At 61.0% G+C, this 57671-nt stretch carries 50 protein-coding genes, 2 tRNA genes and 2 pseudogenes (2 of these 54 only partly in view); 27 read left to right on the top strand and 27 right to left on the bottom strand.

The features are described from left to right. The 4 genes from HF916_RS35860 to HF916_RS35845 form a co-directional block, all read right to left on the bottom strand. Positions 1-666 carry the 5' portion of a sugar phosphate nucleotidyltransferase gene (locus HF916_RS35860; protein WP_168793523.1) on the bottom strand. 540 nt of this gene lie to the left of the window's left edge, so 666 of the gene's 1206 nt are visible here — the first part of the coding sequence; its start codon is at positions 664-666; its stop codon lies beyond the left edge, outside the window. A 103-nt stretch (positions 667-769) separates the two neighbouring features. Continuing rightward, complete coding sequence (locus tag HF916_RS35855; RefSeq protein ID WP_168793522.1) at positions 770-1603, bottom strand: class I SAM-dependent methyltransferase; 834 nt, start codon at positions 1601-1603, stop codon at positions 770-772. Between the two features lie 318 nt (positions 1604-1921). Next, positions 1922-2071 carry a hypothetical protein gene (locus HF916_RS35850; protein WP_168793521.1) on the bottom strand — a complete coding sequence of 50 codons (150 nt, stop codon included), beginning with the start codon at positions 2069-2071 and terminating at the stop codon, positions 1922-1924. Next, positions 2068-2601, bottom strand: a complete 534-nt coding sequence (locus HF916_RS35845) for a GNAT family N-acetyltransferase (RefSeq protein WP_168793520.1) — start codon at positions 2599-2601, stop codon at positions 2068-2070. Before HF916_RS35845 ends, HF916_RS35850 begins: the two co-directional genes overlap by 4 nt. A 347-nt stretch (positions 2602-2948) precedes the next feature. Between HF916_RS35845 and HF916_RS35840 the strand changes: the two genes are divergently transcribed. The 7 genes from HF916_RS35840 (at position 2949) to HF916_RS35810 (ending at position 12072) form a co-directional block, all read left to right on the top strand. Next, positions 2949-3200, top strand: a complete 252-nt coding sequence (locus HF916_RS35840) for an acyl carrier protein (protein ID WP_168793519.1) — start codon at positions 2949-2951, stop codon at positions 3198-3200. Continuing rightward, the gene (locus tag HF916_RS35835; protein WP_168793518.1) at positions 3197-4483 is read left to right on the top strand and encodes an acyl-CoA dehydrogenase family protein; all 1287 of its coding nucleotides are present in this window, start codon (positions 3197-3199) and stop codon (positions 4481-4483) included. The genes HF916_RS35840 and HF916_RS35835 overlap by 4 nt, the downstream gene beginning before the upstream one ends. Before the next feature lies 1 nt (position 4484). Next, on the top strand, positions 4485-5549 hold the full coding sequence (locus tag HF916_RS35830; protein ID WP_168793517.1) for an amino acid--[acyl-carrier-protein] ligase: 1065 nt from the start codon (positions 4485-4487) through the stop codon (positions 5547-5549). Then, positions 5546-6610: a DUF1839 family protein gene (locus HF916_RS35825; protein ID WP_168793516.1), complete on the top strand. Its 1065-nt coding sequence runs from the start codon at positions 5546-5548 to the stop codon at positions 6608-6610. Before HF916_RS35830 ends, HF916_RS35825 begins: the two co-directional genes overlap by 4 nt. 40 nt (positions 6611-6650) lie before the next feature. Further along, positions 6651-9275 carry a glycoside hydrolase family 2 protein gene (locus tag HF916_RS35820; protein ID WP_168793515.1) on the top strand — a complete coding sequence of 875 codons (2625 nt, stop codon included), beginning with the start codon at positions 6651-6653 and terminating at the stop codon, positions 9273-9275. Positions 9276-9903: 628 nt separating this feature from the next. Then, a complete protein-coding gene (locus HF916_RS35815; RefSeq protein ID WP_006048767.1) occupies positions 9904-10638 on the top strand; it encodes a Crp/Fnr family transcriptional regulator in 735 nt (244 codons plus the stop codon). 36 nt (positions 10639-10674) lie between these two features. Beyond that, entirely contained in the window at positions 10675-12072 is a 1398-nt protein-coding gene (locus HF916_RS35810) for an undecaprenyl-phosphate glucose phosphotransferase (protein ID WP_168793514.1), read from the top strand. A gap of 221 nt (positions 12073-12293) precedes the next feature. On the opposite strand, the gene HF916_RS35805 is transcribed toward HF916_RS35810, so the two are convergent. The 3 genes and pseudogenes from HF916_RS35805 to HF916_RS35795 form a co-directional block, all read right to left on the bottom strand. Further along, the gene (locus HF916_RS35805) at positions 12294-12716 is read right to left on the bottom strand and encodes a helix-turn-helix domain-containing protein (RefSeq protein ID WP_168793513.1); all 423 of its coding nucleotides are present in this window, start codon (positions 12714-12716) and stop codon (positions 12294-12296) included. Between the two features lie 120 nt (positions 12717-12836). Then, positions 12837-13013: pseudogene (locus HF916_RS51140) on the bottom strand (type II toxin-antitoxin system HigB family toxin); the annotation flags it as partial. A 252-nt stretch (positions 13014-13265) separates the two neighbouring features. Then, positions 13266-14483, bottom strand: a complete 1218-nt coding sequence (locus HF916_RS35795) for a glycosyltransferase family 4 protein (protein WP_168793512.1) — start codon at positions 14481-14483, stop codon at positions 13266-13268. Positions 14484-14714: 231 nt separating this feature from the next. Between HF916_RS35795 and HF916_RS35790 the strand changes: the two genes are divergently transcribed. Continuing rightward, a complete protein-coding gene (locus HF916_RS35790; protein ID WP_240975815.1) occupies positions 14715-14861 on the top strand; it encodes a hypothetical protein in 147 nt (48 codons plus the stop codon). 81 nt (positions 14862-14942) lie between these two features. Here HF916_RS35790 and rpiA read toward each other — a convergent pair whose 3' ends face one another. The 3 genes from rpiA to rnr all read right to left on the bottom strand — a co-directional run bounded on the left by rpiA (position 14943) and on the right by rnr (position 19144). Next, positions 14943-15638 (bottom strand): ribose-5-phosphate isomerase RpiA, encoded by a 696-nt coding sequence (gene rpiA, locus HF916_RS35785; RefSeq protein ID WP_168793511.1) that lies wholly within the window; start codon positions 15636-15638, stop codon positions 14943-14945. Between the two features lie 65 nt (positions 15639-15703). Beyond that, positions 15704-16447: a 23S rRNA (guanosine(2251)-2'-O)-methyltransferase RlmB gene (rlmB, locus tag HF916_RS35780; protein WP_168793510.1), complete on the bottom strand. Its 744-nt coding sequence runs from the start codon at positions 16445-16447 to the stop codon at positions 15704-15706. Between the two features lie 195 nt (positions 16448-16642). Next, positions 16643-19144, bottom strand: a complete 2502-nt coding sequence (gene rnr / locus HF916_RS35775) for a ribonuclease R (RefSeq protein WP_168793509.1) — start codon at positions 19142-19144, stop codon at positions 16643-16645. Between the two features lie 338 nt (positions 19145-19482). Between rnr and HF916_RS35770 the strand changes: the two genes are divergently transcribed. From HF916_RS35770 to HF916_RS35760, 3 genes are all read left to right on the top strand, one after another. Beyond that, positions 19483-19569 (top strand) — tRNA-Leu (locus tag HF916_RS35770). A 240-nt stretch (positions 19570-19809) separates the two neighbouring features. Beyond that, positions 19810-19896, top strand: a tRNA-Leu gene (locus HF916_RS35765). A gap of 325 nt (positions 19897-20221) precedes the next feature. After that, positions 20222-20803, top strand: coding sequence for a tyrosine-type recombinase/integrase (locus HF916_RS35760; protein WP_240975814.1), 582 nt, complete (start codon positions 20222-20224; stop codon positions 20801-20803). Positions 20804-20999: 196 nt separating this feature from the next. On the opposite strand, the gene HF916_RS35755 is transcribed toward HF916_RS35760, so the two are convergent. Both HF916_RS35755 and HF916_RS35750 read right to left on the bottom strand, forming a co-directional pair. Continuing rightward, positions 21000-23204 (bottom strand): OsmC domain/YcaO domain-containing protein, encoded by a 2205-nt coding sequence (locus HF916_RS35755; RefSeq protein WP_168793508.1) that lies wholly within the window; start codon positions 23202-23204, stop codon positions 21000-21002. Beyond that, positions 23194-23427 carry a hypothetical protein gene (locus HF916_RS35750; protein ID WP_168793507.1) on the bottom strand — a complete coding sequence of 78 codons (234 nt, stop codon included), beginning with the start codon at positions 23425-23427 and terminating at the stop codon, positions 23194-23196. Before HF916_RS35750 ends, HF916_RS35755 begins: the two co-directional genes overlap by 11 nt. Here HF916_RS35750 and HF916_RS51775 point away from each other — a divergent pair. Continuing rightward, complete coding sequence (locus tag HF916_RS51775; protein ID WP_168795761.1) at positions 23353-23529, top strand: LysR family transcriptional regulator; 177 nt, start codon at positions 23353-23355, stop codon at positions 23527-23529. The two genes, HF916_RS35750 and HF916_RS51775, sit on opposite strands and share 75 nt — an antisense overlap. An 87-nt stretch (positions 23530-23616) precedes the next feature. Here the strand turns inward: HF916_RS51775 and HF916_RS35740 are convergent, their stop codons facing one another. The 5 genes from HF916_RS35740 to HF916_RS35720 all read right to left on the bottom strand — a co-directional run bounded on the left by HF916_RS35740 (position 23617) and on the right by HF916_RS35720 (position 26689). Next, entirely contained in the window at positions 23617-23985 is a 369-nt protein-coding gene (locus HF916_RS35740) for a hypothetical protein (protein ID WP_168793506.1), read from the bottom strand. Continuing rightward, the gene (locus HF916_RS35735) at positions 23982-24758 is read right to left on the bottom strand and encodes a molybdate ABC transporter substrate-binding protein (protein ID WP_168793505.1); all 777 of its coding nucleotides are present in this window, start codon (positions 24756-24758) and stop codon (positions 23982-23984) included. The genes HF916_RS35740 and HF916_RS35735 overlap by 4 nt, the downstream gene beginning before the upstream one ends. Before the next feature lie 83 nt (positions 24759-24841). Beyond that, positions 24842-25225, bottom strand: coding sequence for a nuclear transport factor 2 family protein (locus HF916_RS35730; RefSeq protein WP_168793504.1), 384 nt, complete (start codon positions 25223-25225; stop codon positions 24842-24844). A 30-nt stretch (positions 25226-25255) separates the two neighbouring features. Beyond that, positions 25256-26197: an aldo/keto reductase gene (locus HF916_RS35725; protein ID WP_168793503.1), complete on the bottom strand. Its 942-nt coding sequence runs from the start codon at positions 26195-26197 to the stop codon at positions 25256-25258. 291 nt (positions 26198-26488) lie between these two features. Beyond that, a complete protein-coding gene (locus tag HF916_RS35720) occupies positions 26489-26689 on the bottom strand; it encodes a hypothetical protein (protein ID WP_168793502.1) in 201 nt (66 codons plus the stop codon). A 349-nt stretch (positions 26690-27038) separates the two neighbouring features. Here HF916_RS35720 and HF916_RS35715 point away from each other — a divergent pair, with 349 nt between their 5' ends. After that, a complete protein-coding gene (locus HF916_RS35715) occupies positions 27039-27749 on the top strand; it encodes an SDR family NAD(P)-dependent oxidoreductase (RefSeq protein WP_168793501.1) in 711 nt (236 codons plus the stop codon). Between the two features lie 171 nt (positions 27750-27920). Then, complete coding sequence (locus HF916_RS35710) at positions 27921-28472, top strand: DUF4863 family protein (protein WP_168793500.1); 552 nt, start codon at positions 27921-27923, stop codon at positions 28470-28472. Positions 28473-28629: 157 nt separating this feature from the next. Here the strand turns inward: HF916_RS35710 and HF916_RS35705 are convergent, their stop codons facing one another. Then, a complete protein-coding gene (locus tag HF916_RS35705; RefSeq protein ID WP_168793499.1) occupies positions 28630-28830 on the bottom strand; it encodes a copper chaperone in 201 nt (66 codons plus the stop codon). 483 nt (positions 28831-29313) lie between these two features. On the opposite strand from HF916_RS35705, the gene HF916_RS35700 reads away from it, so the two are divergent. From HF916_RS35700 to HF916_RS35690, 3 genes are read left to right on the top strand one after another with little or no spacing between them, the layout of a single operon-like run. Next, entirely contained in the window at positions 29314-30939 is a 1626-nt protein-coding gene (locus HF916_RS35700) for an MFS transporter (protein ID WP_168793498.1), read from the top strand. Positions 30940-30951: 12 nt separating this feature from the next. Then, entirely contained in the window at positions 30952-32028 is a 1077-nt protein-coding gene (locus tag HF916_RS35695) for an HlyD family secretion protein (RefSeq protein ID WP_168793497.1), read from the top strand. Next, the gene (locus HF916_RS35690; RefSeq protein ID WP_168793496.1) at positions 32025-33563 is read left to right on the top strand and encodes an efflux transporter outer membrane subunit; all 1539 of its coding nucleotides are present in this window, start codon (positions 32025-32027) and stop codon (positions 33561-33563) included. Before HF916_RS35695 ends, HF916_RS35690 begins: the two co-directional genes overlap by 4 nt. Before the next feature lie 138 nt (positions 33564-33701). Here the strand turns inward: HF916_RS35690 and HF916_RS35685 are convergent, their stop codons facing one another. Beyond that, on the bottom strand, positions 33702-35027 hold the full coding sequence (locus tag HF916_RS35685; RefSeq protein ID WP_168793495.1) for an epoxide hydrolase family protein: 1326 nt from the start codon (positions 35025-35027) through the stop codon (positions 33702-33704). A 254-nt stretch (positions 35028-35281) separates the two neighbouring features. Here HF916_RS35685 and HF916_RS35680 point away from each other — a divergent pair, with 254 nt between their 5' ends. Then, the gene (locus tag HF916_RS35680) at positions 35282-36160 is read left to right on the top strand and encodes an enoyl-CoA hydratase/isomerase family protein (RefSeq protein WP_168793494.1); all 879 of its coding nucleotides are present in this window, start codon (positions 35282-35284) and stop codon (positions 36158-36160) included. Between the two features lie 41 nt (positions 36161-36201). Here the strand turns inward: HF916_RS35680 and HF916_RS35675 are convergent, their stop codons facing one another. After that, entirely contained in the window at positions 36202-36876 is a 675-nt protein-coding gene (locus HF916_RS35675; protein ID WP_168793493.1) for a VOC family protein, read from the bottom strand. Between the two features lie 484 nt (positions 36877-37360). On the opposite strand from HF916_RS35675, the gene HF916_RS35670 reads away from it, so the two are divergent. After that, on the top strand, positions 37361-38071 hold the full coding sequence (locus tag HF916_RS35670; RefSeq protein ID WP_168793492.1) for an SDR family NAD(P)-dependent oxidoreductase: 711 nt from the start codon (positions 37361-37363) through the stop codon (positions 38069-38071). A gap of 186 nt (positions 38072-38257) precedes the next feature. Here HF916_RS35670 and HF916_RS35665 read toward each other — a convergent pair whose 3' ends face one another. The 3 genes from HF916_RS35665 to HF916_RS35655 form a co-directional block, all read right to left on the bottom strand. After that, a complete protein-coding gene (locus tag HF916_RS35665; protein ID WP_240975850.1) occupies positions 38258-39265 on the bottom strand; it encodes a LysR family transcriptional regulator in 1008 nt (335 codons plus the stop codon). Positions 39266-39615: 350 nt separating this feature from the next. Next, entirely contained in the window at positions 39616-39909 is a 294-nt protein-coding gene (locus tag HF916_RS52150) for a DUF3331 domain-containing protein (RefSeq protein ID WP_168793490.1), read from the bottom strand. A gap of 497 nt (positions 39910-40406) precedes the next feature. After that, entirely contained in the window at positions 40407-41039 is a 633-nt protein-coding gene (locus HF916_RS35655; RefSeq protein WP_168793489.1) for a DsbA family protein, read from the bottom strand. Positions 41040-41459: 420 nt separating this feature from the next. Between HF916_RS35655 and HF916_RS35650 the strand changes: the two genes are divergently transcribed. From HF916_RS35650 to HF916_RS35640, 4 genes are all read left to right on the top strand, one after another. Continuing rightward, positions 41460-41891: a hypothetical protein gene (locus tag HF916_RS35650; protein ID WP_240975813.1), complete on the top strand. Its 432-nt coding sequence runs from the start codon at positions 41460-41462 to the stop codon at positions 41889-41891. Positions 41892-41945: 54 nt separating this feature from the next. Next, positions 41946-42074 carry a hypothetical protein gene (locus tag HF916_RS51570; RefSeq protein ID WP_277352302.1) on the top strand — a complete coding sequence of 43 codons (129 nt, stop codon included), beginning with the start codon at positions 41946-41948 and terminating at the stop codon, positions 42072-42074. A 231-nt stretch (positions 42075-42305) separates the two neighbouring features. After that, entirely contained in the window at positions 42306-42953 is a 648-nt protein-coding gene (locus HF916_RS35645) for a response regulator transcription factor (protein ID WP_168793487.1), read from the top strand. Positions 42954-43173: 220 nt separating this feature from the next. Further along, positions 43174-43515 (top strand): response regulator, encoded by a 342-nt coding sequence (locus HF916_RS35640; RefSeq protein WP_168793486.1) that lies wholly within the window; start codon positions 43174-43176, stop codon positions 43513-43515. Between the two features lie 51 nt (positions 43516-43566). Here HF916_RS35640 and HF916_RS35635 read toward each other — a convergent pair whose 3' ends face one another. From HF916_RS35635 to HF916_RS35625, 3 genes are all read right to left on the bottom strand, one after another. Next, entirely contained in the window at positions 43567-49086 is a 5520-nt protein-coding gene (locus HF916_RS35635) for a trifunctional serine/threonine-protein kinase/ATP-binding protein/sensor histidine kinase (protein WP_168793485.1), read from the bottom strand. Positions 49087-49431: 345 nt separating this feature from the next. Continuing rightward, positions 49432-51870, bottom strand: a complete 2439-nt coding sequence (locus HF916_RS35630) for a glucose/quinate/shikimate family membrane-bound PQQ-dependent dehydrogenase (protein WP_277352301.1) — start codon at positions 51868-51870, stop codon at positions 49432-49434. A 327-nt stretch (positions 51871-52197) separates the two neighbouring features. Next, a complete protein-coding gene (locus HF916_RS35625) occupies positions 52198-53529 on the bottom strand; it encodes a chloride channel protein (protein WP_168793484.1) in 1332 nt (443 codons plus the stop codon). A 58-nt stretch (positions 53530-53587) separates the two neighbouring features. Here HF916_RS35625 and HF916_RS35620 point away from each other — a divergent pair, with 58 nt between their 5' ends. Next, positions 53588-53797, top strand: coding sequence for a hypothetical protein (locus HF916_RS35620; RefSeq protein WP_168793483.1), 210 nt, complete (start codon positions 53588-53590; stop codon positions 53795-53797). Here the strand turns inward: HF916_RS35620 and HF916_RS35615 are convergent. Next, a complete protein-coding gene (locus HF916_RS35615; protein WP_168793482.1) occupies positions 53794-54168 on the bottom strand; it encodes an MAPEG family protein in 375 nt (124 codons plus the stop codon). The genes HF916_RS35620 and HF916_RS35615 overlap by 4 nt on opposite strands. A 409-nt stretch (positions 54169-54577) precedes the next feature. Here HF916_RS35615 and HF916_RS35610 point away from each other — a divergent pair, with 409 nt between their 5' ends. The 3 genes and pseudogenes from HF916_RS35610 to HF916_RS35600 form a co-directional block, all read left to right on the top strand. After that, complete coding sequence (locus HF916_RS35610) at positions 54578-55798, top strand: MFS transporter (RefSeq protein ID WP_168793481.1); 1221 nt, start codon at positions 54578-54580, stop codon at positions 55796-55798. 360 nt (positions 55799-56158) lie between these two features. After that, positions 56159-57025, top strand: coding sequence for a TetR/AcrR family transcriptional regulator (locus HF916_RS35605; RefSeq protein WP_168793480.1), 867 nt, complete (start codon positions 56159-56161; stop codon positions 57023-57025). Between the two features lie 463 nt (positions 57026-57488). Next, positions 57489-57671 (top strand): annotated as a pseudogene (locus HF916_RS35600) (acyl-CoA dehydrogenase); it runs 2315 nt beyond the window's last position.

Below are 57671 nucleotides of genomic sequence, written 5' to 3'. Positions count from 1 at the left end.
TTCCGGATCGGGCTTCTCGACGAACCGTTCGATGGCGCGCGCGCCCCGCTTGCCGAGCGCCGCCCCCGTGCGGATATAGCCGTAGCCGGTTTCCGCGCGCTTCGGCGGCACGCCGAGCGTGACGATCGCGCCGCGCGTCGCGTGCTCGAGCGCCTCGGCGAGCGCCGTGCCGAACGCAACGTGATCGGCAATCAGATGATCTACCGGCAACGCCACGATGAGCGGATCGTCGCCCTCCCCAGCCGCCGCGCGCGCGGCGAGCGCGGCGACGGTCAGCGCGGGCGCGGTATCGCGCGGCATCGGTTCGAGCACCATGCGCACTGGCCGGCCCGATCGTGCGAGCCGCTCCAGGGGTTCGCGCGTTTGCAGATGCGGGTCCTCGCAACACACCACCAGCGGCGCTGCAATGGATCGCGTGCCGGATGCCGACGTAGTGTGTCGCGCCGCGATGAGCGACGCGTCGAGCCGGTTCAGCGTGGTCTCGAGCAGCGACTCGTCGCCCATGAGATCGATCAACTGTTTCGGATTGCGTTCGCGCGACAACGGCCACGATCGTGTGCCCGAGCCGCCTGCGAGAATCACCGGCTGCACGGATAAACGCGTGGCCGTTTCGCTGACGTCCCCCGTCGACGCAAGCGGATTGCCTGGTTCTACGATGCGATTCATGTGCGGGTCCCCTATCCGGTCAAACTGGTCCGGTTCATTGTTCTATGTTGTCGTGGTACTACCGTGCTACGTATACCGCCGTGCCTTCGTCCGGTGGTCGTCGTCAGTCGAAGCGGCAAGCGGCGAGCGGCTTGCGCGCGATGAAGTGAAACCACCACGCGTCGCTCTCTTCCATGTCGTCGGGAATGCGATCGCCCGCGCAACTGCCGAACACCGCGTCGATTTGCAAGCCGACCTGCGCCAGTTGCCGGCGCTGCTCGCGCAGCGTCGTGTAGACGATCACAATGCCGAAGTTGTGGGCCGCCGCGGTCTTGACCGCGTAGCCGCCGTAGTCGTGATTCAGCTTCACGTTGCGCAGATAATTCAGCGTGCCGAGCTGGAAGCGCCGCGCGGAACGCAGCGTGCGCCAGCCGAGTCTGAGCGGATTGAACGAGAATTGCGGCAACAACTGCCAGATGTTCTCGCGGTAACCGGGACCGCCGCGGTTGTGCGACGAAAACAGCACATAGCCGCCGGGCCGCACCACGCGATACATCTCTTCGAGAATCCTCACGCGATCGTCGTAGTCGACGCAGTCGATGCCGTTCCAGCTAAATTCGGCGAGCCCGTAATGATCCGCAGGCAGCGCGGACATGTCACGCGCGTCCATATGCCGAAGGTCGCGTTCGGGATGGCGCATCTTCGCGAGATCGAGGAGTTTCTGTGTGTAGTCGACACCGGTGTAGTCGTCGGAGATGGCCGTCATCAACGGAATCGTGCGGCCGGCGCCGATACCGATATCGAGTAAGGGTTGACCCGCGCAACGCGGTGCGAGCCATTCGAAGGCAGCCTGCTCCCCGGGATCGGAGTAGGTCTTCCCGAACGTCATCACGCGTTCGGCGTCCGACGAATTCCATGCAACTCGGTTAATGCGATCCAACTCGGATTGACTGTTCACTACGCGCTCCCCTTTAGCGTATGTGCGCTGGACAATCCTTGCGCATGCATTACGCTTCCCCGAATAGACGAAACCTGCGCGAACGCTTTGCAAGCCATGGCGTCGCCGAGGGCCGCCGGCCGCCGTCCGGCCCGCTCGCCGGATGCCACCAGCCGAACCGGCAATCGAACGCTACTGGCCGCACGCTACGCTTCTCACAAGGTCCCCGCTTTCAATCCATTACAACAAACGTTGCATGATTGATATGTACGTCCCGCCACATTGTCTCGGAGTCCGATGCAAAGGCGAACGCATGTCGTACGCGTCATTGGAAACATGTCAGCGTAGTCGGTTGCCATGCGACGCGCGCAGCGCGAACGTCGAGCGCGCGGCCTGTGCGGCCGCGGGCACATCGCTCTCGCGCGGCATATCGGCTTCGGAAATGCAATCCGTGCGCTGGAAGCGCGTGACGAGCTTCCACCCGGTCACAGCATCTCGAACGTATTGACAAGCACCGCGCTGTCGCGCTCACGACGCCGTCCGCCGAAAAGCGGCTGACTGCCGCGCACCTGGCGTGTAAGGCCAATGAAGGGCACGCCGTGTTCGAGATAGGGCCCTTCCGTCTTGCGAAAACCGAATTGCTCATAGAAGCCGCGCAGACCGAGCGGCGCGCTGACACGCACGGCATGGCCCGGCCAACGGTCGACAATCGCCTGCAGCACGCGTTCGAGCAATAGTTCGGCGGTGCCGTCGCCGCGTCGCAGCGGGCTCGTCAGCACCTTGTCGATGGTGATCTCCGGATCTTCCGCGTCGCCGGGTTGCAAGCGCGCGTAGGCGAGAATCGGCATCGGCCGCGACATGTCCTCCACGGCGAACACATGCACCGCGTTTTCATCCCGGCCATCGGCGTCGAGACAAACATGCGATTGTTCGACCACGAACACCGCGCTGCGCGCCCGCAAGATTAAATACAGTTCGCGTGCCGAAAGCTGATCGAATTCCAGCGTTTTCCAGTTCATCACGTTCCCCAGCAGTCAATAAGTTCAACGACGTCGACACCGCGCGCCGGCTTTGACGGCCTGGCTGCATAGGCTGGCCCGTTCTGATGACTACAAGGTACGTCCGTGAAACGCGTGTTTCCGTGCGCCATCGCACTGACGCTGGGCTTTGACAATTCTTAAATACGGACGTCGGGGCATGGCATCACAGGACGCCGCCTGAAACCGCACGCGGTCACTGTGAACGCGCCACGCCCGGCACATGGACCACGCCGGCATGCGTCGTGGCAATGGACATAAAAACGATCACGTGCGTTCGATCGATGTCCGCACCATCCGAGAACGTTGAACCACTAGGGGACCACACCATGAAAAACGCCTTGCGCCGCATCCTTTCCGAATCGGCCCGCCTGGACGTCCCGCCGGAGACTCTGGCCGACGACGCCGACCTCTACGCCGCGGGCCTCTCCTCACTCGCGACCGTGCATCTGATGCTGGCAATCGAAGATGAATTCGGCATTGAGATTCCGGACCGTCTGTTGACGCGGCGCCTGTTCTCCAGCATCGATTCGATGGCCGCCGCAGTCAGTGAACTGCAACAGGCGAAGGCGGCAGCATGAACGCCCCGCTGCTGGATGCGGCGGCAGAGCCCGCCTCTAAGCACACGCACGATGCGGCTGAAGGCGCCGACGCGTCGCTCGTGTTGACTGCCGTCGAAACCGAACCCGGCTGGCGCGCGGCCGCGCAACGCTGTGCGGCGGTGGCCGCGCAGTTCGCGGATTCGGTGGATCGCGAGGCGCGCTTTCCGAGCGAAGCGTTCGAGGCGCTCAAGCGCGAGCGCCTGCTCTCGGTGATGGTGCCGGCCGAGTTCGGCGGCGCGGGCCTCTCGCTCGCAGACGTCGGCGCGATCTGCGAAACGCTCGCGCAAGGCTGCGCGTCCACCGCGATGGTGTATGCGATGCACCAGATCCAGGTGGCGTGCATCGAGGCGCATGGCAGCGACGCCGCATGGCATCGACAGTTGCTCGTGCAACTGGTCAAGCAGCAGTGGCTGCTGGCGTCGGCCACTTCCGAGGAAACCATCGGCGGCAACATGCGCACCAGCGCCTGCTCGGTCGAGCTCGACGCTGCGCGCTTTCGCATCGAAAAGCTCGCACCGACGATTTCGTATGGCGCGCACGCCGATGGCATTCTCGTCACCGCTCGCCGCACCGCTGAATCGGCAGCCGCCGACCAGGTGCTGATCGTCGCGTTGCGCGCCGATACGCAATTGGAAAAGCGCGGCGGCTGGGATTCGATGGGCATGCGCGGCACCTGCAGCGAGGGCTTCCGGCTCGTCGCCACGGGTCTGGCCGAACAGATCCTGCCGACGCCCTTCGCCGAGATCGCCGATCAGACCATGCTGCCGGTTTCGCACACGCTGTGGGCCTCGGTCTGGACCGGCGTGGCCACCGACGCGGTGAATCGCGCGAAAGCGTTCTTCCGCGCACAAGCGCGTTCGAAGCCTGGGGCGATTCCGCCGGCCGGTTTGCGCCTCGCTGAAGCGGTCGGTCTGCTGCAGATGATGCAGGCGCGCCTCGCGGTCGCGCTGGAGGCGGCACGCACCGCTCACCACGCGCGTCACGGCGGCTCGCAAGCCGATGCGCCGCTCGCGGCCATGCTCGGCTTCGCCTCCGACATGAACACGCTGAAGACAAGCATCTCCAACACCGCGCTGCAGGTCGTGCAGGAAGTGCTGATGATCTGCGGCATGGCGGGCTACAAGAACGGCACGCCGTACAGCGTCGGGCGCCATTTGCGCGACCTGCATTCCGCGCCGCTGATGATCAATAACGACCGCATCGCGCAGAACACCGCGAGCCTGCTGCTCGCGCAACGACCTGCCGCCCCGGGGAGAGCCTGATATGAACACGATGACCGATACCGCCGCCCTTGCCGCCGCTGCTCAGGCAGCCGAAGCGCCGAGCTTTCGCGATGAACTGCTGGCCGCGGGCCTGTTGATCGACACCGGCGAAAACGGCCTGTATGGCCGCAGCCAGATTTTCGAAGACGTGGTGGACCGCCTGAACGTGGCGATCACGCATCTGGGCGCGGACCAGCAGCCGGAACTGCTGCGCTTTCCGCCCGCCATGCGCCGCACCGACTTCGAAGACAGCGAGTATCTGAAGAGCTTCCCGAATCTGGCCGGCACGATTCACTCGTTCTGCGGCAACGACATGGGCCACCAACGCCTGTTGCGCGCGCTCGACGACGCCATGACCGAACGCGACGACGATCGCAGCGACGACTGGATGGCGCAGCAGAAGCCGACTCGTGTCGTGCTCACGCCGGCCGCCTGCTATCCGATCTATCCGGTGATGGCGCGGCGCGGTCCGTTGCCCGCCGGCGGCCGCACGATCGATGTGCTGTCGTATTGCTTCCGTCACGAACCGTCGCTCGATCCCGGCCGCATGCAGATGTTCCGCCAGCGCGAATACGTGCGCCTCGGCAACGCCGAACAGGTGATGGCGTTCCGGCAGATGTGGATCGAACGTGGCTCGCTGCTGGTGACACTGCTGCAATTGCCGGTCGAAGTGGATCTCGCCAACGACCCGTTCTTCGGCCGCGGCGGCAAGATCGTCGCCGATAGCCAGCGTGCCCAGGCGCTCAAGTTCGAACTACTGATTCCGGTGGCCGATCCGCGCGGCAAGACGGCCTGCCTGTCGTTCAACTATCACATGGAACACTTCGGCGCGATCTGGAAGATCGAGTGCGAAGACGGCGCGATCGCGCATACGGGTTGTGTCGGTTTCGGCATGGAACGGATCACACTCGCGCTGTTCCGTCATCATGGGCTCGACGTGAACGCGTGGCCGGACGACGTGCGCGCGCTGCTGTGGGGCGATACCGAAGCGCGCGTGGCGCATGGCATCGAAACCATGCAAACGGCGTCCACCGAAACGGCGCAAGGTTCCGGAGAGCGCGTATGAATCCGTCTCTGACACCCGTGCCGAATGGCGCGATTGGCGCTTTTCCGCTGAACCGCCACGTCGATCTTCCCGCTGCGGGCGGCGCCGTTGCCGCACCCGCAGTGCGGTTGCGCGAGCATGCACCGCATGCGCTGCATCAGGGCGAGCGCGTATGGCAGGAGACCAACTGCTACGTCGATCTGTGGATCGAACTGCTGCACGGCTTCGGGCTCGAGCCGCGCGCGGCGCTCGGCTTTACCGTCACTCAGGATTTCGAAGGCGACCAGTTCACGTTCTTCAAGTTTCCACTCGAAGACCTCGAACGGCTCTACGGCACCCAGGTGCAGGAACTGGCCATCTACGATTCGCTCGAAGCACGCGTGCTCGCGCAGACCTTGCGCGGCCATACCGTGCTGGTGGAAGTGGACGGCTATTACCTGCCGAATACGCGCGCCACGTCGTACCGGCGCGAGCATCCGAAGACCACGGTGGGCATCGACTTCATCGATCCGGACGCGCGCCGTCTCGGCTACTTCCACAACACCGGCTATCACCTGCTCGACGGTGAAGACTACGACGGCGTGTTCCGCAAGCTGCCGCAGTTCCAGCAGCAGGCCGATCTGCTGTTTCCGTATGTGGAGTTCGCCAAGCAGGCGCGGCCCGCGCTCGAAGGCACCGCGCTTGCCGAAGCGTCAGCGGAACTGCTGTGCGCGCACTTGGGCCGCCGGCCGCTCAGCAATCCGATTTCTCAGTGGCGTGCTGCATTTCCCGCGCATCTCGAGACGTTGCTCGAACGTGGCGAAAAGTTCTTCCACCCGTACTCGTTCAACCTGATGCGGCAACTCGGCGCGAACTTCGAGTTTCTCTCGAAGTATCTGACGTGGCTCTCCGCGCAAGGCTTCGAGGTGCCTGCATCGATTCCGGCAGCGGCGCAAAACATCGCGTCGGAGTCGATGGTGATGCAGTTCCGGCTCGTGCGGGCGATTACCCGGGGGCGCCGCGATCTGTGCGAAGACTGCTTCGACGTGCTCGAAAGCGCTTACGAAAAGACGCTGCCGCCGCTCGCCGCGCTGGTGCTTTGACGCGCCGCGCGCGGCCTCGCGGACTTCTCTGGAACTTGCCGTGGATGCACTGACGATAGACCTGGTGCCTGATGGAGGTGGCGCGAGCGGCGTGCTCGCGACCACTTCCGACGAGGCCGCGCAAACCGATGTCGATGTCACATCGGCACAAGCATCGCAAACGCTCTGGCCGCGGCGCCTCGACACCGGCTGGCAGTGTGTCAGCACGCCCGCGGGCGCGTGCACGTCGCCCGCCGATTTACCCACGCACGGCTGGCTCGCCGCGCAAGTGCCCGGCACCGTCGCGAGCGCGCGCCGTGCCGCAGGTCTGCTGGACATCGCGCATCCACCGCCGCTCGCCTTCGACGACCACTGGTATTGCCTCGCACTCGAAGGCACCGGCCAACGCCGTTTGCGTCTGCATGGCCTCGCCACCGTCGCCGAAGTCTGGCTCGACGGCGTCAAGCGCCTCGATTCCGATTCGATGTTCGTCGCGCACGATCTGGACATCGAACTGACCGGCAGCGCGACGCTCGCGCTGTGCTTCCGCTCTCTCACCCCGGCGTTGACGGCGAAACGTTCACGCGCGCGCTGGCGGCCACGGCTCGTATCGCCGCCCACTTTGCGCAACGTACGCACCACCCTGCTCGGCCATATGCCCGGCTGGTGTCCTTCGGTGCAGGCGGTCGGCCCATGGCGTCCGGTCGAGCTACTGAGCGACGCGCCGCACGCTTTCGATACCGTCGACGTGTCGAGCCGGCTCGATCACGACGACGGCCTTGTTTCGCTCACGCTACGTTTCGTTCATCCGCACGATGACGCGGCCTGCCGCGCTTCGCTTAAATGCGGGGATGCTGTTTCGTCTTTGCAATGGAGCGATGCATATACACTGACCGGCAGCGTACGCGTGCCGGGTGCCGAGCGCTGGTGGCCGCACACGCACGGCAAGCCCACTTTATATCCATTGACGTTGCAGCTTGATGACGGGCACGCGACATCTCACGCATTGGGTTCAGTCGGTTTCCGCAGTATTGAAGTGGACCATGGCGCGGACGGCATGGGCTTCGCGTTGCGCCTGAATGGCTTGCCGGTGTTCTGCCGAGGCGCATGCTGGACCAGCGCGGACCTCGTCACGCTCGCCGGCAGCGAGGCGCAACTGCGCCACGCGTTCACGCTGGCTCGCGATGCGGGCATGAACATGCTGCGCGTGGGCGGCACGATGGTCTACGAGTCCGACGCGTTTTATGCGCTCGCCGACGAATACGGCATGCTCGTCTGGCAAGACTTCGCGTTGGCGAATTTCGACTATCCGACCGATGCCGCATTCAGCGCATCGATCGAGCGCGAGGCCACGCAATTTTTAACGCGCACCCGACGCTTCGCTTCACTCGCGGTGCTGTGCGGCGGCAGCGAGGTCGACCAGCAGGCGGCCATGTTCGGCCTGCCGCCTTCGATGCGCGCGCAATCACTCTTTACTGAACAACTGCCCGCCCTCGTCGCGCGCGAACGGTCCGACGTGCCGTATGTCGGCAACTCGCCCTCGGGGGGCGTGTGGCCGTTTTCAACTAATGAGGGCATCACTCACTACTACGGTGTAGGCGCGTATCAGCGTCCGCTCGACGACGTGCGCCGCTCGCAGGTGCGCTTCGCCGCCGAATGCCTCGCCTTCGCCAACGTGCCCGACGACGCCACGCTGCACGACGCGCTCGGCACGATTCATCTGCACGATCCGCGCTGGAAAGCCGCGGTGCCGCGCGACCCCGGCGCCGGCTGGGATTTCGACGATGTGCGCGACCACTATCTGCAGACGTTATACGGTGTCGAGCCGGCACGCTTGCGCTACGAAGACCCCGAGCGTTATCTGGACCTGTCGCGCGCGGTGGTTGCCGAATTGATGGGCGACGTGTTCGCCGAATGGCGCCGCGCCGGTTCCACCTGCGGTGGCGCGCTGGTCTGGCAGCTTCAGGATTTGCGCCCCGGCGCAGGCTGGGGCTTGATCGACGCCACAGGACGGCCTAAAAGCGCCCTGCACGGCCTCGCGCAAGCACTGCAACCCATTCAGGCCGTCATCACCGACGAGGGCCTCAACGGCCTCGATATTCATCTGCTAAACGAACGTGCGCAGCCGTTGCGCGCGCAACTGGAACTGGTCTGCCTGCGTGACGGCAGCGTCAAGCTTGCCTCCGTTAGCCGCGAAGTCGAACTGGCGCCGCACAGCGTGCAGCGTCTCAATGCGGCCGCATGCCTTGGCCAGTTCTTCGATTTCACCCACGCGTACCGCTTCGGCCCGCGCGCCCACGACGTGACGATCGCCACGCTGCGCGACCTAGCGAGCGGCCAGATCGTTGCAGAAGCGTTTCATCTGCCGGAGCGGCGCGTGAGCGAGCGCCACGATCTGGGCTTGACGGTCACCGTCGAGCGCAACGGCGACGGCTGGCAACTCGTGATCGAAGCGAAGCGTTTTGTGCGCTTCGTTCATATCGTTGACACACACTACAGGGCCGCGCGCGACTGGTTTCATCTGCCGCCGAACCGGCCATGCATCGTGCCGCTCATCGCGCTCGTGTCGCAGGAAAGACTCACTGCACAGGCATCGAATGGCGTGTTTAAAGCTGATGCAACATACGCGGCACCCGCGGGCGAAGTTCGCGCGGTCAATGCGATATCCGCCATCTTCTACGGCTGACGGTCTCCCTGATCTAGTCACCCCTTCGCAACGCGCGTAAAACCTCGCGCTGCGCGTCTCGACCTGTCTGGTCTGCGGAATCACTGTTGGTTTTTCTCAGACTTTTGAGCTCGCCGAAATCATCATCCGTGCGGCACCGAACCAAGCGTGTTGAACACATCTGAATCAATTCCGGCACATCCCGGACGCCGCGTGAGAACGTGCATCGAGGGGCTGATTCAACGGTGAGACACGTGCCGTCGAGCCCCTCCCAGCACCCGCCAACCCAATTCCATCAAGGACTTGAGCGGAACAGGAAGAGCCTGCTGGGCGCTCGCCGGTCGCGAGGACGTTGTGCAGATTTGAAACAAAAAGTCACGTTTGGCTTCGCGCGGCGCTAAGCCTTGGTGCGTTACCCCGCACCAGTCCTCGTTTTCGCTCCCGCTGGCACGCTCCTCGCTAATAGAAGAGTGCAACACCGCGTCACCGCAGAGAGACCCACAACAACGGCGGCGGCGCAACAAAGGCCAATACGGGGCCGGTCCTGTTCCTTCGCTGCTCGCCAGGCAGCAGGTCGTTTAAAGGGATGCAGGCATCGGATTAAAAACAGAAAGTCACGCAGAGCGCGACTTTCACGCGAGGACCGATCATGTTGACACTTCAATCCGATCTGCACGGTAACCATTTGCTCGGCGCATTGCCGTCCCATGAATGGCAGGCGCTGGCTCCCCATCTCGAACTGGTTCATCTGCGCACGGAGCAATTGCTGTGCGACTCCGGTCAGCGCATTCATCACGTCTACTTCCCGACCACCGCGATCATCTCGATGCTCTCGACGATGGAAGACGGCAGTTCGGTCGAAATCGCCGCGGTCGGCCGCGAAGGCATGACCGGCGTGCCGGTGCTCACGGGCGGCGAAACCATGCCGAACCGCGTGCAGGTGCAATGCGCCGGCTTCGCTTACCGCATGAGCGCACAGGCACTCAAGCAGCAATTTGCCCGCTCCGACTTCCTGCGTCGCCTGATGCTGCTGTACATGCACGCCCTGCTCACGCAAGTCGCGCAAACCGCCGCCTGCAACCGCCATCACGCGCTCAACAAGCAACTGTGCCGCTGGCTGCTGATCGAAGTGGACCGCGTGGCGTCGAACGATCTGACCGTGACCCAGCAACTGATCGCCGACATGCTCGGCGTGCGCCGCGAAGGCATTACCGAAGCGGCCGGCAAGTTGCACGACGAAGGCCTGATCCATCACAGCCGCGGCCACATCAAGGTGCTCGACCGTAAAGGACTCGAAGCACGCGCCTGCGAATGCTACGGCCTCGTCAAGCGCGAATTCGACCGCCTTCTGCCGCGTCTGCGTCAGGCTGAAACTGTCGAGTAAAGTGCTGGTTCGTCTGACTAATGAATAGAGTCAAATATGTTCAGGAATACTGCGCGATTCCTCGACGTACTCTTCGTGATTGCGGGAGGGCTGCTCGCTCACTGGATGCGGTTCTCGACGCCGATTGCGCTGTCGGACACCGAACGCCTTCTGATTGCCTTTAACTGCGTCCTCCTGCTGTTGCTGTTCCCCGGCTTCGGGGTCTATGAAACCTGGCGCGGCAAACCGCTTCCCTCGATGCTGGCAAGAGTGGCGGCCGCGTGGATGGTGGTGGTCTTCACCGCGCTCGTGCTTGCGTTCACGCTACATCGCATGGATGCGGTGTCGCGCTTGTGGTTCGGTTACTCGACGCTGATTTCCGGCGCGCTGATCATCGTTACCAAGTGCCTCGTGCATGCGGTGCTGCGCATGGTGCGGCGTCGCGGGATGAATTCCCGCACCGTCGCGATCGTCGGCGCACCGGGTTTCGCGCGCACGCTGCTCGCCCATCTCGAACATGCGCCGCAAGCCGGCTTCAAACCGGTCTGCGTGCTTGATACGAGCTGCGACGCCAGTATCGAAGCAGCCGACACGTACGGCGCGCGTCTGAACCGCCTGCCGGTCCTGACCGATCTGAACGCCTTCGCCGCCAAAGTGCGCGAAGATCACGTGAACGAAGTGTGGCTCGCGTTGCCGCTGTCAGAAGAACACACGATCTATCGGTTCACGCGCATGTTCCGGCATGACTTCGTGAATCTGCGCTTCATTCCCGATGTACGCAGCCTCTCGCTTTTCAATCACGCGCTGGTCGATGTCGTCGGTTTACCGACGCTGAATCTCAGCGCGACACCCTTCTCGTCGCCGCAGATGTGGCCCAAGCTGATCTTCGACCGCCTGTTCGCAGCGGCCGCGCTGCTCGCGCTGGCGCCGATATTCGTGGTGCTCGCGATCGGCATCAAGCTCGGCTCGCCGGGGCCAGTGTTTTTTCGTCAGACGCGCAAGGGCGTGGACGGCCAGCCGTTCGCGATCTACAAGTTCCGTTCAATGACCGTGCATCACGAAGCGCAGGGCCAGCTCACTCAGGCCTCGCGCAACGACGCGCGCGTCACGAAGCTCGGCGGCTTCATGCGCCGCACCAGTCTCGACGAACTGCCGCAGTTTCTCAACGTGCTGCTCGGGCAAATGTCCGTGGTCGGCCCGCGTCCGCATGCGGTCGAACACGACGATCTCTACAAGGATCAGGTGTACGGCTACATGCACCGCTACCGGATCAAGCCGGGCATCACTGGCTGGGCGCAGGTCAACGGTTATCGCGGCGCCACCAACAAGGTGGAAAAGATGGAAGCGCGCGTCAAGTTCGATCTCTTCTACATCCATAACTGGTCGTTCTGGTTCGACATGAAGATCGTGTTCATCACGATCTTCAAGGGCTTTGTCGGCCGCAACGCATTCTGATCGTGCCAATGCGGGAACCGTTCGTGGAAGTCTCCGTGATCGCCCCGACCTACCGCGTGACTCGCGCGGCAAAAACAGCAGCGACACCAATGCGGCAAGCACCGAAGCCGACGGCCTGAAACATGCCGCCGGCGCGGTGTCGAATGGACGAGGTGAGCAACGAGAAAGCTTGCCGGTCAGCACCGCATACGGCGCGGCACAAGCCCGGCGCTGCGCGGCTTTTACAGAAATGCGCTGACGTCGGTATGAAAACGAACGGCCAGCGCCTTGGCCACCTTCTTGCTGATGGCGCGGCGGCCCGCGAGAATATCGCTCACCACGGTGGGTGACGCGATACCTATCAGGTCCTTCTGCCTGAGTCCATGCGTTTCCAGCAGATGCCGCAATACCTCGCGTGGTTCCGCTTTTGGAATCGTCACGTTATGCGCTTCCCAGCTTTCGATCAGGTCGGTCACGATCGCGAACAGATCCGAGAGCGGATCCTCTTCGTTGCCGTTCAGATGATCAGCGAGCGAGTTGGCGAGCCGCACCATGGTCTGGTAATCCTGCTCGTTGCGAATGGGCGTGATCGGCAACTGCGTTTGCAGCGCGGCCCAGGTTTGAGCGATGTCGGGAAAAGCTCCCGGAAGGCGATCGGCATTCATGAGTTTAGATTCTTCCTCGTCCAAAGGTCGTATTCCGCGTGCGTCAGTACATGACGAACGAAATAGCGACTGCCTGTTGTAGTGAATCGCCGCAACGATCCGGAACCGATTGCCGCCCACGTCGAAAACCGTGTATTGAGGCAGCACGTAGTCCACACCGGCGAACGTCTGCTTCAGGTCGTTATAGCCATACGCGAGGCATGCCTGCGCCAGTGAATACCACGTCAATAGCGCACTGCCCGCCCCCGGATGTCGCTTTATGAAGTCCAGCCACGCTTTCTTTGAAATGACCCGCATCGGATTTCCTCGCACGTGTTCGCGCGCTAAACATGCGCGCTCTACCTGCAAGGCTAAACGGGACGGTTCGACATCGATAGCCGGCCGGACGGCATAGTCCGAACGGCTATTTGCTGCTTACCGCGGTACGACGAAAGCATTTTATTCGCAAGTTGCGAAGTTCGCAATACGCGAATAATGAGACGCCCGCTCACTGCTCAGCGTCGTCCCGCCAACATGCGGAAACCGCTGACGTGGTCACCTTCGACCACGTCAGCAGCCCCAACTGCTTTTCTGCGCCGGCTCGCCGGGCCAACCGAGACTCTGGGTGGCCCGATCGGGTTCGATCCGCTCCATTGTTCCAATCCGGTGACGCAGCCCCGCCGCGGCGATCGTCCGCGTGACCTCGGCCATGAACGCGCGCCGGAATACCGCCGGCGAAAAGCGTTCCGCGTTCGCGCGGCATGCCGCCGGCGTGATCTGGTCGCGCTGACGCTCGAAGCGATCGATCGCTTCGAGCATCGACACCACGGTCTGGTGGGCGAAATACACGCCGGTGGGATGCGCCTCGCCGATCGGCACCACGGTTTCGAGCGCGCCGCCCTTGCCGAATGCGATGACCGGCGTGCCGCATGCCTGCGCTTCGAGCGCAACGATGCCGAAGTCCTTCTCGGCGGCGAACACGAAAGCTCGCGCGCGTTGCAGATGGTCCTTCAGCACCTCGAACGGCTGATAGCCGAGGATCGTCACATTCGGACCGGCCTTGGCGCGAATCGCCGCCATCTCCGGCCCGTCGCCGATCACGACCAGCTTGCGGTGCGGAGTGGCATTGAATGTCTCGACGATCAGATCGATGCGCTTGTACGGCACCAGCCGCGAAACAGTCAGATAAAAATCTTCCTTGCGCGTGCACAGTTCGAATTTGTGCACGTCGACGGGCTGCGGAATCACGGCTGCATCACGCCGGTAGGTTTTCATCACGCAACGCGCAACGAAATGCGAGTTCGCGATCAAACGGTCGACGCCGTTCGCCGAGTGCGAATCCCAGCGGCGCAGATAGTGGAGCAACGCGCGCGCCGCCCACGACTTCGGCCCATGCGTCAGATTCGCTTCGCGTAGGGACTGATGTTGCCGATCCCACGCGAAGCGCATCGGCGAATGCACAAAGCTGACGAGCCTCTGATCCGGCCTGACCGGCACGCCCTTGGCGAGCGTATGAGAGCTCGTAATAATGAGATCGTAGCCGGATAGATCGAGTCGTTCGACGGCAAGCGGCATCAACGGCAAATAAGCTCGATAGTGGCGTCGCGCGAACGGCAGTCGCTGAATGAATGAAGTCGTCACGGGCTTGCCGCCTAGCGGCTTACGGTCTTCGAGGAAATCGACAAGACTGAAAAGATCAGCGTCGGGAAAGCACTCGATGATCTGCTCGAGCACCTTCTCCGCCCCGCCCGGCGCGACCAGCCAGTCGTGAACGATCGCCACTCTCATGATCCCCTCGTTTTTTAATTGACGCCTTTTAGGCCTAGCAACGAGTGTATGTGGCGCTACGTCTGCTGTGCGTGCGGGTGCCCACATTCGACGCGCGACAGCTCGCGAATAATCAGGCATCGCCATTCGCCTATTGCGAACCTGCGTGCCCATTACTTTGCCTTCCTATGCGCCCGACGATCGACGCTTCGCCACTCGCCCATTCCTTACAAACCGGGGGATGTCACGGCATTGGCTGATGCGATCGGCACGTTGCGTGCCGATCCGGCATTGGCGCAGCGTCTTGCGGGACAGGCGCTGGCCGATGCGCAATCGGAATTTTCAGTGGGGCGGTATTGGCATCGGATGACGCAGGCGATCACGCAAGCCGCGCGCTAGCGGTGTAGATGCGAGTCATGCATTCGATGTCCGCGCGAGCCGGTCGATCCAGGCCCGCGCGCGACGTTCGGGCAGCGTTGCTCAGCCCTTGCTGTACTCGATCGTCTCGACGCCGGTGTCCGTGCCGAGCAGGCACAGATTCGCGCCACGGCCGGCGAACAGGCCCACCGTCACCACGCCCGGCCATGCGTTGATGTGCATTTCCAGCGTGCGCGGGTCGCTGATACGCAAACCCTTGACGTCGATGATTTCATTACCGTTGTCGGTAATGAACGGCACGCCTTCTTTCGTGACGCGCACCACCGGTACGCCGCCGAGCGCCGTGACGCGGCGGCCGATCGCGGTACGCGCCATCGGCACCACTTCGATCGGCAGCGGGAAATTACCGAGCGTCTCGACCAGCTTGCTGGCGTCCGCGATGCACACGAACACGTCCGACACCGACGCGACGATCTTCTCGCGCGTCAGCGCGCCGCCGCCGCCTTTGATCATCGCGCCGCTGTGGTCGATCTCATCGGCGCCGTCCACGTACACGGGCAGCGAATCGATTTCGTTGAGGTCGAACACCTTGATGCCGTGCGATTGCAGCCGCGCGGTGGTGGCGAGCGAACTCGACACCGCGCCGCGATAGCGCGCCTTGTCGGCAGCCAGCGCGTCGATGAAACAGTTCGCGGTGGAGCCGGTGCCGACGCCGATCACCGCGCCTTCGGGCACGGTGGCGGTCACGTAGTCGGCGGCGGCCTGGCCGACCAGTTGCTTAAGTTCGTCTTGAGTCATGGGAAAGGCAGGCGAGCAGTAAAAAGCGCTAGTTTACCGGAGTGGCATGCTGACGCCGGTCGAAATCACTTCTTCACCGCCCGCTGACGCACCGCTTCGAACAGACACACGCCGCTCGCCACCGAGACGTTCAGGCTTTCCACCGTGCCCGCCATCGGGATCTGCATGACCACGTCGCAGGTGTCGCGCGTGAGACGGCGCATGCCCTCGCCTTCGGCGCCCATCACCAGTGCCACCGGACCGTCCAACTCCGTGTCGTAGAGGCTCTTGGTGGCCTCGCCCGCCGTGCCGACGACCCACACCCCGGCATCCTTCAACTCACGCAGCGCGCGCGCCAGGTTCGTCACGGTGATGTACGGCACGGTGTCGGCCGCGCCGCTCGCGACTTTCGCGGCCGTCGCGTTCAACCCCACCGCGCGATCGCGCGGCGCGATCACGGCGTGCGCGCCGGCGGCATCGGCGACGCGCAAACAGGCGCCGAGATTGTGCGGATCGGTCACGCCGTCGAGCACCAGAATCAACGGCGAACCGTTGATGCCGTCGAGCAGTTCGGCCAGGTTCTGCGCAAGCGGCATGTCGCCCGCACGCGCGACCACGCCCTGATGACGTTCGGTGTGCGAGAGGCCCCACAGACGCGTTTCGTCGGCGGCGATCAGACGCACGCCAGCTTCTTTCGCCGCGTGCAGGAATTCGGTCATGCGACGGTCTTTGCGCGTCGCGTCGTAATAGACCTCTTCTACCGTCGACGCGTCATGCCGCATACGTGCGGTCACTGCGTGGAAACCGTATAAAACCTTGAGACGTGTCATGACTGATACAACCTTTGATTGAGCGCGCGTGAAAGGCGCGCTGCTGTGATGAATACGAACCTGAGTGCTTTGCGTGCTTTTATGGTTGCGCTGCGGCTGCTGTGTTCGAATGCTTGACGGCGATGAAACGCAGACCGCGCGCAACCGGCACGTTGCTATGTGCCCGATGCGCGCGGTTTAAGCAAGCAGGCGGCTTCAGCGCTTCTTGCGTGCCTGCGGCTTCGGTGCCGATTTGGTCGCGGCGCCGTGCTTCTTCGCCGCGCCGCGCGCTGCACGTGCTTCCTTGACCGCCGCGGTTTGCGCGGGCGCAGCCTTCTTGCGGCGCGCGCCCGGCGCTGCCGCGCCACCTTCCATCGGCGGCAACGCACGCACGCGTGCCCCACCGTTTTCACCGGACGACTTGTCGGCCGACGGACCACGCACCATAGGCGGCTTGATCGGCGTGTCGCGCACGAGCCGGAAGTCGATCTTGCGTGCATCGAGATCGACGCGGCTCACCTGCACCCGCACGCGATCCGACAAGCGATAACGAATGCCGGTGCGCTCGCCGCGCAACTCGTTCTTGATCTCGTCGTACTGGAAGTAGTCCGAGCCGAGTTCGGTGACGTGCACGAGGCCTTCGATAAAGAGCGAATCGAGCTGCACGAAAATGCCGAACGATGTCACGCCGTTGACCATGCCGCCGTACTCTTCGCCGAGCTTGTCGCGCATGAAGTAGCACTTCAGCCAGGCTTCAACGTCGCGCGAGGCTTCGTCGGCGCGGCGTTCGTTGGCCGAGCAATGCAGACCGAGCTCTTCCCAGATCGCCACGTTGTTGCCGCGCTGACGGCCGCGCTTTTCGTCGTCGGCCTGCTGCATGGCACGAGCGCGCGGCGACAGCGCCGTATTCAGTTCGATGCCTTGCGCCGGCTCCGGCTGATACTTGCGGCCTTGCAGGATCGCGTAGATCGCGCGGTGCGTGAGCAGGTCGGGATAACGGCGAATCGGGCTCGTGAAGTGCGCATACGCCTCATACGCGAGGCCGAAGTGGCCGATGTTGTCCGGGCTGTAGACCGCCTGCTGCATGGAGCGCAACAGCATGGTTTGCAGCATCTGCGCGTCGGGCCGTTCGCGGATCTGCGCCATCAACGCGGCGTAGTCGCTCGCGTGCGGCTTCTCGCCGCCGTTGAGCGTGAGGCCCATGCCACGCAGGAACGTGCGCAGATTCTCGAGCTTTTCCGCGGTCGGTCCGGCGTGCACGCGGAACAGGCCAGGATGTTTGTTGCGCTTGAGGAAGTCGGCCGCGCAGACGTTCGCGGCCAGCATGCATTCCTCGATCAGTTTGTGCGCGTCGTTGCGGGTGCGCGGAATGATCTGTTCGATCTTGCCCTGCGCATTGCAGACGATATACGTCTCGGTCGTATCGAAGTCGATCGCACCGCGTTTCTGGCGCGCGGCGAACAGCGACTTATAGACGCCGTACAGATTCTGCAGTTGCGGCAGCAAGGCGGCGCGGCGTGTGGCCTCCGGACCCTTGGTGTTCTTCAGCACCGCGGCGACTTCCGTGTAGGTCAGACGCGCGGCCGAGTGCATCACGCCGGGATAGAACTGATACGCCTTCACTTCGCCACGCGCGGTGACGATCATGTCGCACACCAGCACGCAACGGTCGACGTGCGGGTTCAGCGAGCACAAGCCGTTCGACAGTTTCTCCGGCAGCATGGGGATCACGCGGCGCGGGAAATACACCGAGGTGCTGCGTTCGATCGCGTCGGCGTCGAGCCCGCTCTTCGGGTGTACGTAGTGCGAGACGTCCGCGATCGCGACGATCAGACGGAAGCCCTCGCCACGGCCGACCTGAACCGGCTCGCAGTACACGGCGTCGTCGAAGTCGCGGGCGTCTTCGCCGTCGATCGTGACGAGCGGCACGTCGCGCAGATCGATGCGATGGCGCGCGTCGACCGGGCGCACTTCGTCGGGCAGGCGCGAGGCTTCGTCGAGCGCGGCCTGGCTGAATTCGTGCGGCACGCCGTACTTGCGCACCGCGATTTCGATTTCCATGCCAGGGTCGTCGATATCGCCGAGCACTTCCACCACGCGGCCGAGCGGCTGCGAATGACGGCTCGGGAAATCGGTCAGCTCGACCACCACGACCTGGCCGACTTTGGCCTTCTTGGTGTTCTGCTGGATCAGAATGTCGTGGCCGATGCGCTTGTCTTCGGGCGCCACAATTAACGCGCCGTTCTCGTTGAGCAGGCGGCCGATCACGCGCTTGTTGGCGCGATCCGTGACTTCGACGATATGCCCTTCCGGACGGCCGCGCCGGTCATAGCCGACGATGCGCGCAAGCACGCGGTCGTTGTGCATGACCTTCTGCATTTCGGCGGTGGGCAGGAACAGATCGTCCTGGCCGTCGTCACGAATCAGAAAGCCGTAGCCGTCGCGATGACCTTGCACACGTCCCGCGACGAAGTTCGACGGATGAGTCAGCTGATAGAGATTGCGCTGATCGAGCCGGATCTGGCCGTCGCGCTCCATCGCGCCGAGGCGCTTGAAAAATCCTTCGCGCTCCTGGCGCTTGATCGACAGGGCTTCGGCGATGTCGTTCGCGGCAAGCGGCGCTTCACTCGTGCGCAGGACGCCGAGGATTTCCTCGCGGCTTGGAATCGGATACGGAAATTTGCTCAAGGGCTTGTCGATGATTTTTTCTCGTTGCATGGACGTCGATCGCGATGTGGCTCGGCTTGGGAAGCGATTACAGTGCGCTCTGGTTGCGCTTCAGTTGCGCTTGAATTGCACCTGCAAATGCACAGAAAAAAACTGCTCGGGTCCGGCTCGTTCAAGGCTGAGTCCGACGGGCGTGTGCACCGTGCCAACGAACTACTGCGAGGCATTCTAACACCCGTCTTGCGCGCCAAGCGGACCCGTCAATAGATGCTGGGCGGTTGCCAGGAGGCGCGTGCACGCTAGTCGTCGCAATGTTTAAGTGGGTTTTGAGAAACGCTTGACAGGCTCTAATCTGTCGCTATAATAGCGTTCTTTGCTGTTCATCACCTGCCCAGGTGGCGAAATTGGTAGACGCACTAGGTTCAGGTCCTAGCGGTGGCAACACTGTGGAGGTTCGAGTCCTCTCTTGGGCACCAGATTCAAAAGTAAAGCCGCTTACGAGCGGCTTTACTTTTTGTGTGAAGCCAAATGATCCGATTCTGTTTATCAGCGCGGATTACTTGGTGGATTAAGTGGTTGGCGGGACGGTTGTCGAGCGGTGAAGCATTGCTTTACTGCACGCAATATCCGGGCGTTTGATTGAAGCGAGTTAGTTTGCATGTGGGGATTGACACGCTGTATCACCACGCTAAAATAGCGGTCTAGCTTGAATACGTGCCCAGGTGGCGGAATTGGTAGACGCACTAGGTTCAGGTCCTAGCGGTGGCAACACCGTGGAGGTTCGAGTCCTCTCCTGGGCACCAACGGTTGTTCCGGCGTAAGCCGAAGTAGTTCGAGAAACCCCGTAAGATCAAAGTCTTACGGGGTTTTTTGTTCTCTTTATTTCCCTTGCGTTCCGCTGACGTCGACGATTTTTGCGTGTACACGGAATCGAGATGTTAGGCCATGCCCAGACGCGTCGAACCGGGAGAACTTCCTCAGTCTCGGCCCCTCTCCGATATCACGCGGGCTGCGCACGGAGGTCGGCCATACCGCGCGCAATCTTGTACGCGAAGGCACCGATACGGTCGAACATCGCCGGGCGGAGTCCACCGCACGCAAACGCGTAGCCGAAGTGCCTTCCATCTCGTGGCCCAGCGCTGGCTCGACTTCAAACGCAAGGAATGGGCAGACGAAACCTACCGGAAGGCAGAGTTTGTCGTACGCGAATACCTGAATCTCGCGCTCCGCTACAAGCCCATCTCGACGCTTGCCACACCAGAGGTCAAGCCCGTACTCGAAGCAATCGCCTCTCATGCGCCTAATCGCGCGACCAAAGCACGGCAGTTTTTCGCTGGCATCGTGACGTACGCTGTTCAAAACGGACTGCGCGAAGATGGTGCCGCGTTGACACTCCGCGGCGGCGAGCCACGCCACGACAAAGGCCAGATACCAGCGATCACCACGCTTGGGGACATCGCTCCGCTCGCTCTTGCCATCGATGCCTACAAGTCGCCCATTACCCGCGCCGCCCTCGAGCTCACCATGCTGACCGGCCTTCACCCCGGCGTCATTGCCGCAGTGCCGTGGGACGAGGCGAACCTCAAGACAGCTGAATGGCATGTTGAAGCCGAGCGGATGAAAATGCGGCACGATCACATCGTGCCATTGCCGAAGCAGGCGATCGCCGTCCTGAACGAGTTGCAGTCACTTACCGGTAAGGGGCACTAGGTCTTTCCGTCCCCTACTCGCCCAAAGACCCCTCATTTGCATCGAGATGCATTGAACAAAGCACTGCGAGAGATGGGCTTTCAAGGAAAACACGCGACGCACGGTTTCCGGGGCATGCATCGTACGGTCGGACGAGAACGACCGGTCGGAAAGGGATCACAGGTCGATGGTCAACCATCACTTCCCTGTCGTATCCCTAACTCGCTGTAGCCGCCACATTGGCCCGCGCCTTATGCAATTTTTTATAACTGTCGATCAGGCGGTGGTGCCTATCGAGACCCTCCAGTTTCATACTCGTCGGCGTTAACCCATAGAAGCGCACGCTGCCGTCCACTGACCCCATTACCGCGTCCATCCGGCCGTTGCCAAACATCCGACGGAAGTTGACCGCGTAGTCGTCCAGTTCCAGGTCGTCATCGAGCAGCACCTCCAGCACCACATTCAAGGCCTGGTAAAACAATCCGCGCTCGACCGTGTTGTCGTTGTACTGCAGGAAGGCTCCCACCAACTCTTGCGCCGCCTCAAATTGCTGCAAGGCGAGATGAATCAGCAGCTTCAACTCGAGAACTGTTAGCTGCCCCCAGTCCGTATTCTCGTCAAATTCGATGCCGATCAAAGTGGCAATATCGGAGTGTTCATCCAGTTCACTGTTATCCAACCGCTCAAGCATTGCTGCCAGGCCGGCATCGTCCAGGCGATGCAAGTTCAAAATATCGGCGCGGAACAACAGCGCCTTGTTTGTGTTATCCCAGACCAAATCCTCTACCGGGTAAATTTCCGAATAACCGGGCACTAAAATCCGACAGGCTACGGCGCCCAACTGGTCATACACCGCCATGTACACCTCTTTGCCCATGTCTTCGAGAATTCCGAACAACGTTGCGGCTTCTTCGGCGTTAGAGTTTTCACCTTGGCCAGAAAAATCCCACTCAACAAACTCGAAATTCGCTTTGGCGCTGAAAAAGCGCCACGACACCACACCGCTGGAATCAATGAAGTGCTCAACAAAGTTATTTGATTCAGTCACGGCGTTACTGACAAAGGTGGGCTGAGGTAAATCGTTCAGGCCTTCAAAACTGCGCCCCTGTAGCAATTCCGTCAGACTCCGTTCCAGCGCCACCTCGAAGCTCGGGTGTGCGCCGAACGAGGCAAAGACACCGCCTGTCCGCGGGTTCATCAATGTGACGCACATCACCGGGTAGGTTCCGCCCAGCGACGCATCCTTTACCAGCACCGGAAAGCCCTGCTCTTCCAACCCCTGAATCCCGGCCAGAATGCCAGGGTATTTCGCCAGCACTTCGTGCGGCACATCAGGCAATGCGATTTCACCTTCCAGAATTTCACGCTTTACCGCCCGTTCGAAAATTTCGGACAGACATTGCACCTGCGCTTCGGCCAGCGTATTACCGGCACTCATGCCATTGCTGACGAATAGGTTTTCGATCAGGTTGGACGGAAAATACACCACTTCGCCGTCCGACTGCCGCACATACGGCAGTGAACAGATACCGCGCTGCACATTGCCGGAGTTGGTGTCGTACAGATGCGAGCCATACAACTCGCCATCGGGATTATAAATTTCCAGGCAGTACGCATCCAGAATTTCAGCCGGCAGCGCATCCTCAGAACCAGGCTTGAACCAGCGCTCATCCGGGTAATGTACAAACTCCGCATTGGCGATGTCTTCGCCCCAAAACGCACCGCCATAGAAGTGGTTGCAATTCAGGCGCTCGATAAACTCTCCCAACGCCGACGCCAACGCGCTTTCTTTGGTCGATCCTTTACCATTGGTAAAACACATCGGCGAGTGCGCATCGCGGATATGCAGCGACCACACATTTGGAACGATATTGCGCCACGAAGCGATTTCAATCTTCATGCCCAAGCCCGCCAAAATGGCCGACATATTGGCGATGGTCTGCTCCAACGGCAGATCCTTGCCCGCAATATAGGTGCTGGCGTCAGAAGCCGCGTTCAACGTCAGCAACGACTGAGCATCCGCATCCAGGTTCTCTACCTCTTCAATTACAAACTCGGGTCCGGCTTGCACTACTTTTTTCACCGTACAACGGTCAATGTAGCGCAAAATACCTCGGCGGTCTGCTTCCGAGATATCCGGCGGCAGCTCAACCTGAATCTTGAAAATCTGCTGGTACCGGTTTTCCGGATCAACAATATTATTCTGCGACAGGCGGATATTTTCGGTAGGAATATTGCGATTTACGCAGTACAACTTCACAAAGTAAGCTGCACACAAGGCCGACGAGGCCAGAAAATAATCGAAGGGACCAGGCGCCGAGCCATCGCCCTTATAACGGATAGGCTGGTCGGCCACTACCGTGAAGTCATCGAACTTCGCTTCAAGACGTAGCTTATCGAGAAAGTTGACTTTAATTTCCATGGGGGAATCCTAAAAATGGTGCTCTAAATGACGTAGCCGCTATTATCCGTCGCCAACGCAATCTTGCCAGAGCTTGCAGAAGCATGATCTTAACTTCGGCCACGCCTTCGTCCAATAGGCATGCACCAAGTGCTGCAATCGCGTTCACCTGAGCCAGCCAGCGTTCAGCCGCAGCATCGCCGCGTTCGAGCAGACGTGCGGCTTGCGCATCTTCGATCGCCACGGCGGCTCGGTCGAACTCACGTCGCGTCGCCTGGATTACCGGACGGGACCGTCTTGCCGGTGCATGTCGAATGCGACGACATCACGTTGCTCAAGCTATTGATCCCCGATACAGATATCGTGTTGACCTGCGCTGATCGGCTGGTGCGCGACGAGGTCGCCAAAGGCACGCTGGTGCGCTTGCCGATGCTCACATGGTCCATGGTCCATGGTCCATGGTCCAGACGTCGAAGCCGTAGCGAGCAAACTCGTCCACGAACGAGTAGTTCTCCGCGTCCGGCACTTGCAGGTCGAAGCCCCCACGACCCGAAAACGACGAACCGTGCACAAGGAATAACACCGGCTTCCGGCCGGAACTTGCGTTGCGGTCGTCCGCGAGTCGCTTGCGATACAGATACAGTTTCACCGCACCTTTCTGCGCCCAGTGATCTCCAGCAATGATCCGCGGCGCCGCCGCGTTGGCAGAAAGCGGCACCGACGCGGCCATCACGGTTAGCGCCGCGCCTTGCAGCAAACGGCGGCGCTGGCCCCTCTGCTGCGTGTCTTTCGTGTTGCTCATTGTTCCCCTCCCCGCGAGACGACGTCGAATCCGTTCGCCTTCAAAGACGCCTGCACGGCGGGTCCGGTGAGATAAGACAGGAGTTTCTTCGCTGCATCCGGATGCTCGCTCTTTGTGCCGATGCCCACCACGTAGGTCGTTACGAGCTGCAAATTTTCCGGGATCGGCCCGACGAGGATGACACCCTGCACGGGCTTGATTTCGCTGGTCTGCCCCAATCCGAGGGACACCTCGCCTCGTGCCGTCGCTTCCATGGCGGTTTGCCCTTCCGGATAATATTTGACCTTGGGGTCCACCGTGCCGCCAATCCCGAGACGGTCAATCAACCGGGCCAGATAGATGCCGGAAGTAGCGCCGGTGGCGGGATCGGCCATACCGATCGAAGGGGCATCGAGCAGGACCTTCGTGAACGCCGGCTCGTCATTGATCGCGGGCAACGCGGCACCGGCTTTGACCGCGACTCCGAGCCGCACGCGTGCGATATCTACCTGTGAACCCTTCCTGACAAGTTGACGCTCGGTCAGTTTGGCGAGGGGCTCGGGTGGGACGATGACGAGGTCGAACGCCAGTCCCGAGATTGCCCGCTCACGCACCTGTCCCGCGGTGCCGTAAATGAGGCGCACGCGATCGCCTGTTGCAGCCAGATATCGTTCGGGCAGGTTCTCCAGTGCACCTTTCATCGCAGCCGCCGAGAGAATGACCAGATCCGCCGCATGAGCGGCTTGCATCGTGACCAACACTATCGCCAGCAGAAGTCCTGCTTTCGTCTTCATAAGCATGTGTTCCGGTGAGCATCACTGCGTACGGCATTGTCGAGTTGTCGGACGGCATTCTCGCGAACACATACTATGCGACGTCACGCAATCTGTTGAACCCAGCGACTCCGCCAACCCGGTGCCTCGAAGGGATCCGAAAAATACTGGGTCTCGTGAATGACCTTGTCGTTGCAGAACTCCATGATGCTTACCGTGAAAGCCACTCGCCCCTCATAAGTGATGGTGTACTCCGTGACCCAGAGATTACCTTCACCTTGAATTCGCCTGACATTGAAACCCGATGGCTTATCTGGATGATGACTCCGCAGTGCCTGCAAATTGCTTCGCCCAATGATTCGTTCACCTGACTGGGGATAGTCACAGATGGCATCATCCTCGTAAATATCGTGTTCTGCGTCGAGATCACCGACCGCCGACGCGTGCCAGTGCGCGTTCAGGGCTTCACGTATCTTGTCTTCCTGCATGGCGTGCCTCCGAATACCGTTCACGTCTATCTATTGCGGACGCCGCGGAATAAACCCGGGGCTGCCCGTCTTGACGACTTCGTTGTACCTCTGCCTCGTCTCAATCCGGTTGATCTCGTCGAACGCCTCTGCCGGAAGCGCGGAGATATCGAAATTCTCTCGCGCGCGGACGGCAGTCTTGGGGGTGGTGAGCAAAGCTCCGCCGCGCTGGATCGCCCAGGCAAGCAGTACCTGTGCTGGCGTCTTTCCAATTCGTGCAGCAATCTGCGAGATGACCGGATCCTCAAGCGGCCCCGGCCTGATTCCGTGACCCAATGGCGCAAAGGCCAAAAACACGATCTCTTTCTCCCTACAGAATTCCAGAAGCTCTGTTTCCGGAAGATACGGATGTGCTTCGACCTGCACCACCGCCGGCTTGATTCGTGCCGATTCATAGAGAGGCCGCAATTCGTTCAAGCCGATGTCGGACAGTCCAATGGCCCGGCATCTTCCATGGTCGACGAGATCTTCCATCGCCCTCCACGTGTCTAGCAAAGTCACGCCTTTATCGTAGATGATGTCGCCGTTTTCGTCGCGCGGGTCCTGCTCATCTCCCGCCTGGAATGCGAACGGCGTGTGTATCAGATAGAGATCGAGATAGTCGAGCCCGAGTCTGTCAAGACTTGCCTCGAACGCCGGTTCGACACGCTCGCGCCGGTGATTGGAATTCCACAATTTTGTCGTCACGAAGACGTCTTCGCGCGCGATCCCTCCGGCAGCCAGCCCTATCCGCAGAGCTTCGCCCACCTCGCGCTCGTTTCGATATCGCTCGGCGCAATCGAAGTGTCGATAGCCGGCGTCCAGCGCGTCTCTGGTAGCACTGGTAGTCGTAGCTGCATCGGGAATCAGCGTGCCGAATCCGAGCGCGGGCATGCGGCCGCCTCCGTGACTAAGCGCTATCTTTCTGCTCCGGAAATCGGAAGACTCAATCATGGCGACACCTCCGCACTATTTCATGCTCTGCGATGAAGGACCGACGCTTGGGCCCGCAATTGCGGCGCCAGGTCCATGAACGGAAAAAACGTCAACGACCCGTGTCGGATCACCGCGTCATAGCGATTCCTGGCTGACGAATTCGTGAACTGCTTACACTGAGTCTCTTTACTCAACGGTATGTGAAGTGCCGCTTCAGCGGCAGGCGCGACGTCGTAGCTTTGGCAGAGAAGTCGGCGTCGCTCGACAACCCAAGCGAGCAGAGCGGTGGCCCTGATGCCCTTCTCTCTTTCAGGCCGTATTGGTGTTGAATGTGCTGAAATTGAAGCTGTCAAATCGAGTCGCGCTGATTTGCAACTCAGCCGCCGCCGTCAGCGTCAACCGACGCGCCGCACAGGTCCGCGTCGTGATCAAGTGTAGCAAATGAATCACTGGGTAGCAGCGGTGGATGCCGGGAAAGTACAGCATGCAGCTGATGTGATTCCACTCCATGCAACAAATCGTGCGCACTGTTCGGTGCTGGTCAACTGTCGCGTGATCAAGGTCAGCATGGCGCGCGTATGCCGCGAGCCGACTCCACCTTGCGAATGCTAGGATTCCGGAGAATTTAGCGTGGTGGCCGAAAATGAGCAGCAAATGTCCCCAAACCATCACAGCTAAAGCGTCGGTGAAAGTCCATAGAACGTAGAGTGCTCTCATTGGCAGTCAAAAGATTGCTGGTCTTGCGCAAATTGACGCGGACTGGATGGCACTGAACCTTGCCGTTCTTCTATCGCTGCCTCTATCGGAGCCGTCGGCCGGGTCGGCGTCGAAGCCGAGCAACTTATTTTCAGGGCAAAGCATGAACACGTCACATAAAGTTGTCGTCGTTACCGGCGCATCGCAAGGCATTGGCGCCGAAGTCGTGAAGGCATTTCGAAAGCTCGACTACCGCGTTGTTGCGACCGCACGTTCGATCAAGCCGTCGGACGACGCGAACATCCTGACAGTAGCCGGTGATATTGGTGATCCAGCGACCGCCCAACGTGTCATTTCCGAAGGCGTCGCACGGTTTGGCCGGATCGACACGCTGGTGAACAACGCCGGCATTTACATCGGCAAGCCTTTCACCCAATACACCGCCGAAGACTACGCCGCGGTCATGAATGTGAACGTCGCGGGCTTCTATTACGTCACGCAACTCGCCATCGCCGAAATGGAAAAGCATTCGAGCGGCCACGTGGTTAGCGTGACCGCCAGCATTGTTGACCATGCGATCAGCGGCGTGTATTCGGTCATGGCAGCCCTGACGAAGGGTGGTCTGAACGCCGCCACGAAGTCGCTGGCAATCGAGTACGCGAGGAAAGGTATTCGCGTGAATGCCGTGGCGCCGGGGATCATCAAGACGCCGATGCACGCGCTGGAAACCCATGAAGCGCTGGGCGCCTTCCATCCGCTCGGGCGCATGGGCGAGATGAGCGATATCGTCGACGCTATCCTGTTCCTTGATTCCGCACCGTTCGTCACGGGAGAAATCCTGCACGTCGACGGCGGCCAGAGTGCCGGTCACTAAGCACCATTGACCTGCTGGGCGCCGCTAGCCGGTGCCTTTTTTATCCCTGGAAAACAGAATGGCGCTACGCCTATCCTCACGATCCAGGCATCATCCAACCCTCTCTTGATACGTGGACGCTGTGCTCCTCATGCCTGCTGTGCACGACGTTCAATCCAAGGACGAACTTGAATGTCCCAGACCCAATTCACCAGTACCAAAGACGAACTTGTCGCCCGTTTTATCCCCTTTCTGCAAGAGGTCAAGGACATGACCACGAGCACCGAGGTCGAGCAATGGCTGAATACGAAATATGGCATTGAAAGCGAGTTGTACAGGGATCTGTCACGACTGATTATTCTCGGCGTGAACGAGGGCTGGGCGGCCGACGCCGAAATCGCCGGCCCGCGTTACCGTCGTTCACGACTCGTTGCGCCCTGCGCGGAGACGTTCTTCTTCAGCATTACAGCGGTGCTGATGGACAGCACGGATAACGCCCAGAACAACGCCGACGGCAGCTTCCGTGGCGACTATCACTCGCACCCGTATGGCGAGTTCAATCTGGTGGTACCGCTTCACGAAGGCGCTGCGCTCGCAGGTCCGAACGGCTGGTGTTATGGCGGCTGGACGGCACCGGCACCGGGAAGCCACCACTTTCCGGAAACCAAGGGCGGCGCTGTCATCTCGCTCACGCTTCTGCCCGCAGGACGGATTGCGTTCGACGTCGAACCACCGCAGCATTGAAGCGCTCAGCGGCGCGCTGCCCAAAAGAGAGACGCCGCTAGCGCTAGCCCTGAACAGCCAGTCGAGCTTGGACCACGTGTGTCTGCTTGACCATAACCATCAGACGTTCCACGGCCACCCCTAAAGCCGCTGCGATTGAATCCAGTCTCATGCCTGTCTACGCTTCGACGATGATCACCTCATAGTTTTCGTCCTCGAAAGCGACGAGAAACTCTTCAGGCATCAGCCATGAATCGACGCTCACTATCTTCGTGTCAATGTCGACGTTGACCTTTGCGTCGGCGTCGACGGTCTTCATCGCATGCTCAATCGTTGATACGTCGTCTGAGCGGATTTCATTTTTCATCGAAAATTTCATTTGTCAGTTCCCCAGTCAACAACGCTTGAATAAAGCAGGACCTAGCGATTCATCGGCGTCAGTGGGTCCGCATTAGCCAGACGCAATGCCATATTGCCCCGGAATCTCTAAAGCGTGCCAGAAAAAAGCGGCTCGCACCGCTACACCTTTGCCAAAATTTGTTCTGTTAGCCGAATGGAAAAAGAACGTTTCCAGGTGAGTGCGTTGTCCCCGTTTCTGTGGTGACCTTGGCTGGATTTGTGAATGGAATGGACCGATAAGCGGCCTTTTTGACTTCAGGAGAGCAGGCCTGTCTCCTAGAATGAAATCAACTCATTGCGTGGCAGCAATACGTGAGTGAACCGGCTGGAATGAGTGCAGTAAAAACTATAAGGTCATCGGATCGGGCTTCTTCGCGGCGCATCCGGGATCTTTGCGAGCACCGGGCGTGACAGGGAGATTTCCCGACGGAATGCCCCATTAAATACTGGTGGCCGGACCCTTATGAATAGCGCCAACTCACCGATAACTGGAACAGGAGAACCGAAGCTTGCGCCATCGTCGGCGCCTGTCTCTGTACCCGCGACAGGGACTCCAGCACAGCAAACGTCCACCGAAGCGGAGCTGCCACTGCGGCTCACGATCGGCCTGCTCGGCATGTTGCTGGCGTCGCTGCTGGCGATATTGAACGAACAGGTCACCGCGGTAGCGCTCGCGGATATTCGCGGCGCGTTCTCGATCGGACGTGATGACGGGACCTGGCTGACCACGCTCTTCGAGGCGACGAACGTGGCCACGATGGTATTCGCGCCGTGGTTCGGCGTGACGTTCACGCTGAAGCGCTTCACGATCGGCGCCGTGCTGGCCGTGATGGTCCTTGGATTCCTCTGCCCCTTTGCGCCGAACCTGCTGACGCTCTATGTATTGCGTGCGCTGCAGGGCGTCGCAGGCGGATGTCTGCCGCCGATGCTGATCATCGTGGCGCTGCGTTACCTGCCCCCGAAGGTCAAGTTATATGGGCTCGCGGGATATGCACTGACCGCGACCTTCGGACCGGCGCTCGGCACGCCTCTCGCCGCGTTATGGACGGAATATGTCGGCTGGCAAATGGCATTCTGGCAAATCTTGCCGCTTGGCCTCGTGAGTTGCGTGGCAATCTACAAAGGACTGCCGGCGGATGCCACTAAACTCGAACGGTTCCGTTCGTTCAACTGGACCGGATTCATACTCGGTTATCCCGCCATCGCCATGCTCGTGATCGGTCTGCTGCAGGGTGATCGCCTCGACTGGCTGAACTCCACGTTGATCTCCACGATGTTTTGCGGCGGGACGCTGTTGCTCGTGGCGTTCCTTGTGAACGAATGGTTTAATCCGCTGCCGTTTTTCAAACTTCAACTGCTTGCCCGCAGGAACTTCACGCACGGACTGCTGACCCTGGTGGGCGCAGTTACGCTGCTGGTGGGCGTTGCCGCCATACCCAGCCAGTATCTCGCACAGATTCACGGTTACAGGCCACTGCAAACCACGCCGCTGTTTTTGCTGGTGGCCATTCCCCTGTTGATTACGCTCCCTGCAACCGCCGCCGTCCTGAACCTCCGGCAGGTCGACCACCGCTGGATCATGGCCATTGGACTTTCCCTGATGGCCACCACGTGCTTTCTGGGGAGTTTCGTGACCTCCGATTGGGTTCGCGAGAACTTCTACTGGCTTCAGTCGTTACAGATCCTGGCGCAACCGATGGTGATCATGGGAATCCTGATGGGCGTCACGACTGGCTTGCCGCCAACGGATGGTCCGTTTGCTTCGGCCATGTTTAACACAGTCAAAACATTGTCCGGCGCTGCGGCAACCGGCCTCATTGAAGGTCTGGGCACTGCGCGCGAGCATTTTCATTCGAGCATGCTGGTGGACCACCTGGGCAACAACGCGCTGGTCACGGGCCAGAGCATCGATGCCGTTCACGGTCTCGGTGAACTCGCACACCGGCTCCACGAGCAGGCCGTCGTACTCACATCGGCGGATCTCTATCGCGTGATGGCAGGTATCGCCGTCGCCTTTCTTTTCGTTATTCCGGTGTTACCCGTGCGTGTTTATCCGCCCTGGAGCACGACGCAGCCCCCTTCCCGCTAAGCGACGCTATCTATGTCATCCGCTACCCGATTTCCTCCCAGAACAATTCGTCTTGCCGCGTATGTGGTCATACTCGGCGTCGCTATACTGGCCTGCATATGGCTGTTTTCCGGCTCAACCAGCGAGACCACGAACGATGCCTATGTGACGGCCGATTTCACGCTGGTCGCGCCGCGTGTCGCGGGCCAGCTTTCCGAGGTGCTGGTCGAAGACAACCAGCAGGTCAAGGCCGGGCAATTACTGGTACGCATCGACGACCGCGACTTCCGCGCCGCCCTGATGAGTGCGCAGGCGGACGTGGCGGCAGCCAGGGCATCGGTCGCGAACTACGAGGCCGAGATTGCACGACAGCCTGCGCTCGTCGATCAGGCGCGTGCCACGCTGCGCGCAGATGACGCGACGCTCGGGTTTGCGCGCGCGAACGCCGCGCGCTACCGCAATCTCTCGGAAACCGGTGCGGGAACGACACAGGAGCAGCAGCACGCCGCAAGCACGCTGGCCGAGGAACTCGCGCAGCAGGCGCGCAACCGCGCCGCGCTCGTGGCGACCGAGCAGAATCTCGACGTTCTGAAGACACAGCGCGACAAGGCCGCCGGCGCGTTGGCGCATGCCGAAGCCGCTTTTGAGCAGGCGAAACTCAACCTGTCGTATACCGAGATCCACGCGCCCATCGACGGCAAGGTCGGACGACGTTCGGCACGCGTCGGCGCATTCGTGACGACCGGCGCGCCGCTGCTCGCGATTGTCCCGCTGTCGGACGCTTATATCGTCGCCAACTTCCAGGAAAACCAGCTTGCCCGGATGCGACCCGGCGACACCGTGCGTATCAAGGTCGACAGCATTCCTGACGTGACGATCCGGGGCCATGTCGATAGTCTTGCGCCCGCCACGGGCGTGAGCTTCGCGCCTATCGCGCCCGACAACGCAACGGGCAACTTCACCAAGATCGTCCAGCGCGTGCCGGTCAGGATCAGCATCGATCACGGACAACAGGCTGCGTCCGCATTGAGCGTGGGCCTTTCCGTCGAAACGGAGGTCGCCGTCGGCAAGCGTGCCGATATGCGGATCGCGGGAGCGGACGCGAAATGAACGCGAGCGACTTCTCCCTCCGCACGCCGGCGCTCGCGTTGCTGCTGTGCTCCATGCTCACGGGCTGTCTGGTTGGCCCGAACTTCGAACCTCCGCAGACGGCCACGCCCGACGTGTTCAACCGCACCCAAGCCGCGCGGGCTTCGAGCAAAGCAGTCGAATCCGAATTCACGCCGGAATGGTGGACGCTGTTCAACGATCCGATACTGAACTCGCTGGAACAACAACTGACCGATGCGAATCTCGATGTGGCGGCCGCATCGGCGCGTCTGCGGCAAAGCCGGGCGGAACAGCGCATTGCCGGTGCCGAAGAATATCCGACGCTGAACGGCGCCGCCTCCTATAACCGCGAGCGTGGGAGTCCGAACGGCATCCTGTCGCTGCTTGGCGTCACCCCGACGGGGAGTCAGACGCAGTCGGCATCGGGCAGCGCGCCGCTTGGCGTCGCGCCATTGCCGGGCGCCAAGGGCTCGCCCGCTTACGATCTTTACCAGTTCGGTTTCGATGCCTCATGGGAACTCGACTTCTGGGGTCGCGTCCGACGCGGTGTCGAGGCCGCGTCGGCGCTCTCCGATGCCTCGTACGAGGACCGCAACGCAATCCTGCTGTCCACCCGCGCCGAACTCGCGCGCGACTACATTCAACTGCGCGACACGCAGGCCCTGCTCCAGATCGCGAAACAGAACCTTGAAATCGCCCACGACGCCACGAAGCTCACGGAAAACCGGGTGCATGAAGGCGTCACGACGGACCTGGACGTAGCCAACGCGATGGCCCAGGCGGAGTCGATCGAAAGCCTGATTCCGACGCTCGAATCGCGCAGCACGACTACGATCAATGCGATCGGCGTGCTCCTGGCAAAGGAACCCGGCGCATTGCAGCAGATGCTCGCCGAGCCGCACGATGTGCCGGCACTGCCCGATCAGGTGCCGATTGGCGTTCCGTCGGAACTGGTACAGCGCCGACCCGACATCAGAAAAGCGGAGGCCCAACTGCATGCAGCCACGGCGACGATCGGTATGGCGAAGGCCGACTTCTATCCGCGCATATCGCTGAACGGCAGCGCGGGGTTCCAGAGCCTGCAGTTGTCGAATCTCGCCGACTGGGCGTCCGGTCAGTTTGTCGTGGGACCGTCGATCACAATGCCGATATTCGAAGGCGGACGTCTCAAGGGCACGCTTCATTTGCGCGAGGCGCAGCAGCAGGAGGCGGCGATTGTCTACAAGCACACTGTGCTCCAGGCATGGCGCGAGGTGGACGATGCGCTCGTCGTCTATGACGCCGAACAGCGGCGGCGCGATCGCCTGAAAACGGTCGTGAGCCTGAACCAGCGCGCGCTGTCGATTGCGCGGCAACGGTACAAGGCAGGTGCGGTGGATTTCCTCGACGTGCTTAACGTGCAGAAACAGTTGCTCGATGCGCAGAGTAATCTTGAACAGAGCAAGGCCGACGCCGACGCGAACCTCATCACGCTGTGCAAGGTGCTCGGCGGCGGATGGGAGTCAACGTATGCCAGACAGGACAGTCCTCATTGAACCGGTCGTCTGTTGCACGCGACAAGATGTGCGTATGGAGCGGATGTTCCCGTCGCTGACCTTCCGCAAACAGGATGTCAGCGAACGAGCACCTTTACGACCCCGCCAGCCGTTTCAACGTCGCCTGCATCTTTGCGTTCAACGCAGCGACCGGAAGCTCACGCGAACCTCTTCCGAGAAAACTTGCGGCTGCTCCCAAGCCGCAAAATGTCCGCCTTTGGGAAGGCGGTTATAGTGAATCAGCTTGGGATACGCCTTCGCTGTCCAGCTTTGCGGGGCAGCGTAGATTTCATCTGGAAAGACGCTGACGGCAACCGGGATGGCAACATGTTTGGGAGCAAAGAAGTTGAGCTTGTTTTCCCAATACAACCGCCCTGATGAAATTGCGGTGTTCGTGAGCCAATAGAGCGTCACGTTGTCGAGAACGTCGTCCCGCGTAAGCCCTTCGGACTGACCGTCGAACACGCGTGCGATGAGCGCCTGGCTGGCTGAGTCGTGGTCGAGCATCCACGCGGCGAGGCCGACAGGCGAATCCTCAATGCCGTACAGCGTCTGCGGGCGGTTCGCCATCTCCAATGCGTAGCCCAGACCGTGCTTGTAGAAATAGTCGAGCTGGTCGAACGCGTGCTTCTCATCGGGTGAGAGACCTGTTGGCGCCGGCTCTCCGAGCTTGAGTGCCTGTGCAATGTCGTCCGGCACAGTTGCCGGCATATTGGTGTGAATGCCGAGCAGTTCCGGCGGTGCCAGCAGAGCCATCTGCTCCGTGACAGCATTCCCCCAATCGCCGCCTTGCGCCACATATCGCGTGTAGCCGAGCCGCTTCATCAGTACGACCCAGGCGCGTGCGATCCGAACAGGATCCCAGCCGGTCGCCGTCGGTTTGCCTGAGAACCCGTAACCCGGGAGCGACGGAATCACCACATCGAATGCGTCCGACGCCGTCCCGCCATGAGCGGTCGGATTGGTCAGCGGACCGATGATCTTCAACTGCTCGATGATCGAACCCGGCCACCCATGCGTGACGATAACCGGCAACGCATTGGCATCTTTCGAACGAACGTGGATGAAATGAATGTCGACCCCATCGATCTCCGTGACGAACTGCGGCAGCGCGTTCAGCCTCGCTTCGACTTTGCGCCAGTCATAGTCGGTCGCCCAATACCGTGCGAGCTTCTGCATTGTCGCGAGTTGCACGCCTTGTGACGCATCAGTCACCGTCTCGCGGTCAGGCCACCTGGTTGCCTTGATACGCCTCTTCAATTCGATGAGTTGCGATTCCGGCGCGTGCACACGAAGTGGACGAATAGCGGTCTTGTCACCGCCGCTCGACTTCGTGACTTCAGTGATGGTTTGATTCGTCTCCGCGAAAGCGAGTCGACTCAACGAGCCCGCAACAACGGCCGCCGCTGCCACGCCGATAAACCGACGGCGCGACGGGGTCTGGGGAAGAATATTGTCAGCCATACAAGCTCCTGTTGGCAAAGAGTCCAATGAGGTGGAGCGATGAGTGCGGCAGCAACGCAAATCCTGGGCAAGCACCTTCACGATTGTCCAATTGAGTCGCCTGTCGAGGCAGCCAGTTGGCAAGCCTCACATCGTTATCGCTTCGACCGGCCGCAAACCGTAGTTCGCAGTAGTTGTAGCGATTGTGTGGAAGCAAACCCTCCGGGTAAACGGCCAGGTTAGAACAACAGTTGTGTCGGTCGCGAACAAATCCGTTGCGCTCGACCGCTGCGAATCAAAGTGCGCAACCGGAAGCCGGCGCGAAGCAGGAGTTCAGGATCAAGCGCGTGACGCCGGCATACTGCCGCGTCACCATCGACCATCCACCCTTCAATATGTTTGGTCCGGAATCCATACCGCAGTTGAACAGCGTGATCACCCAGATAGAGAACGATCCCGAACTGAAGGTCGTGGTGTTCGATAGCGCAGTACCCGGTTTTTTCCTGACTCACTACGACTTTGTGCCACCCCTCGAAGTCACGACGCGCATGCCGCCCGGTCCGACAGGCATGCCGCCACTACCCGATATGTTGACTCGCCTGAGCCGCTCTTCCGTGGTGTCGATCGTGTCGATCCGGGGCCGGGCTACGGGCGTCGGCAGTGAGTTGGCGCTTGCATCCGACATGCGCTTCGCCAGCCGTGAAAAAGCCGTGCTCTCCCAATTCGAAGTGGGTGCCGGATTCGTTCCCGGCGGCGGACCGATGTCCCGTCTTCCCCGTCTGATGGGGCGAGGCCGCGCACTGGAAATTCTGCTGAGCGGTAACGATATCAACGGCGAACTTGCCGAACGCTACGGCTATGTCAACCGCTCCTTTCCGGATGCCGAACTGGACAGGTTTGTCGATACCCTGGCCCGCCGCATTGCATCCTTCGATAAGCAAACCATCGGGGAGATCAAGCACTTCGTCAATATCGCGACTCTCCCGCCCGATAGCGAGGTCGGGCCACCGTGGGACGCTTTCATTACCTCCGTACAACGTCCAGCGGCACAGCGGGATATCAGGAAGCTGATGGAACTTGGACTGCAGAAAAATCCTGACGTGGAAATTCATCTCGACCGGTACACCGGCCAGGTCAATCAACCGGACAAATAATCCACGCGCTTCGTAGCTGGCCTAGCCATCAGCCGCCTGGTTCATGCCGGCGATTGCGTGCCGGCCTGTTCTGCAACGATATGGCCGGCATACCAGTCCGGCCAGTTTTCGTCATGCTGTCCGGAGAGTTTTTCATACTCGCCATGCGCGGCCGCGGCGCGTCGTAGCGCCCCTGCGAGTTCTGTTGCCGAAGTGAATGTCGTGGCCCGCGCGTCTACTCTTCCGGGGAGTCGGGTGGTCACCTCCTGGAAGACCCAGCCATTTCCGTCAGGATCGCTGAACGAGGCGAAGGAACCATAGCTGCTCCGCGCCGGTTGCGGGCCGCTCACGCGCCCTTCCTCGCCCGCACGGTGGAAAAGGCCGCCGGCATCATGGAAAACTTCGCTCACGTCGATGCCGCGCTCCACAAGCTCCGCGTGCGCCCTGGTTATATCGGACACAATGAGATGGAGTCCCTGCACCGAGCCCGGCTCTTCCGTCGTGACGCCCTTGCCGAAGAGGATCGAGCATTGCGAGCCCGGGGGCGTGAAATGGACAACCCGAAACTGGTCGTCCTTCGCGATATCGACGTCGAGCCTCCAACCTAACCTGACGTAGAACTGCTTGGCGCGATCGACGTCAGAGACCGGGATGACAACAATCTCGAGCTTCATGTCGACCGTCTGCGCTGTACCGGCAGCTGTCTCGGCTTCGTTGGGTGTTTGTGCATTGCTCATGTCGAACTCCTCGCGTTTCGGTGATTCAGGGGTGACTGATACGTTTTAACCTGGCGACTCGTCTACCTGATCTGGAATATCCGACTCCATGTTATTCGGCTTGACCGGATTGTTGTATCTGATGGCTTACCAAGAGGCCGGATGATCATGCAAGAAGTTTCCAGTAAAGCTCCGCTTTCAAAAAGCTTCAAGGAGAAAATCAATAGTGAACAATTCTCACGAGTAGCGGAAGAGTCAATGTGCTCTTTGTGGCGAAATGCCCTTCGGCGCGACGCTGTCAAACAGATTGGCGCCTGTGAAGAAGCCATCTTGTGGCCGGACACCTTCGACCCGCGCGCGTCGCGCCAAACTTGTTCCTCACACGCAAGTCTGTTTGTCGCCGGAGGGTATTCGAACCCGGCGCCAAAGCGCCTAGATTAGTCCCTTATCGGAGCCGTGGACCCGATCGGCAACAGCGTCCACTCAATCGATTCGGAGGTTCTCTATGAGCACGCCACAAAAGGTCGTCGTCGTTACCGGCGCCTCGCAAGGCATCGGCGCAGAAGTCGTCAAGGCGTTCCGCAAGCTCGACTATCGCGTGGCCGCCACCGCACGCAGCATCAAGCCCTCGGAAGATCCCAACATTCTGGCCGTGGCCGGCGACATTGCCGACCCCGACACCGCCCGCCGCGTGATCAGCGAAGCCGTGGCCCGCTTTGGCCGCATCGACACACTCGTCAATAACGCCGGTGTCTTCGTCGCCAAGCCTTTTACCCGCTATACGGCCGAAGATTATGCAGCGATCACGGGCGTGAACCTGAACGGCTTTTTCTACATCACGCAGCTCGCCATTGCTGAAATGGAGAAGCATTCCAGCGGCCACGTCGTCAGCATTAGCACCACCCTGGCCGACCACGCGATCGAGGGCGTGCCCGCGGTACTCGCCGCGCTCACCAAGGGTGGCCTGAACGCGGCAACCCGGTCCCTCGCGATTGAATACGCCAAACGCGGCATTCGTGTCAACGCGGTCTCGCCGGGCATCATCAGGTCGCCGATGCACCCGGCGGAAACGCACGCGGCACTCGGCGCGCTGCATCCGATGGGTCATATGGGCGAAATGAGCGATATCGTGAACGCGATCTTGTATCTGGACTCCGCCCCGTTCGTCACCGGCGAGATCCTGCACGTCGATGGCGGTCAGAGCGCTGGTCACTGAGCACGACCGTGCAATACCAGGCACCGTCCCACGTGACCGGACGCCGCCGCCAGGCGGCGGCCGGTTTATCGACGAGTATCAAAGGAACATCACGCCAATCGTCACGATCCAGGTAGCCAGCGAGGGCGCGAGCCCGGGCATCGATTCGGTCAACGCAGAAAAACCTTCATTCCGACGACGCCTGGATCACCGGCCCACCGATTCGAACGGTGAAGGCCGCGCATACCGCAACTCAGCCGGCCGCCAGCTGTAGTCTTCCCGATAGTCATTCAGCGGCAGAACAGTCGCTGCGTCCTTCACGTCATATCGAGCCGATGATCTGAAAAACTGGGTGCAATAATCGACGAATGTCCTGAGCCTCGCCGGAAGCAGTTCCCGGTGCGAGTAGAAGAGACAGATTTCAACCTTGCTGTCGAATGTCGTGCACAGCGGCAGGATATGCGTCAGGCGCCCGGCTTCGATATCCTCCCGCACCATGGTTTCAGGCAATGCGGCAATGCCGGTCCCCATCAGTGCCGCTGCTCTAAGCAATATTTCGTTCCCGTCCATCGACGACATGGGAGACACGCTCACCCGTGTTTCGCTCTCAAGCAGTTCGACGACGTCCACGCCTTTCTTCCGTGAATCCGTGTCCAGCAGGAGAAAGTGATGGTTCAGCTCGGCGGCGGCTTTGGGAATACCGTACTGCTCCAGATAAGCGGGCGCCGCGACGAAGATGCGCTGTGACTTCGACAACGTGCGGCGAATCACGGCAGATTGCTCGACTAGATGCGGCGGAAGAATCGCCATGTCGAATCGGCCGTCATACAGGTTGGCGGCCCCCTCCTGAACGGAAACGATCAGATTCACATTGGGAGCAATGGCGTGATAGCCCCGCACCAGGCGCGCAAAGGTTTCACTCATCAGCATCGGATGCACGATCAGCCGCAGCTTTCCGCTGTCGACTTCACGCGAGCGCGTAATGCGACGATTCGCTTCGTCGAGTTCTTCGAGCAAACGGCAGCAACTCTGATAGTAGGGCTGCGCCGCTTCAGTCAAAGAAACAGACCTCGTTGTCCTGAGCAAGACCCTCGTCTGGATGCACCCTTCGAGCTTGGCGATCGCTTTCGATACCGACCCCGTGGTCACATTCAGCGACTCCGCAGCCTTGCTAAAGCTTTGATATCGTGCGGCAGCAACGAATGCACGCAACATGTAAAGCTGGTCCATCTCGCACCTCACTGGTCAATGTAGAGATGTAGAGCAGAGTATTCAGGTGCCGCGAATCGTCACTGGCGAGACAATTCAAACAGCCGGGAACGAATGAAGGGTAAGCGCGAACGCTGCGCGGCACCATTGTTCGATATGGTGTAACGCATCGTGCGCTCGCGTGCCCGACTAATACGTTCGGATGCGCGCACCTATCCAGCCCGAATGCTCTTTCGGCAACTTTTGCGTGGTCTCAGGACGCGGCTATCGCAGCGCACCATGTGCTGGCAAGACGCCGTGGCCCTTCGCGAGGGCGAGAATACAAGAAGGAAATCGGCTGGCGAAAGGGAAAACGTCTAGATCTGGCTTGTCTGCAACGGCTCAATCGCGTTGAGGGCCGATTCGAGGATCATCGCGCGGGCATTGACCGGCGCAGGTTTCGAGCGCTGCGGATGAAATATGCGGTCCCCGCGTCTGATCCGTTGCCCGCTCAACACGCATGTTCCTGACACCTTGGCGTTCGCGAGCCGCCAGACCTGGGCGCCGTAGAAGCAGCTCGTGGGGTCCCGCCATGCAATGGTCACGGTGAGCGAGGTGGTCCGCTCAATCAGACTCACCTTCAGATGAGGTAAGTGACTAGTGCCTGGCATCGCCTCGAAGCCATAGCATGTCCCGCGTTTTGGCACGGGCGTCGTATCAGCGTCCGCATTGGGGCATCGAAATCCCGATGACAACAGTCGTATCGTCTGACCCCACGGGTCGACTCGGCTAACCAGCATGGCCGCGCTCCTTATGAATCGAAACGTAACGTTTCACTCTCGCTGAACGGGACGCCACGCCGATAACAACACGTTAAGCGCCCCGAACAGACGCTCGATGACTCAAACGCCCAAGGACGGCTGCCGCTTGTCCACCTATCGGTCAATGCGTCTGCGTATTTGCTCCGAGCCATGATATGGCCATTGAGGTGTGGATAGAATGCGCGCTCAGGAAAAGGGCTTTTTCCTCGGCAATACTTCTGGCATCGGCCCGATTCCTTCCCTGCATACACCTGCGCCGCGAGTCCGCACCGGGCGATCGGCGTCCGGCGATCGGCATAACCGCATTCTTGCGCGACGTGCCTACGGTCTGTGCCCGGTGGGTGCGCTTATGCGGCCAGGCGCATGAGCGTCTGTTGAACACTGGCCGCCGTAGCGTAGCCCGAACTGAGCTGCCCAATCTTTCCGTTCTGCTCAACAAACAACGATGGGAAGCCCGACACACCCAACCGGCGGGTCAGCGCGAAATCCGCGCGAGTGGCCTGTATCGCTTCGTCCGAGGACCAGACGGTGAAAAACGCCTCGGCGTCGACGTCAAACCCCGCAGCCTTCAACGCCGACGCGCCGATCTCTGCCAGAACCTTGCCATTCGTGGTATCAAGTCCATCGACATAGAATGCCCGCTGGAACGCGCCGAAGACCGTCAGCAGATTGGCCGCGGGCTTGATCAGACGGGCCGTTACCACCGCGCGGCAGACCGGTTCAGTGTCATACACAAAGTTCTTCCTCGCAAGCAACGCTTCACGATTGAATTGCGCGCCGCTCAGTTGCTCGACGCGGGCCCAGTGCGTCAGGCGAAACTGCTTGCCTGCGTCGTCCAGAACCTGTGTGGAGCCCGCGGCCAGGCCACCCAGCACCACCTGTACTTCAAGGTCGGGCATTGGCTCTACGAGGGTTGTCATCTCCTTGTGGAAGCCATAACACCAGGAGCACATTGGATCGCCTACAAATATGAGTTTCATCGCTAATTCCGTTAGATTTCGCTGTTGCGCAGGCCCGTTGCGCGGATCGTGAAGAACACGTGATACGTCACCGGGCGGCGTCGGGTGGAAGGATCATAGAGCCGAACCGCGATGCCACGAACCAGGCTAGCCTCAATTCACTCTTTACACCGTGTAACCAAGGTCTCCCTATTCGCCGATAGCTGCGCGCGGAAATGGCGCGGGCCGTCTACTCGCATCGACATCCCCGAGACTGGATTTCGATCCCATTGGATATACGGCCGTATGAGTTCCACACGCTTTTTTAGAGGCAATCCCACCCGTTCGTACAATGGTTTTCAACGGCCGGGCCGTATACCTTGATTTCATGGCGAGTGCGGCCGTCTCGCGCGCCACCGACCAGGAGGGCGAGTCGTGAATGCAAGGGAAACAGCAAATTCGGTGATCAGTCTGCACGGCGACGCGCTCCCGTCGACACCGCGCGGGATACAGACCGACGCCGACGCAGTGAATGCGCTCTCCGAGCGGGTGTTCAAAACACTCGTGCTTGTCGTCTGTGGGTGGTCTTTGATTGAAGCGCCGCTAGAGTTGGGCGGGTCCGACGCCCACGCCGGGCTGCTTGCCCTGCTCCTGTCGAAGCTCGTCGTGGTCGGCACAGGTCTCGCTGCCGTTGCCAAAGCACGCTTCGCTCGCGAAACGTTTGCCTTTCTCTGCGGTGCGAGCGTGTTGGCCATCGCACCCGCACTACCGATGGAATTCAACCATTCCTTCGCAATAGCAATCTTTTCATCGATCGAATGCTTCAGCAAGGCCGCATGCGTGATGGCATTCGCCGTCGCATCGTCGCGAGAAAAGCAGTCTCGCCAGCAATAGCGACCTCGATAGACATGCGGTTGCGCGTCGACGCACTTATTTGAGGAGGTGGTTATGTCTCGCGTATTGCACAACTGGATTTTTCTCGGCACCCATGCCTACGACGAGTACACCTTCGTCCCGTGGCTCAACAAGAACGTGTATCGGCGGACAGTGGATCTGAGTCGTGTTTGCCTGCTGTGAGTCAATTTGCGGATGCGGACCGATGCTTCTGCCATTCGGATCACTCGATTCGTCAGAAGAAACGGCGTCCTTGCTTGAACGCCGCTCGGGCTACCGGGCAACGGAATAAGTTACGGCGCAATGAAACCAGGGAAGACCATGCGCAATAGGTAGCGATAAGCGCGAGCATTGCTTACTATACGAAAAGTATCGGCGTCAGCTTAACGTGACGAACTTTTCGAAGATCGAGCGATGAAACATGACAAGGTTGGGGCGGGAAATGAATCATTGCCGGACTCGCTTGTTTATGTAGTCGATGACGACGAGTCCATTCGAGGCGCCCTGACCTCTCTGCTCATGTCGGTTGGAATTCACGTGCGGGCGTTCGAATCGGCCGACGATTTTCTAGCCACGGACATGCCGGACGTGCCGAGTTGTCTCATTCTTGATGTTCGTCTGCGAGGCACCAGCGGCCTGACGTTGCAGCAGGATCCCTTCAAAGAAAGTGTTCGATTTCCGGTCATATTTCTGACCGGGCACGGTGACATCGAGATGTCCGTCAAGGCAATGAAGGCGGGCGCTTTCGATTTCATGACCAAGCCGTTCAAGGATCAGGATCTGATCGATACGATCGCCGCGGCGCTGAAAAGGGATGGTGAATTAAAACGCCAGGAGAGGATCGTTACAGGCATCCGTCAAACCTACGATTCGCTCACAGCGCGTGAGCGGGAAGTCATCGGGTTGGTCGCCGACGGCCTGTTGAACAAGCAGATCGCCGACCTCCTGTGTCTGAGCGAAGTGACGGTCAAGATCCATCGCGCGCAAGCGATGCACAAGCTGCAGGCGCGCTCAGTGCCTGATGTCGTCAGGAAGTTACAACAGGTGCTGCCTCTGCACTAAAGCGCCAGGTTGCAATTTCCGGATTCGCTGCGCGCTAGCTGCCATCCTCGGCCGGATCGATCCCGGCTAATACGAACTGTCACTAAAATCATTCTAAGGTCTTATTGTCGCCTGTTCCGTAGGCCTGTAATTTGCATAGAGGATTCAGCCTTTCCGAATCCTTTCGATGCCCTGCGGACTCGAGATGAGAACAAAGCGCTCTCCTGCAGTTATTGGGGTGGTGGACGACGACGAATTCGTCCGGATGGCGACATCCAGTTTGCTTCGTTCGGCAAACTGGAAGGTGATTGTTTATGAGTCCGCCAACCATCTTCTAGGTGATACGCGCCGCTCCGCACTGAAGCTTGTTGTCGCGGATATTCACATGCCGGGCATGGACGGTTTTGCGCTGCTTGAATCGATCAAGCTATGGGAGCGGCCAGTTCCTGTCATTTTCATTACCGCCTACGCGACGCAAGAGCTTCTCGAGCGAGCTGAAGCCGGCGGAGCCGCCGGCTTCTTCTCAAAGCCAGTGGATGACGCGCGGCTGCTCGCGCTGATTGGCGAGATACTGAGGAAGTGAGCTGGCTGAAAATCCGTCGCCTTGTCAGCGTGTATATCGCGATCGCCTGAACTAAGCGTTGCCCGGATGCGGTACGTTGCTTTGCGCAGGCAACGTGAACTGAAACGTGGCGCCACCGGCAGAGTTCGACGTCACCCATAGTCGTCCGCCGTGACTTTCCACGATCGAGCGGCAGATCGGCAGCCCCATCCCCAGCCCGTTGGGTTTGGTCGTAAAAAATGCCTCGAAGACGCCTTCCAGATGCTCGGCGTCGAGGCCCGGTCCAGAATCCTCCACGCTAATGCAGAGTTCGTCGACGCCGGACCTGCCAGATCGGATCAAAAGCGTTCGCTCGCCGACGTCCGTTGCGCTCATTGCTTCAAGGGCGTTGATCATCAGATTGAGCATCACTTGCTGCAGCTGTACCCGATCGCCCTGGATCTGCGGCAATCCCTCAGCCAGCTGCGCGGCAAGCTCGACATCGTGCTTGCTGGCTTCACTTCGCATGAACGCGATCAACTCGAGAATCGTTTCGTTGATGTCGAGGCCGTCCTTGCGCTGTGGCTCCTTTTTAAAGAAAGCGCGGGTGCGGTCGACGATGTTATTGGCGCGGCCGCCATCCGCGACAATCCGGTTGAGCGCCTGACGCACCTCGTCGAGATTGGGCGGGCGCGCCGCCAGCCAGCGCAAGGCCGCACTGGCGTAGGCAACCGTTGCGGTAATGGGTTGCTTCACTTCGTGAGCAATCGATGCCGATAGCTGGCCCATCGTGGCCACGCGATTGGAATGCGCCAGTTCCATCTGGAGTCCGATATATCGTCGCTCGCTGTCGCGTACGTCCTGTTGCGCCCGCTTCTGGTCGGTCAGGTCGAGGATGAAAGCGACGCCCTGCCCTTCACGGTCGCCGAACGCCGCCGCGCCGACCAGCACCGGCACCCGGCTGCCATCCTTGCGGAAGTATTCTTTCTCGAACGGTTTGGCGCTTCCGGTGGTCGTCAATTCGGCCCTCACCCGTTCGTCGAGCTCACGCCACTCGGGCGGAGTCAGATCGGGCCAGCGGATACGTCCTGAGACGAGATCTTCCCGGCTGTAATCCACGATGCGCAGGAAAGCGTCGTTGGCTTCGACGACGTTGCCTTCAAAGTCCCAAATGTGGATCCCGATGATGTTGGAATCCACCAGACGCCGGACCTTTGCCTCGCGCTCCTGAAGATCGGCATAAAGACGCGTGTTCTCGAGCGAAATGGCCGCCTGTGACGCCAGCAAATCGAGCAGCGAGGAGCGGCGCGCCGTAAAAACATGCGACGTGGCCGTGTTCTCGAGATACAGCAGGCCGCTGAGCGTGCCCTGTCTGACCAGCGGCAGGCAGAACAGGGATCGCGTCGCGCCACTTGCCAGGTAGCTGTCCTGCGAGAACATATTGGGTATCAAGGCATCGTCGATGATGACGACCTTCTGCGTGTGGATCACATAACGCAGAATGGCGGCAGGGACGGCGGAATGGGCAAGCGGCTTTCGGTTCAACGCGATCCCGTGCCCATTGATGCGCGCCTCTGCCTCGATCCGGTAGCCGTCCGGCTGTTGCGGCACAACTAACAGGCCCCGATCGGCGCCTGATGTCTGCAGCGCTATCGTCATCAGGCGCTCGATCAGGCCATCCAGTTCGATCTCGCTGGACAGGGCTTGCGACGCCTTGAGCAGCGTCGCGGCGTCGAACTGCCGCCAATCGAAGCTGAGTGTCGACGTGGCATTGCTCCCGTCCTGACTGGCGAGGCGGGGAAACTCCGCGTCGAGTTGCGCGACTTTGCCGTCCGCGCCCCAAAAGGCGAAGCAATGACGCGCGTTGCGCAAATACGCATCGGCGCTCGTCCTGAGACCGCTGCTTAGATAGAAGCGACCGGCGAGTTCGTTGGCGATGCCTTCGTGGTGCAGAAAGCCGTTCTCATGAGCGGAGTGGACAGCCTGCTCGTAAAGGCGCATGGCGTCGAGATCGCGGCCCTCCAGACGCGCGAACTCCGCACAGACAAGCGCGTAGCGATTCTGATAGTTCTCCGGGCAATGCTCAGCCCACATTTCGAGCTTCCTGAGTTTCGCTGCAAGAAGGTGCTTATAGACTTGCTGCTGTTCCTCGGATGCCTGCGGATAAAGCGCCGTCAAGGTGAGCGCATGAAAGAAGTGATAGGTCGGCTCGATCGCCAATGCCATGACAGAACTGAGGACCGCCTCCGCCCGGTCCGCAGCCTCCAACGCCTCGGCATACCGGCCATCGAGGAAAGCAAGCACGACCTTGATGATGCGATAGACGCCGATCGCGCAGCCGAAATTCGATTTGATGATGGCCTCGAAGCAGGCTGCTTCGTCGAACGTCTCGTCGTTCAGGTTCAACGGTTCGGTCGTCTTGCCGCGAAGACTGATGACGAATTGCCGCTCGACCCGGATCAACTCATACACCGCGTCGTTGTGACTCGCGCGCGCGAGCGCCGCGTACTTTTCCGAGAGCGTCTGCACGTCTTCGAGGACCGCGCCTTTCTCGATCGTCTGCCAAACCGCGTTGAAGGCGACGTTGCCTGCAAAAACGAGGTCGCCCGCTTCCAGGCACGCAGCGGTGGCCCGTTCGAGCACCGGCAGATTAGTTGCAATGTGGCAGCGCCAGAAATTGACATGGGCGCCGTACAGGTGAAGCAGCTTTCCATTCAGGCGCCGATTGCCGAACTTCTCATTCAGCTTGAGCGACATCTCTGAAAATTGCACCGCAGTGGGGATATCGCCGATCAGGGACACCAGCATCAACGCGTAATTGCCATAAGCAAAACTGGAGTTCTCGGTATTGCCGTGTTGCAAGGAGAGGTTCACCGCCTTCAGAGTGATGAGCGGGTAAAACGCGGGCCGCGCAGCGAAAGCGCAGTTCATCGCCTGAAGGAGAAGGTTGACGATCGCACGGATCGCCGGATCCGTCGCCACCGGCACCTCGACCAGGTCGTCGACGGAACGCCCGGCCTGATTGACGCGAACGTCCCGCAACCCGTCGTCGACGGCAGCCTGGATGTCCTGATCGCTCTCAGGAAAGGCGATGCCGAAATCGCGCAGCGCAACCAGCGCGACCGCGAAGCTCTCGTCATATCTTCCGGCGAGCTGATACAACTCGATCCGCAGGCTGAAGACCTTCGCACGATCGAGATTGGAGCGCGCTCTCACGAGCATCATGTCGGCCAGCGCGTCGGCTTTCGCAAAATCGCCGACCAGATATTCACACTCCGAAAACGCGAGATAGAGATCGAACGTGCTGTCGTAGCGCTGCGTCCATGCGTCGGGCGACAGCAGCGCCACGCCCTGCGCCAGATAGCTGCGCGCGGCCGCGTAGGCCGTCGAATTCATCGCGCGCCGGCCCGCGATGAGGTTCAACGCAACGACCTGCTCGCGCTCCGGCTCCGTCACGATCAGCGCCGCGCCGCGATTGAGATGGTTGACGATGTCGAAGATGGCATCTTCAAGCGCTTCCGACGGGGTCCGCGACACGAGCGCCCGGCCAATTTGCAGATGCGCGGCGGCGCGCTCGTCGGCGGGGATCAACGCATAGGCGGCCTCCTGCACGCGGTCGTGTGCGAATTCATAGGCGTTGGCCACGCGAAAAACGAGGCCCGTCCGCACGGCTTCCCACAGATTCGCGTGCATCGTCTCTTCGGATCCGCCCTGAACCCGCGTCAGTGCGATCACTTCAGCGATGTTGCCGAGGCACGCCAGTTGCCCCAACGCGTCGCGCGTCAGCGGTGGCAAGCGGCTCAGCTTCGCCGCCATCAAATCGGCGACGTTCTCGGTAAAACCCTTCGCACGGATGCGCGGCAAATCCCAGCACCACGCCGCGGCGCGCTGATCGAACGTGAGCAGGTCTTCATCGGCGAGCGCCATCAGAAACTGGATCGCGAAGAACGGATTGCCGCCCGTCTTCTCGTGCACCAGTTGCGCGAGCGGCCCGGCCGTCGCGCCGTCGCAGTGAAGCGAATCAGCCACGAGTTGCGTGACGCTCTCCGGCGTGAGCGGCGCGAGCTCTATCTGCTGCACCTTCCCTTCGGCGTGACTGATCGACTCGAGCGTGCGCGCAAACGGGTGCGATGCATCCACCTCGTTGTCCCGGTACGCGCCGACCAGCAGAACGTGCTTCACGTCCGGATGCGTGACGAGGTGGGCGAGCAGGTCGAGCGTCGCCGTATCGACCCATTGCAGATCGTCGATAAACAGCGCGAGCGGATGCTCGGGTCGCGCAAACACGCCGAGAAAACGTCGAAATACGATCTGGAAGCGGTTTTGTGCATCCTGCGGCGGCAGAATGGGCGCGGGCGGCTGCTCGCCGATGATCAGCGCAAGCTCGGGGATCAGATTCACAATCAACTGACCGTTGGGCCCGAGCGCCTCCATCAGCGCGTGCCGCCACGGCTCGACCTCCGCGTCGCTCTGGCTCAGCAGGTTGCGTACGAGCGTCTGGAAGGCTTGTGCAAATGGCACATAAGGGATGTCACGTTTGTACTGATCGAACTTGCCGGACGCGAACAGGCCGCGTGGCGGCACCAGCACCCTGTGCAACTCGCTGACGACCGACGACTTGCCGATGCCCGGATAGCCCGAGATCAGCACCAGTTCGGCCGCCCCGCTGGCCACGACACGATCGAACGCTGTCACGAGCGCTTCGATTTGTGCCTCGCGTCCGTACAGTTTTTCGGGGACCAGCATGCGGTCGGACGCGTCGTGCGCACCCAGCGGGAATGGGTCGATGCGATGGTGCGCCTCCCATGCCACGAGGCACGAACGGAGGTCGGCTTCGACACCCGCCGCGGTCTGGTAACGGTCCTCGGCGGCTTTGGCGAGGAGCTTCAGCACGATCCCCTCGACCGCCGTCGGAATACCGTCGACGCGCTCGCCTGGCGGTGTCGGCCTGCGCGCAATGTGGCAATGAATCCATTCCATCGCGTCCGATGCGGTGAACGGCAGCGACCCGGTGAGCATCTCGTACAGAGTGACGCCGAGCGAGTAGAGATCGCTGCGCGTATCGATCGAACGGTTCATGCGGCCCGTCTGCTCGGGCGCCATATACGCGAAGGTCCCGGCTACGATCTCCGGCGGCGCGGGCGGCTGATGTTCGTGCGGCAGTTGCGAAGCGATGCCGAAGCCGGTGAGCCGTACGTTGCCGCTCCCGTCGACGAGCACATTCGCCGGCTTGATGTCTTTGTGAACGAGACCGCAGCGGTGAACGTGGCCGACCACCCTCGCCAGATTGACGGCGATGCGCAACCACCGCGTGAGCTCCAGCGGACGGCCGAGTAAGCGATAGAGGGGCTCGCCGCCGTCGTCGTCGAGAACGAGCATGGGCGGCTCTCTGCGGCGGTACAGCGCGAGCGGCTGAGCCGCCCAGCTCGAATCGAGCAGCGAGGCTAATCCGTATTCGTGCTCGAGCCGGCTCATGCCCTGCGAGCCCTGCGAGGCCGTGCGCGTGGCGACCAGCGCGAGCACCGAGACGGAATGGCGGGGTCTCCGGGCGCGATATAGGGAGAAGTCGCCGTCGTCGTGCAGCGGCTCCAACTCATATCCGGTGAGATCCACGGTGGACTCCACTGTCGATCGGAGTGAGTGCTTTTGCGCTGACTCCGATCCCATGCAGAATGCGGTCGACCGGAGCTAGTGCAAAGCACTCACTCCGATCCCATGCAAGAAGGCTGCTGTAAGGCTGCGAATTCCATTTAGAAATTATTGTCTACGCTTCCCGCCTTGCCGGCTAATGCGTGCACCGCCGTCCCAGTTATTGGACAGCCGCCAGCGCAACGCGAGAAAGTGGACCACCAGAAAAAACGGCATGCGCGGCGCGCTTCCCGCGCGCGCGGCATGCCGCTGCATGAGGCTAGAACCTTCCGCCGCGCCGCGCTGAAACAGCCCGGCGGCGCGTGCCGCTTACTGTTGCGGCAATGCGTAGGCAATCACATAGTCGCCAAGCTTCGTGCCGAACGAACCATGCCCGCCCGCCGCGATCACGACGTACTGACGGCCGTTGATCGAATAACTCATCGGCGTGGCCTGGCCGCCTGCGGGCAGGCGGGCCTCCCAGACCTGCTTGCCGTTGTTCACGTCGACCGCGCGAATGTAGTTGTCCGCGGTCGCGCCGATGAACGCGACGCCGCCCGCGGTGACGATCGGACCGCCCAGCATCGGCATGCCCATCCTGAACGGCAGCGGGATCGGCGAACTGTCGCGCACCGTGCCGATGCGCTTCTTCCACACGATCTCATTGGTCTTGAGATCGATCGCGGAGATGTAGCCCCATGCCGGCTGCTTGCACGGCAAGCCGAACGGCGAGAGAAACGGGTTGATCACCACGCCGTACGGCACGCCGTATTGCGGCTGAATGCCTGACTCCGTGCCGCTGCCCTTGGCGCCTGGCACCGGCTCCAACGGGTTGCCGGGGCCGCGCGGAATCAGACGCGAGACGAACGGCAGCGCAATCGGGTTCGCGACGGCGATCTGGCGGTCGGTATCGACGGCAATGCCGCCCCACTCGAACATGCCGAGGTTGCCGGGGAACACGAGCGTGCCCTGCAGCGACGGCGGCGTGAACGTGCCTTCATACCGTAGCTTGTGGAACATCACACGGCACACGAGTTGGTCGTACATCGTCGCGCCCCACATGTCGGCGTCGGTCAGGTTCTTCGACGGGCGATAGGTGAGTTGCGAGAACGGCTGCGTCGGCGCAACGTGGTCGCCGGGGGCGGCTCCCTGCGGCACGGGCGTTTCGGGTGCCGGCACGACGGGCACACCCGTGCGGCGGTCGAGCACGAACAGATTGCCGGTCTTGGCCGGCGCGTAGACGACCGGCACGGTCTGGCCATCCTTGCCGGTGATGTCGGCAAGTGTGGGCTGCGACGGCTGGTCCATGTCCCACAGGTCGTGGTGCGCGGTCTGGTAGAACCAGGCGAGCTTGCCGGTCGAGGCGTTGAGTGCGAGCAGGCCGCTGGCGTAACGCTCCTGCTCCGGCGTGCGATCGCCGCCCCAGATATCCGGCGTCTTGACCCCCATCGGCAGATAGACGATGTCGAGTTTCGCGTCGTAGGCGGAGGGTGCCCACGAGTTGGGCGAGTTCCACGTGTAATGCTCGCCCGCGCCCGGAATGTGATTCGGGTCCTTCGCGCCCGGATCGAACGCCCAGAGCAATTCGCCCGTGCGCACGTCGAAGCCGCGGATCACACCCGACGGCTCGCGGTTCGAGAAGTTGTCCTCGACCGCGCCCGCCACGACGATCACCTTGCTGGTGATGATCGACGGCGAGGTGGGCTCATACATGCCCGGCGTTGTGACCGGCTGGGCGTGTTGGAGGTCGAGGTCGCCGTGGTCGCCGAAGCCCTCGCAACGTTGGCCTGTCAGCGCGTCGAGGGCGTAGAGATGGCCGTCGTTGACCGGCAGGTAGATGCGGCGTGTACAGGTGGCGGGGGTGGCGGTGGCGGCGGTGGTGGCGGCGGTGGTGGCGGTGGCATCGCTCACTGGCGCGGCAGCGGGTGCGGCCGCCGCCGCACTGGTCGACAAATCGACATACGACACGCCACGGCAAGTCACATGTTGGAACGACGGATCGGACTTCAGTCCCGGATCGAACTTCCACTTGAGCGTGCCCGTCTTCGCGTCGAGCGCGAACAGAATCTGATGCGGCGAGCATAGGTAAAGCAGATCGCCGATCTTGATCGGCGTGACTTCGTTGGTGATCTCGACAGGATCGTTGGGCCCTTTCATGTCACCCGTGCGGAAGGTCCAGGCCACCTGGAGATCCTTCACGTTCTCAGGCGTGATCTGCTGCAATGGCGAGTAACGAGTGCCTTCCTGGGTGCGCCCATAGGCGGGCCAGTCGGCGGCGTCGATCCCGGTGCCGGCGCCGCTCGCGGAAGCGGAAGCGGAAGCGCTCAGTGTGCCGTTGACCTGCTGCGGATCGTTGAAGCTCGCGTACACCAGCACGCCCGCCCATGCCACGAGCGCGACGACGAGTGACACCACACCCAGCTTGCGCTCGCCGACGAGCCGCCAGCTCACGAGCAGCAGCAACCACACGCCGAAGATGACGAGCACACCGGAGCGCGGCGCGAGTGCCCAGAAGTCGGGACCCGACTCCAGCAGCGCCCAGATCGCCGTGCCGATCAGCACCAGCGCATAAAGCACGAGCGCGGCGGGACTGCGCCGCCACAGGAGCCAGGCCACGCCCAACAGCACGATGCCCGTGATGAGATAGTAGGCGGAGCCGCCGACCGAAAGAAGCCACGCGCCACCGATCAGCAAATAAAGCGCGGTGAGCACGGTGAACAGCAACGTGATGACGCCGATCACGCCCCGGGAATTCGACTGACTGGTCATGATGATCGCAACCCTCGTGAGTGGATACCGCCTGCCGTCGGTACCGACGCCGAATTCACGCGCCGGAGCACGAAAAAAAGCATATCAGAAGGTGCGCATTATTCTGCTGTAACTGTTCATTCGCGATTCGCCAGCCATCGGGCTCGTCGCTGAGGACGCATCGCGCGGCGTCGCAAACATTGAGAACGTACCGCTCCTGCCGTTGTTCACGCAGGCGTATTTCACTTCGAGGTCCGAGTCGATTTTCCTTTCGGCGTCCTTTCGTTCTATGTGCCGTCCGCGTCACCATGAGATGACCCACGCCGCCACTATGAGGCGGCCCACGCCTTATCGCGCCTTGCTCGCCCCACTCCAGCCAAACCCAAAGCTCGACTGCAGCGCAGGCGCCCACTTCGCGCACGCGCGAAAACCCAGCAGCGCGCCGCCCACGGCAAACAACACGGGAATCAGAAAGTCCTGGCTCACGCGGGTGAATTCGAACATGAGCACCACGGCCGTAATCGGCATCTGCATCGAGGCAGCGAGAAACGCCGTTGCGCCGACCACCGCGAATGCGCCCAACGACGCCCCGGGCCACACGGTGCTCCACAATCCGCCGAGCACGATCGCCAGCAACGCGCCGTTCGCCAGTCCCGGCGTAAGCAGCCCGCCTTCGGCGCCCGCACGCAAACTGCTCGCGGTGATCACCACTTTCAGCACCAGCAGCATCGCGGCGAGACTGATGGTCAAGCCACCATCGAATGCCAGTCCCGCAGGCCCCTTGCCGTTGCCGAGCAACTGCGGGAAATGCATCGCGAGGACGCCGATCATCGCGAAGTTCAGCAGCGACAACACCGGCAGGCGCCAGTTCTTCGGCGCGGCCGCGCGCGAGCGTTTCATCAGTTCCGCGAAGCTCCATGCTGCCACGCCAAAAATCGGACCGCACACCACGGACCAGACCACGAGCGTGGGGCTCAGCGTCATCGACGGCACGAGGTATTGATGCTCGTTGCCCAGTCCCAGTTGCGCAACCAGCGCGGCCACCGACGAGGTCACGATGGCCGGCACCAAAGCGGGCCAGCCGAAGGTGCCCAGCAATACTTCGAGCACGAATACCGCGCCGCCGAGCGGCACGTTGTAGACAGCGGCCAAACCGGCTCCCGCGCCGCACGCCACCATGATCCGGCTCTGCGCGACCGACAGTCCCGCCCGACGCGACAGCCAGCCGGCCAACGCCGAGCCGATTTCGCGCGGCGCGACTTCGCGGCCGAGCGGCGAGCCGAGCGCCACGGTGACGATCTGCAGCACCGCATGAATCGTCGTGCTCACTACGGGCATCTGCGGATCGTCGGACTTGACGGCCTGGCGAATGCTCACGAGCGGCCGGCCGAACCGATACAGCGCCCACCAGCCGAACCCCGCGACCAGGCCACAGATCGTCAGCACGAACAGGCGGCGTTCGGGCGCGGCACCGCTGACGCCTTGCAGAAAACTCTCGGCGCTGATCACGTGCGTCACGCTGTAGCCGTATGCAAGATGCTGGATGCCGTGCAGCAGCAACGCGAGCAGCATGCCGCCGAGGCCGGCGCCGAGGCCCGTAAGCAGCGTGACCGCCGCGACCACGGCAAATGGACTCCGCTCGCGGCGTACAGGCTCGGAAGTGATTGATTTGACTGACATGGCGCGTCGACAAAAGCGAAATGAGTGGGATGGCGGCCATCTTATTCCGCGACGCAACATGAATCAAATTGATTTTTCAGCTCGACTGATGCGCACACTGCATATATTGAAAAGAGAGTTTTTCCGGGTGCGTGCGAAGCGTCGCGGACGCACCAGCAAACGCGCGGTCGTGAAGTGCGGCAAGCTCATCGGCAACTCCCCTCTCGACTCAACTCAGCAACGACGGCTCACAGTGCGCGATTGGCGCGATGCCATCGCACGTGATTAGCGAATGGAAACGAGGAACATCGACACCGCGCACGCGACGCCGACGAACCACACCAGCGACCGCAGTGACGCCAGGTTCGCGACATACAGCACGCCGTGCAACACACGTGCGACGACGAACGTGATCGCCAGCCAGTTGATCCACGTGCTCGATCCGCCCGCCTGTCCCGCCACGACGATCGCCGCGGTAAACATCGCCAACGCCTCCCACGCGTTCTGATGCGCCGCATGGGCCCGCGCGCGCCAGCCTTCGAGACCGGCAAGATAAGCGCGTGGCGTGCGATTGTCGTAACGCTTGCTGACTTTCGCCAGCATGGTCCACGGAAACGGCAACAGCGCCACGATGAGCAGGCATAAATGCGGAATTGTCATTGGTTAGTCTCTCTTGTATGCGCGGCGCGAAATGCCGCGAGCCGCTGTTATACCCGCCGGCGCGTACCGCCGCCAACCGGAATCCCGCGAGCGTCACCTCTACCGATGAGTGAATCACCTAAAGGCAAAGTGACCGGATTAGCACGAAATCACACCCGAAATAGATTACAAATAACAAACCAGATCGCACACACCATTAATACAATAATTACATTTACCCGACGTAAAGCGCTCGCTGTGATTCTGCATGAAATTTGCTCCAGGGATTAATACGGATAAACGCGCGTTCATTCATGCAAGCGTTTAACAGTCGGCGTACACTCGCTCGGAGCCCATGCCACGGGGCGTGCGGGGCTGCGGAGCGACCCGTCGTTGAGCACGGGTGATTGGAGAACCAGGAGAACAATCAATGAGTTGGACACGGGAACAGAGAAACGTCACGATCGCTGCCTATCTGGGCTGGACACTCGACGCATTCGATTTCTTTCTAATGGTATTCGTATTGAAAGATATTGCGGCGGAGTTCAATACAACAATCCCCGAAGTCGCCTTCGGCATTATGTTGACCCTGGTGATGCGTCCGCTAGGCGCATTGATTTTCGGCTGGCTCGCCGACAAGTACGGCCGCCGTCCCACGCTGATGGTCAACATCGCGTGCTTCTCGTTGCTGGAATTGCTGTCCGGCTTTTCGCCGAATCTCGCCACCCTGCTCGTGCTGCGCGCGCTGTTCGGCATCGCGATGGGCGGCGAATGGGGCGTCGGCGGCGCACTGACCATGGAAACCGTGCCGCCAAAGTCGCGTGGCATCGTCTCGGGTCTGCTGCAGGCCGGCTATCCGAGCGGCTATCTGCTCGCTTCGGTCGTGTTCGGCGTGTTCTATCAGTACATCGGCTGGCGCGGCATGTTCTTCGTCGGCGTGCTGCCGGCTTTGCTCGTGCTGTACGTGCGCGCGCACGTGCCGGAATCGCCTGCCTTCAAGACGCTCGAAAAGAAAGCGCGTCCGGGTCTCGTCGCCACGCTCAGGCAGAACGCCAAGCTGTCGCTGTACGCGATCGTTCTGATGACCGCGTTCAACTTCTTCTCGCACGGTTCGCAGGATCTGTATCCGACTTTCCTGCGCGTGCAGCATCAGTTCGACGCGCACACCGTGTCGTGGATCACGATCGTGCTGAACATCGGCGCGATCTGCGGCGGGCTGTTCTTCGGCGCGTTGTCGGAGAAGATTGGCCGCAAGCGCGCGATCTTCATCGCGGCATTGATCGCGTTGCCGGTGCTGCCGCTGTGGGCTTTCTCGACCACGCCGGTGCTGCTCGCGGCGGGCGCCTTCCTGATGCAGATCTCCGTGCAGGGTGCATGGGGTGTGATTCCGGTGCACCTGAACGAAATCTCGCCCGATGAAATTCGCGCGACCTTCCCCGGTCTCGTGTATCAGCTCGGCAATCTGATCGCGTCGGTAAACGGCCCGTTGCAGGCGAGCGCCGCCGAAGCGCACGGCAACAACTATGCGCTCATCATGGCCGTCGTGATCGGCATCGTGGCAGTGGTGATCGCCGCGCTGATTCCGTTCAGCCGCGAGCGACGCGGCATCGATATGACGCAGTCGGCGAAACAGGTCGCGGCGCAGGTTTAAGCGTTCGAACCAAACAGCTATTTTGCCGGCGCGTTATCGGGCACAATAGCCAGGAAAGGCGGCGCGAACCGCCGCGACGCAGAGCACGCGTCAGCCAATAGACGCAGGGCCAAACACAGGTAGCAAGCAATACGAGGCCGTTCCGATTTCCATCGGAACGGCCTTTTTTATTTCCGCGCGGTTTGACGTGCCGCGCGCATGGAAAGACGGACCTTCGTCAGGTCTTCTAGAGGAGTTAATCGACTGTGACCCCTTGATCGCACGCCTCATTTCTTCTTATCCTGAAAAAAACGGCCGTTTCAAATAAACATTTGAATCGCTTGTTTGCGGGCCGGATGCCCGGCAACGGGGAGACGCAACATGGCAGTTCGCACAACAGGCCGGCATGCCGGCGATACGAAGTCCCGCATCCTCGACGCCGCCGAAACACTCTTCATCGACTGCGGCTATGAAGCCATGTCGTTGCGCCAGATTACTTCGCGTGCCGAAGTCAATCTCGCGGCAGTGAACTATCACTTCGGCAGCAAGGAATCGCTGATTCATTCGATGCTGTCGCGCCGCCTCGACCACCTCAACCAGGAGCGGCTCAAGCTGCTCGATCGATTTGATACCCTGCTCGGCGAGCGCCTGACCTGCGAGCATGTGCTCGGCGCGATGTTCATTCCGGCGCTGCGCCTGTCGCGCGATCCACGAGTGGGCGGCAAGGCGTTTCTGCGTTTGCTCGGCCGCGCTTATACCGATCCGTCGTCGTTCATTCGCGACTTTCTCAACGGGCATTACGCTTCAGTGGCAGTGCGTTTTTTCGATGCGTTCCAGCGCGCGTTGCCGCATCTGCCACGCGAGGAACTCGGCTGGCGTCTGCACTTCGCGATCGGCGCGCTGTCGGGCGTGCTGGCCGGCACCGACACGGACAGCCTGATTTCCGAGTTCTCGCAGGGCAAGTCGATGAACGATCTGCAACTCATCGCACGCCTCGCCTCGCTGATGGTGGCCGCGCTCAAGGCACCGTTGCCTGACGGCACGCAACTGGCCGCGTTCGCCGCGGTACTCGGCGACGCCTCCGAAGGCGGCTCGGAGTGCGCGGGCGACGGACGCGAGGAAGGCGTGAGCGCTGCACGCACTGAGGGCGGATCGGAGTCGCCATCGCCGGCCGTATCGGAAGGCGAACATCGTGGCGGCAACATGGAAGCAGGTGCGCGTCAGCATACATTTCACGGCGCGGCTTAGCGATCGAGCGCTGCGGGCAACGCGCCGTCGTGAGCCGTTGCCCGCATGCGGTGCCTGCGCGAGCGGGTAAACGAATCACTACTGCGTCATGCGGGCAAACCGCACAATAGTAAGCACACCGCAGTTTCTAACCCGCAGCCGACCGGCAATCGCTACACAGCCGGTCAGCGCGAGACAGGCAACAAGGTAGTCAGTCAACACTCAGCAAGACGGTAGCCGAACACCATGAACGCCGCATACGTGAGAAGCACGTCTAAGTTTCGCACCTAAGCGACGCCGCGCTGTCGAACTGCAGAGACGACACGCAAAAGCAAACGCAGCACGCGCGACAGGAAAACAAACGCAGGCAGCGCACGACCGCGCGGCGAGGCAGCGCGAGCGTGAGGCAGAAAATCAATAGAACGCGAACCATCCGCGCTGCGTGGATGCGTCCGCACGCACCATCGAAAGAGGAGCAAACGTCATGTCGTGGTTCATCCTGGTGTTAGTGATTGCCGCTTTCGCGCTCGTCTACGTTCAGGCGCGCGCGGCATGGTGGCTTGCCTTCATGATCGTCTGGGTAGCGGCCGCGCATGTCAGCGGAGCGGCGGGTCCGGTGGCCACGACGCTGCTTTCCATCGTCTTCGTCCTACACGCCCTCGTGCTC

This window comes from Paraburkholderia aromaticivorans (assembly GCF_012689525.1).
Classification (GTDB): Bacteria; Pseudomonadota; Gammaproteobacteria; order Burkholderiales; family Burkholderiaceae; genus Paraburkholderia; species Paraburkholderia aromaticivorans_A.
The sequence above is the reverse complement of the archived record's forward strand: the minus strand, read 5'-3'. Positions and strand labels throughout refer to the sequence as shown.

What these genes read in the sequence shown, in the direction of transcription:
- HF916_RS35730 (WP_168793504.1), bottom strand. Translation starts at nt 25,225, where the DNA reads ATGCAGGAAGACAAGATACGTGAAGCCCTGAACGCGCACTGGCACGCG.
- HF916_RS51570 (WP_277352302.1), top strand. Translation starts at nt 41,946, where the DNA reads ATGTCTCGCGTATTGCACAACTGGATTTTTCTCGGCACCCATGCCTAC.
- HF916_RS35740 (WP_168793506.1), bottom strand. Translation starts at nt 23,985, where the DNA reads ATGAGCAACACGAAAGACACGCAGCAGAGGGGCCAGCGCCGCCGTTTG.
- HF916_RS35685 (WP_168793495.1), bottom strand. Translation starts at nt 35,027, where the DNA reads ATGGCTGACAATATTCTTCCCCAGACCCCGTCGCGCCGTCGGTTTATC.
- HF916_RS35700 (WP_168793498.1), top strand. Translation starts at nt 29,314, where the DNA reads ATGAATAGCGCCAACTCACCGATAACTGGAACAGGAGAACCGAAGCTT.
- HF916_RS35625 (WP_168793484.1), bottom strand. Translation starts at nt 53,529, where the DNA reads ATGTCAGTCAAATCAATCACTTCCGAGCCTGTACGCCGCGAGCGGAGT.
- rpiA (WP_168793511.1), bottom strand. Translation starts at nt 15,638, where the DNA reads ATGACTCAAGACGAACTTAAGCAACTGGTCGGCCAGGCCGCCGCCGAC.
- HF916_RS35665 (WP_240975850.1), bottom strand. Translation starts at nt 39,265, where the DNA reads ATGTTGCGTGCATTCGTTGCTGCCGCACGATATCAAAGCTTTAGCAAG.
- HF916_RS35630 (WP_277352301.1), bottom strand. Translation starts at nt 51,870, where the DNA reads ATGACCAGTCAGTCGAATTCCCGGGGCGTGATCGGCGTCATCACGTTG.
- HF916_RS52150 (WP_168793490.1), bottom strand. Translation starts at nt 39,909, where the DNA reads ATGCCAGGCACTAGTCACTTACCTCATCTGAAGGTGAGTCTGATTGAG.
- HF916_RS35710 (WP_168793500.1), top strand. Translation starts at nt 27,921, where the DNA reads ATGTCCCAGACCCAATTCACCAGTACCAAAGACGAACTTGTCGCCCGT.
- HF916_RS35605 (WP_168793480.1), top strand. Translation starts at nt 56,159, where the DNA reads ATGGCAGTTCGCACAACAGGCCGGCATGCCGGCGATACGAAGTCCCGC.
- HF916_RS35845 (WP_168793520.1), bottom strand. Translation starts at nt 2,601, where the DNA reads ATGAACTGGAAAACGCTGGAATTCGATCAGCTTTCGGCACGCGAACTG.
- HF916_RS35620 (WP_168793483.1), top strand. Translation starts at nt 53,588, where the DNA reads ATGAATCAAATTGATTTTTCAGCTCGACTGATGCGCACACTGCATATA.
- HF916_RS35725 (WP_168793503.1), bottom strand. Translation starts at nt 26,197, where the DNA reads ATGATTGAGTCTTCCGATTTCCGGAGCAGAAAGATAGCGCTTAGTCAC.
- HF916_RS35735 (WP_168793505.1), bottom strand. Translation starts at nt 24,758, where the DNA reads ATGAAGACGAAAGCAGGACTTCTGCTGGCGATAGTGTTGGTCACGATG.
- HF916_RS35815 (WP_006048767.1), top strand. Translation starts at nt 9,904, where the DNA reads ATGTTGACACTTCAATCCGATCTGCACGGTAACCATTTGCTCGGCGCA.
- rlmB (WP_168793510.1), bottom strand. Translation starts at nt 16,447, where the DNA reads ATGACACGTCTCAAGGTTTTATACGGTTTCCACGCAGTGACCGCACGT.
- HF916_RS35610 (WP_168793481.1), top strand. Translation starts at nt 54,578, where the DNA reads ATGAGTTGGACACGGGAACAGAGAAACGTCACGATCGCTGCCTATCTG.
- HF916_RS35840 (WP_168793519.1), top strand. Translation starts at nt 2,949, where the DNA reads ATGAAAAACGCCTTGCGCCGCATCCTTTCCGAATCGGCCCGCCTGGAC.
- HF916_RS35830 (WP_168793517.1), top strand. Translation starts at nt 4,485, where the DNA reads ATGAACACGATGACCGATACCGCCGCCCTTGCCGCCGCTGCTCAGGCA.
- HF916_RS35615 (WP_168793482.1), bottom strand. Translation starts at nt 54,168, where the DNA reads ATGACAATTCCGCATTTATGCCTGCTCATCGTGGCGCTGTTGCCGTTT.
- HF916_RS35825 (WP_168793516.1), top strand. Translation starts at nt 5,546, where the DNA reads ATGAATCCGTCTCTGACACCCGTGCCGAATGGCGCGATTGGCGCTTTT.
- HF916_RS35645 (WP_168793487.1), top strand. Translation starts at nt 42,306, where the DNA reads ATGAAACATGACAAGGTTGGGGCGGGAAATGAATCATTGCCGGACTCG.
- HF916_RS35795 (WP_168793512.1), bottom strand. Translation starts at nt 14,483, where the DNA reads ATGAGAGTGGCGATCGTTCACGACTGGCTGGTCGCGCCGGGCGGGGCG.
- HF916_RS35670 (WP_168793492.1), top strand. Translation starts at nt 37,361, where the DNA reads ATGAGCACGCCACAAAAGGTCGTCGTCGTTACCGGCGCCTCGCAAGGC.
- HF916_RS35655 (WP_168793489.1), bottom strand. Translation starts at nt 41,039, where the DNA reads ATGAAACTCATATTTGTAGGCGATCCAATGTGCTCCTGGTGTTATGGC.
- HF916_RS35690 (WP_168793496.1), top strand. Translation starts at nt 32,025, where the DNA reads ATGAACGCGAGCGACTTCTCCCTCCGCACGCCGGCGCTCGCGTTGCTG.
- HF916_RS35715 (WP_168793501.1), top strand. Translation starts at nt 27,039, where the DNA reads ATGAACACGTCACATAAAGTTGTCGTCGTTACCGGCGCATCGCAAGGC.
- HF916_RS35810 (WP_168793514.1), top strand. Translation starts at nt 10,675, where the DNA reads ATGTTCAGGAATACTGCGCGATTCCTCGACGTACTCTTCGTGATTGCG.
- HF916_RS35695 (WP_168793497.1), top strand. Translation starts at nt 30,952, where the DNA reads ATGTCATCCGCTACCCGATTTCCTCCCAGAACAATTCGTCTTGCCGCG.
- HF916_RS35755 (WP_168793508.1), bottom strand. Translation starts at nt 23,204, where the DNA reads ATGGAAATTAAAGTCAACTTTCTCGATAAGCTACGTCTTGAAGCGAAG.
- HF916_RS35805 (WP_168793513.1), bottom strand. Translation starts at nt 12,716, where the DNA reads ATGAATGCCGATCGCCTTCCGGGAGCTTTTCCCGACATCGCTCAAACC.
- HF916_RS35705 (WP_168793499.1), bottom strand. Translation starts at nt 28,830, where the DNA reads ATGAAATTTTCGATGAAAAATGAAATCCGCTCAGACGACGTATCAACG.
- HF916_RS35720 (WP_168793502.1), bottom strand. Translation starts at nt 26,689, where the DNA reads ATGGAGTGGAATCACATCAGCTGCATGCTGTACTTTCCCGGCATCCAC.
- HF916_RS35675 (WP_168793493.1), bottom strand. Translation starts at nt 36,876, where the DNA reads ATGAGCAATGCACAAACACCCAACGAAGCCGAGACAGCTGCCGGTACA.
- rnr (WP_168793509.1), bottom strand. Translation starts at nt 19,144, where the DNA reads ATGCAACGAGAAAAAATCATCGACAAGCCCTTGAGCAAATTTCCGTAT.
- HF916_RS35835 (WP_168793518.1), top strand. Translation starts at nt 3,197, where the DNA reads ATGAACGCCCCGCTGCTGGATGCGGCGGCAGAGCCCGCCTCTAAGCAC.